Raw genomic sequence first — 57,671 nt, 5'->3', positions numbered from 1 at the left:
CCGCCGACCGCAGTGCCGCGGGTGCGGTGCCGGCGGGAGTGTCGCCCTTGAGGAGCAACACGGTGCTGCCAGAAGGCTGTTGGGGCAGGAGCCCTTCGGCGTCGGCCGTGGTGATCAGCAGGGGTGTGCCGGTGGGGATCTGCGCCGTGACCGGCCCGAGGAGGGGGTCGTCGAGTTGCGCGGCGGTGAGGGTGCCGACCGGTTCGAGGGTCAGGTCCACCGGCGGTCGGCCCGGTGTCACCACCGTGGTGGTGAAGTCGCCGGTGCGCTCCCTCGCCCGGAGGCCGGGGGAGAGGAAGGAGGGCAGCGGGGTGCTCGCGTCGGCCCGGGGCCTCGTCAGCCCGGACGACAGCAGGGCTTCGGCCAGCGGCGACTTCGGGGCGACGGCGGCCAGTTGGCGGGGATCCACGGTGATCACGGCGACCTGGGGGATCGCCGCGCCGTCGGCCTGTCCCGCCAGGTCGAGGATGCGCAGCCGCTGAACGGCGGTTCGTATCCCGGAGGTTGCCGTTGGGGGCGCCGTGGTGCCGGCGGAGGCTTCGGTCCCGGACACGGTCGCGCTCGCGTCGGAGCCGGTGGCCCAGGCCGCCCCCGAGGCCAGACCGTCGTCGATCGTACGGTGCACAAGGCCGCCGAACACGGCCGTGCCCAGGGTCAGCACCAGGACGAACAACGCCAGCCCGGTCGCCGGGGCGTCATGGGCGGCCCGCGCCGCTCCGACGAAGCCCACCGTTCCCCGGCCGCGCCGGGCCCGCCGCAGTACCAGGCGCAGGACGAGCGGGTAGATCCGCAGCAGGAGCAGTACGACGGCCAGCGCCACCAGCACCGGGACCGCGCCCAGAATTCCGTCCGGGCCCTGCGAGCGCAGCGCGACCACACCGGCCGCCGTCGCGAGCAGCACCGTCAGCTCCAGTACCAGGCGTCGGCCGACGACCGTCTTCCGGCGTGTGCGCCGCAGTCGGCCAGGTCTGCGCGGCTCGCGGACCGCGAGCCAGGTCATCAGCGGCACCGTCAGCGCCACCACGACGGTGGCGCAGGCGGCGGGCAGCGGCTGCGGCGATCCGGAGGTGCCGGTGGGTGCGAGCGCCCGTCCGGCCGCCCAGCCGAGCAGCGCGGCGGTCAGCACCACCGGCCAGGCCACGGCACAGCGCAGCAGCACCAGCCGCGCGGTGGACGCGCCCCGCGCCCGCTGCAACCGCAGGTGCGCCTGCCTTCGGCGCAGCAGCAGTCGTACCGCCACGGCCGCGGTGGCCAGCGTGACCGCGGCCAGCGCGTCGACGGCGAACGTCGCGAGGGATCGGGCCTGTTGGTCCTGCGCGGTGAACGCGGCGAGCATCGGTGTCAGGAAGTCGGCCAGCAGCAGGGGCCCGGTCATCTGGCCGCCGACCTGGCAGGCGATGTCGCCCGTGATCGGGTCGACTCCCTGGCACAGGGCGGCGCTCAGGTCCGCGCTGTACTGGGACAGCGGCCCGGTCAGGGCGCGGGCCCGGTCGAGCGCAGCCCCGGACAGGTCGGCGCGCAACTCCCAGGTCACACGCGGGCCGCCCACTCCGACGCCGGCCAGCAGATCGGCGGCGTCCAGGCCGACAAGACCGCGGACGGCGAGCACGGTGCCCGCGGAACGCTCCTGAGGATGGCGCGACGGCTGGTCCAGGGTCTCCCGGCCGGTCCAGAAACCGTCGGTCGCGGCCGTGGTGCGATAGACCCCGCTCACCAGCAACTCCGCCTGGGGCGGGGCGTTCTGCACCCCGGGCGTCTTGGCGAACGCCAGCGTCAGCCGGCTGCCGACCCGGACACCCAGCGCCCGCGCGGTGCTCTCCGACAACCCGATCTGGGGCGCGGTGGCCAATGGTGTGCGGTCGGCCGGCGCGTGTCCGCTGACGTAACGCAGATGGGCCCGCGCGGACGGCAGATAGCTGGCCGTCAGCTGGGTGCTGGTGTTCGCCGGGCCGGGCGCTCGCGGTGAGAGCAGGGACGCCTGGTCGTAGTCGTAGCTGCCGCCGCCGGTGAAGGCCACGTGCCGGGCTGCCCCGCCGCCGAGCTGCTTGGTGAGGGAGCGGCCCGCGCCGAGCAGGGTGGCCATGTCCACTGTCGGCGGCTGGGTGGTGAAGACCTCGGGTGTGGTGCTCAGGCTGATCAGCGGCGCCTGGGACTGCGCCGCGTCGACCCGCTGCCGTAGCGCCCGGTCCTCCTGGCCGCCCGCGAAGGCGGGGGCCCAGGCGCACAGTGCCGTCAGTGCCAGGACCAGCACGGCGAGGCAGGCCAGGAGGGGCAGGTCGCCTCGGGTCTCCTTGCGGATCAGGCGGCGCGTCACCCACACGCTTTTGGCCGTACGGCTCAACGGTCTTCCCCCGCTCGCAGCACACGCACCAGATCCACCCGGGACAGCAGCCGGGCCAGTGCCAGGACGACCGCGCTGATGGCGAGCGCGGTCGCCAGCGCCGTCAGCGCCACGGTGCCCCAGGGGATGATCTGCGGCAGCGGCGGATACGGGGCCTGTCCGCTGTCGTCCACGGTGACCAGCGGCAGCACCGCCGCGGCCAGCGCCATACCCATCAGCGCACCCGGGACCACCGCGAACAGCGCCAGGCTCAGCTGCTCGGCGCCCAGCAGCGCGGAGAGGCTCTTGGCGCGGACGCCCATCGCGCGCAGCAGCGCGAACTCCTTGCGCCGCTGCCGGGTGGAGACCACCGCGTGCACGGTGAAGGCGATGACCGCGAAACCGGGGGCCAGGTAGCGGACCAGTTCCAGCGCCCGGCGCAGTCCGGTGCGGAACGGGTCGGCCCGGAGGGAGGCGGCGGTCTGTGCCGTGGTGGTGACCCGGCCCAGCGCGGGCTGTGCCGCCACGGCTGCGGCCGTACGCGCGCTGTCGGTGCTGGTGAGCCACCAGAACGCGGGATCCTCCTGGTCCACGCCCGCCTGTGTCAGCGCGGTGGCCAGTTGCCGCTGATCGGCGATCAGATGGCCCTGACCGCGGCCCAGTCCCGGCAGCGAGTCGACCTTGCCCACGATCCGGGCGGTGACCCGGCCCTCGCCCAGGTCCAGGGTGGTCGTGCCGCCCACGTTCAGCCGTGCCTCGCCCAGCGCCGTGGCGTCGACGCGCACCGGAAGCGGCGCCGGACCGCCCGCCGGACCCGCCACCAGCCGCACCTGGCTGCCGGGCTGGGTGTCGTAGTCGCTGCCGGACAGACCGCCGAACGCGTCCGAGGTCGCCCGGGAGGGCCGGATGCCGGTGCTGATGACGGTCCGCAACACCTCGGAAGCACCCGGGGCGATCGAGCACACCCCGGAGGTGCCGGGTTCGTAGCTGCCGGTCAACTGCCCTTTGCAGGCGCCCTCGGTGGCGTCGGAGGCGTGGTCCGTGCCGTCGGCCCAGACCTGCTCGCCGGGGAGCCGGGTGACCCATCTGTCCGTGGTGTCGCGTGCGCCGACCCGGATCAGTTCCAGGTCCAGCCGCGCCGGACGCGTGTCGGGCTGTGGCAGGACGTTGAGGGCGGTCACGGTCAGCGGATACTCCCGTGGGTGGCCGCCGCTCAGCGCCACGCCGAGCGGGACCGCGACGGTGTGTCCGGCGCCGTCGGCGGTGGGCAGCCGGGTCGTCACGACGCTGACCAGGCCGGACGCGTCCTGCACGGTCAACTCCACGCTCGGCGCCACACGGTTGCCGTCGCTGCGCAGCCGCTCGTCCAGCAGCAGCGCGGTCGGCCGCCCGGGGAGCGGTATGCCGGGGACGACCGGTGCCGGGGTGCGGGGAGCGGGCCCGCCGACCGTGCCGACCAGGTCCTCGGTGATGCCGCCGGGCAGGTTCACCGACGCCCGCGTCACCGGGGTCACACCGGTCACCGCAGGCAGCGCGCGATAGGCGGCGCCCAGAACAGGGGAGGGGTAACCGTCGTCCGCCGAGGGGGAGATCCGCACATCGGCGCCCACGGTGAACGCCGCCTGCTCGGACGCCAGACCGCCCAGACAGGCCAGCGCGGTGGTGGCGAAGGCGCTCACCGACATGGCCAGACACATCAGCACCACAGGTCCCGCGTTGCGCGCCGCCCGCCGGCCCAACTGCCAACCGGCCAGCGGGAGTACGAGACCCCGACCACGCCGGCCGAACGCGTCCAGCAGCAGCGAGGTCAGCGGCAGCAGCCGCAGCAGCAGGAGCGCGGCGGCACCGGCCACCAGGGTCGGCACCAGGACCAGCACCGGGTCCGCGGAGGCGCTGCCGGTGCCCACGTCGGAGATCAGCGAGTGGTGCCGTCGTAACTCCAGATAGCCCAGGGCCGCGACGGCCAGCAGGGCCACATCGGCGCCCAGCCGCTGTGCGGCGGCGGCCCGTGCGCCCCGGGTCGGCCGCGACCGCGCCGACGGGAGTACGGGCAGCAGTACGGCCGCCGCGTGCACCAGCAGGGTCAGACCTACGGCGGCCCAGGCGTCGGTGCCCCGCCGGCCGGGGTGCAGCAGCCCGGCCAGGAAGGGGGCGGCGACGGCGGCCGGGACACCGGTGAGCGCCCACTCGGCCGCCGCGCCGCGCAGCAGCCGCGGGGTGCCGGCGCCTCTGGCCTGCTGGAGCGCCAGCTCCTCGCGCCGGCGCACGGTCAGCTCGCGGGCGGCCAGCACCAGGGTGGCCAGGGCGAGGACCGCCAGCAGCACGCTCGGCAGGTACAGCGAGGACCGGGCGGCCACCGTCGGCACCGTCAACTCGTCGATGGCGCCCGGCAGTCCGGAGGCCACCGTCACATCGGCCAGCGACGGCTGATGCCCGCCGAACACCGACACGCCGCTCTGGCTGCCGGAGAAGGCGCGCAGCCGGTCGCCCAGAGCGGTGAGGCCGTCCGCGTCGAGCCGGGAGAGGTCGGGCTGCACACTCCAGTGGGCCGTCAGATGCCCGTTCAGGACGGCGCTGCCGTTGAGGGCCGACGGCGAGACCACCAACAGGTCCTGGTCCGCGGTCTCTCCCTCGGCGAGGTCGCCGGCCATCGCGGGCCAGAACCCGACGGCGCCGGTCGCCCGGAAGACGCCGGTGATCCGCAGGGTCATGGTGCGGTTGAAGGCGTCCTGCACGCGGAGACCGGAGCCGGGCCCGATGCCCAGGCGTTTCGCCAGCGCGTCGGGCACCGCGGTGTCGACCGGGGCGGTGGACCCGGTGGAGACCCTGACTTCGGGCAGCGAGGTGAACGCGCCGGCCGGAGCGTCCGCGGTACCGGCGGGCCACCGCCCGGCCACCAACCGCCCGAAGCTGCCCCCGTCCTGCACCGCGACCGGATGCAGCCCGGTGCCTCCGGGGGTGCGCGGTGCGCCCGCGACCCCGTCGACGCCCGTCACCGAGACCGGCGAGGTGCCCAGGAGTCCCACATAGGTCCGCTGCGGCACCCCGGCGAAGACCCGGTCGGCGGCGGCCCGTACATCGCGGTCGGCTGCGGCCATGCCTCCGGCCCGGAAGGACGCGTTGACGTTCACCTGCGCGTCGAGATCGGCGGCCAGTCGCCGTACGGCACCGGCCTGCACCGAACTGCCCGCCAGCGAGGCGAGGGTGGCGAGTGCCGTCGCGCACAGCAGCACGGTCACCGCGACGGCGGCCAGCACCAGCCCGTGCTGGGCGGCCCGCCTGGCGACCACGGGAAGTCGGCGCCGGGCCGGACGCGGAGCGCCGGGGCCTCGCCGCGGCGAAGACCTGACGGCCGTGGCGACCACATGAACCCCCGCAGAATCGAACATGTGACGTACGGCGCGTCACAGTCCTACCAGGCGCTCTTCGGGCGACGCAAGAAACGTCGATCGTCGGCGCCCGCGAACCGACCTTGCGGATGGCCTCAGTTGGGGCGCGGGAGCGGTGCTTCTATCACCGGTCGCACGCCGCTGACCAGGGCTTCGGCCGCCGCGTTCAGGTTGTGTTCAGGCTCGGACGGGCCTCGGCCAACTCACGCACCAGAAGCACCAAAGCTCTGGCAAAGGGGGCTGGGACGACCGCCGGACACCGTGTCATCGTGCCTGCCATGACGACAGATCACCTCACGCATCACCGGCCCCCGGGCCACGCACGAAACACGGCGAGCAAGGTGCCGGAGGTGACCGTCTACTTCTGGATCATCAAGGTGCTGACGACCGGGATGGGCGAGACGGCCTCCGACTTCCTGGCCCACGCGTTCGGCCCGATCCCCGCCGTCGGCCTCGGCGGACTCGCCCTGGTGGGCGCCCTGGCGGTGCAGCTCGCCGTCCGGCGGTACGTGGCCTGGATCTACTGGACCGCGGTCGTCATGGTCAGCGTCTTCGGCACGATGGCCGCCGACGTCCTGCACGTCGGCCTCGGTGTGCCGTACGCGGTCTCGACGCCGTTCTTCATGCTCGCGCTGGCCGCGGTCTTCGCCCTCTGGTACCGCTCCGAAGGCACCCTGTCGATCCACAGCATCCACACCCGGCGGCGCGAACTCTTCTACTGGGCCACGGTGTTGGCCACCTTCGCCCTGGGCACCGCCGCCGGGGACCTCACCGCCACGATCGGCCTCGGCTACCTGGGCTCCGCCGTCCTCTACGCCGTCGCGATCGCCGTTCCGGCAATCGCCCACCGGTGGGGCGGCCTGAACGCGGTGGCCGCGTTCTGGACGGCGTACGTCATCACCCGCCCGCTCGGGGCGTCCGTCGCCGACTGGATGGCCGTGGGCCACGGCCGGGGCGGCCTCGCCATGGGGCTCGGACCGGTCACGCTGTCCTGGACAGTGGCCATCCTCGGCTTCGTGGGGTACCTGGCGTTCTCCCGCAAGGATGTCGGCCAGGGCGGGGCGGCATGAGATGAGGGACGGGTTCGTGGTCACCCCGCGGGCAGCGTGACCACGAACCGTGCCCCGGGCGTGTGCCCGGCGTCGTGCGTCACCTCGCCGCCGGCCGAGCGGGCGAGGCGGCGGGACAGGGGCAGGCCGAGGCCCGCCCCGCTGTGACCGTCGTCCGGATCCGCCCGTCGGCCGGGCTCGAAGAGCAGCCCGGCGAACGCCGGCGGTACGCCGGGGCCGTCGTCGACGACATCGACGCCCACCCCGTCGGCTGTGCGGTGCACGCGGACGGCGACGGTGGAGCGGGCGTAGCGGCCCGCGTTGGCGAGGAGCGGGCTGACGATGCGTTCGAGAAGGGCGGGCGGCACTCCGGCCACCAGGGACGGGCCGTCGACGGTGATCGTCAAGTAGCCCTCCAGGCAAGGGACTTCGGCCAGCCGCCGTAGCGTGGGCAGGGTCTCCGCGGTGCCCGGGGCGGTGAGCGTGCCGTCGCGGGCGTCGGCCAGCAGGGTGTCGCAGATCGTGCGCATGGACTCGGCGGCCTCCGCGATGACCTGGTGACTGGCGCGGGTCTGGTCGGCCGTGCGGGGGCGGGCCCGCCACCAGTCCAGCTCGGCGATGATCCGGCTCAGGGGTGTACGCAGCTCGTGCGAGAGTTCCCCGGTGAGCTGCCGCTCGTGGCGCAGCAGGGTGCGGATGCGGTCGAGTATGGCGTCCAACGACGCGCCGAGACGGGCGAGTTCGGCCGGATGCCGCTTGCTGCCGAAGCGTTCCCCGGAGGCCACGGCGCTCCACTGGCCGGCCTGGTCGGTCATCGTGCGCACGGGACGCAGGGCGCGGCCGACCGCCAGCCGGGTCAGGACGTAGGTGCAGGCGAGCATGACGGCGTCCAGGGCGAGCGATCCCAGGAGCAGGGTGTCGGCCGAGCTCCGGTACGGGGAGAGGTCCAGCGCGGTGACGACGGTGGCGCCGCCGGAGATCGGGTAGGAGCACAGGCGCAGCGGGCCGTGCACGTCGGTGGTGACGCACCGCTGTCCGCTTCGGGAGGCGAGCGCGTCGGCGACCCGGGTCAGGGCGCCCGCGGCCGGCGGCGCCTCCAGCAGCCGCCGGCCGGAGTAGATCCAGACGTCGGCGTCGAGGAGTTCGTCGTGGGAGGTCTCCAGGACCCGTACCGTCGGGCCGCTCGTCTCGACCGTCGTGGCCACGGCGGCGGCGCGGGTGCGCAGTTCGTCGTCGGCCTGGTGCTGGAGGCGGTGTCCGGCCACGGAGTTGAAGGCGACGGTCAGGACCAGCATCAGCAGCGTGGCCGTGACGAGCGCCACGAGCGAGAGCCGGCCGCGAAGCGTGCGGGGTCCAGCACCGCGGAGGAGGGCGGTCGCGGGCCACCGGCGAAGAAGGCCCTTCATGCCAGGTGATGCCCGATCCCGCGAGCCGTGCCGATCGTCCGCTCGCTGCCCGCCGCGCGCAGCTTGCGGCGCAGTCGGGTCAGGTACTGGTCGAGGGTGTTGTCGTGCACCCGGGCCCCCTCGGGCCAGCCCGCCCGGACCAGCTCGCGGCGGCTGACGATCCCGCCGTGGGCCGTCATGAGCGCGGCCAGCAACCGGAACTCGGTCGGCGTCAGATCGACCCGCGATCCCCGGACGTCGACCGTGTGCCGGACGGCGTCCAGCACCAGGTCGCCCGCCGTGGCGGCGGGCGGGGGCGCGGCCCGTTTGAGCGCCGCCCGCAGCCGGGCGGCGAGTTCGGCGAGATGGAAGGGCTTGGACAGATAGTCGTCGCCTCCGGCCGAGAACCCCGACAGCCGGTCGGGCAGCCGGTGGTGCGCGCTGAGGAAGAGGACGGGGGAGCGGAACCCGTTCGCGCGCATCGCCTGGCACACGTCCCGTCCGTCGGCGTCGGGCAGCCCGATGTCGAGCACGGCGGCACAGATGTCGTCGGTGGCCAGCCGCAGGGCGGTGGCGCCGTCCGACGCGGGGACGGTGTCGAAGTCCTCGTCACGCAAGCCGCGCATCAGCACGTCCCGCAGCGCGTGATCGTCCTCGACGACCAGGATGGTCCGGCGCATGCTGCTCCCCTGGGTGACTACAATTCTGTAGACCGTCTACGGCACTGTAGACGATGACGGAGTGGGAGCGCGCCGCACGGCAGTCAGGATGCGTTCAGGTATCCGATGGCACGGTCGGGCCGCATGACATACGAAATCTCCGAGACGTCCGCGAACAGCGCGCCCGGTGTCGCCGCCCGGCCGCGCTGGAACAAGGTGCCGGAAGTCACCCTCTACTTCTGGATCATCAAGGTGCTGTGCACGACGGTCGGCGAGACCGCCGCCGACCTGCTGAACGAGAAGGCGGGGCTGGGCCTGACCGGTGTGTCCGTGCTGATGAGCGGGCTGCTGGCGGTGGCGCTGGTGGTCCAGTTCCGTACCCGGGCCTATCGCGCCGGCGTCTACTGGCTCGCCGTGGCCCTGATCAGCGTGGTCGGCACACTCATCAGCGACAACCTGACCGACAACATGGGCGTGCCGCTGGAGACGAGCACCACGGTGTTCGCGCTCGTCCTCGCGGTCGTCTTCGTGGTCTGGTACCGGCGCGAGCGGACGCTGTCCATCCACAGCATCGACACCACCGGCCGCGAGGCCTTCTACTGGCTCGCCGTCCTGTTCACCTTCGCGCTGGGCACCGCCGCGGGCGACCTCGTCTCCGAGCGGATGAACCTCGGCTACCGGCTGTCCGCCGTCCTGTTCGCCCTGGCCATCGCCGCTGTCGGGATCGCCCACTTCGCCCTCGGCCTGGACGCGGTGCGCAGCTTCTGGATCGCCTACATCCTCACCCGTCCGCTGGGCGCCTCGATCGGCGACTACCTCTCCCAGCCGACCGGCGACGGGGGCCTGGGCTTCGGCACCGTCGTCACCAGCGGGCTCTTCCTGGCGGTCATCCTCGGACTGGTGGTGTATCTGACGGTGACCCGCAAGGACGTCGGCGACCCCGAGCGCCTCGTACGACAGGCGGTCTGACCGAACGATGCGGAAACTGCCCCACGTCACCCTCGCCTTCTGGGTGATGAAGATCGCGGCGACAACTCTGGGCGAGACGGCCGGCGACCTCTTCGCCCAGACGCTGAAACTCGGCTACTTCCTCACCACGGTCGCGCTGTTCGCGATCTTCGTGGTCACCCTGGCCGTCCAACTGCGCTCCCGGCGCTACAACCCGTTCTTCTACTGGACGGTCATCCTGTCCACCAGCACGGCCGGCACCACACTCTCCGACTTCATGAACCGCGACGGCAGCGCCAAGTACCTTGCGAACGGCGCCACTTCACTGGGCTGGGGACCGCAGGGCCTGGGCCTCGGCTACCCCACGGGCGCGGCCATCCTGATCTCGGTCCTGCTGCTCGTCTTCGCGCTCTGGAAGGCGAGCGGGATGACGTTCGAGATCCGCGACATCGTCACCTTCCGCGGCGAAACCCTGTTCTGGACGGCGATCCTCGTCTCCAACACCCTCGGCACCTCCATGGGCGACTTCCTCTCCGACAGTTCGGGCCTCGGCTACGCCGGCGGAGCCGCGCTCGTCACCGGCGCCCTGCTGGTCCTGCTGGCCCTGATGAAGGTGCCGGCGGTCCCGAACGTCCTGCTGTTCTGGATCGCCTTCGTCCTGACCCGTCCACTCGGCGCCACGGCCGGCGACTTCCTCACCAAGCCGACCGCCAAGGGCGGCCTCGACCTCGGTACGGCGGGCTCGTCGGCCGTCCTCCTCGCGATCCTGATCGCCCTGACGGGCCACGCCCTCCTCAAGGAACGCCGGAGCGTCACCCGGCTCGCCTCCCCGCCGCCCGGGACAGGCGGGGAACGCGACCGGGTCACCGAGCGGACGGGCTGACCACTCCGCCCGTACGCCGGACATCGAAACGCCCGACCGGGGCACGCGAGAGGGCGGGCCACATGACGTGCGCCCGCACATCGGCCCGGCCAGTGTTTCCAGGAAAGGCATCATGACGTCGTCTCATACGCACAAGTGGGGCCTACGGAACGGCAGTTCCAACGGCGGGCGAAGCCGTGCGCCAGGAGCGGCCGAGGGGAAGCAGACGCTGTCCGCCATGGGGCGTGCCGGATTCGTCGCACGAGGCGTCGTCTACGTCCTCGTCGGCGCCCTCGCCCTGCGGATCGCGTTCGGTGACGGTGGCCGGGAGGCGGACCGGCAGGGCGCGTTGCAGCAGGTCGCCGCGCAGCCCTTCGGAAAGGCGATGCTGTGGATGCTGGTCGTCGGCTTCGGCTGCATGGCGATCTGGCGGGGCTCCCGGGCACTGTTGGTCAAGGGGCCGAAGAACAAGGTCGGTTCACGGTTGCCGGACGGCGGCCGGGCCGTGTTCTACGGCTTCGTCTGCTGGGGTACGGCGTCCTTCGCGGCCGGTGCGGGCGGCACCTCCGGCAGTGACGCGAAGTCCCGGGACTGGACCGCGTCGGCGCTGAAACTTCCCGGAGGCCAGGTGCTGGTGGGTCTCGCCGGCTGCGTCCTGATCGGAGTCGGCGCGACCCTGGCGGTGCGCGCGGTGCTGCGGCGTTTCCTGCGAAGGCTGGAGACCGGGAGGATGAGCCGCCGGGTACGGCAGCTCGTCACCGCTCTCGGGGCGGGCGGCGGTGCGGCGCGGGGTGCCGTGTTCGCCGGGGTGGGTGTCTTCGTGCTGGTGGCGGCCGTCCGTTTCGACCCGCACCAGGCCAAGGGCATGGACGCCACCCTCCGCACCTTCGCGCACACTCCGGCGGGCCCGTGGCTGCTGGTCGCGGTGGCCGTCGGGCTCGTCCTGTTCGGCGGTTTCTCCTTCGCGTCGGCACGCTGGCGCCGCCTGTGACCGGTGCCCCGACGAATCCGGTGGACAGGGCCGGGAAACAAATATCGGTCCGCGCGGACATGAAGTCGCGCGGAGCGGGCACGTGGGGTTCGTCCTGTCCTCCCACTTAAGGCGGCATCGTGGTTTCCTCCGCGAACACCCTCGGCGCAACTGCCCCTGCCCGCACGGGAACACGGCAGGCAGCGGACGAACTGCCGTGGATCGAGGACGGGTCCAGGGTCGCCCCCAAGGACGCACGCGTGATGTCGCGCCTCTTCCTGGACCGGCTGCGGGAGTTGGAGGAGGGCACCCACGAGTACCAGTACGCGCGCAACACGCTGATCGAGATGAACCTGTCCCTGGTGGCCTTCGCCGCCCGCCGCTTCCGCAACCGGGGCAGCGGCGACATGGAGGACGTCATCCAGGTCGGCACGATCGGCCTGATCAAGGCCATCGACCGGTTCGACCTGACGCGCGAGGTCGAGTTCACCTCCTTCGCGATCCCCTACATCGTCGGCGAGATCAAGCGCTTCTTCCGCGACACCACCTGGGCCGTGCACGTCCCGCGCCGCCTCCAGGAACTCCGGGTCGACCTCGCCAAGAGCAAGGAGAGCCTCGGCACCGAACTGGGCCGCACCCCCACCGTCAAGGAACTCGCCGCCCACCTCGAACTGACCGAGGACGAGGTCATCGAGGGACTCATCGCCGCCAACGGCTACGTCGCAGGCTCCATCGACACCCCGGGCGGCGACGACGAGACCGACGGCGCGCCGAAGTACGCGGACACCATGGGCGACGCCGACCCGGCCCTGGAACTGTTCGAGGACCTCCACACGCTCGCCCCGCTCCTGCAACGGCTCGACGAACGGGAGCGGACCATCATCGAGATGCGCTTCGGCCAGGAGCTGACCCAGGCCGAGATAGGCCGCCGACTGAACCTCTCGCAGATGCACATCTCCCGCCTGCTGAACCGCACCCTCAAGAAGCTGCGCATCGGCCTGCTCTCCCCGTGATCCCCACGGATGGGTGAGGAGCACGATCCGCTCACCCTCACTCCTGGCGCGAAGCTGCTGGAACGATTCCCGGAGCAGGTGGACGAGGTGGTCGGGGCGGCGGTCTGTGAGGATGGGCCCCATGGACGTGCGCAGCAGAAACCGGGTGACGGTGACCGGCCGGGCCGACGGGCCGGTGGTGGTGCTGGCGCACGGGTTCGGATGCGACCAGCACATGTGGCGGCTGGTGGTGCCGCTCCTGGAACGCGACTTCACCGTGGTGCTCTTCGACCATGTCGGAGCGGGACGTTCCGATCTGTCGGCATGGAGCCCGGAGCGCTACTCCACGCTGGACGGCTACACCGAGGACGTGCTGGAGATCTGCCGTGACCTGGAACTCGGCCCGGTGACCTTCGTAGGGCACTCGGTGAGCGCGATGATGGGCGTCCTGGCCGCCGCGCGGGAGCCCAAGGCGTTCACCGGCCTGGTGCTGCTCGCCCCCTCGCCCTGCTTCGTCGACGACCCGGCCACCGGCTACCGCGGCGGGTTCAGCACCGAGGACATCGACGAGCTCCTGGGCTCGCTGGACGCGAACTACCTGGGCTGGTCGGGCGCCATGGCACCGGTGATCATGGGCAATCCGGAGCGCCCGGAACTGGGGGAGGAGCTGACCAACAGCTTCTGCCGCACCGATCCGGAGATCGCCCGCTCCTTCGCCCGCGTCACGTTCCTGTCGGACAACCGGGACGACCTCGCCGGCGTCACCGTGCCCACGCTCGTCGCGCAGTGCTCCCGGGACGCGATCGCGCCCCCGGAGGTCGGCGAGTTCGTACGGTCCCGGATCCGGGACAGCCGCCTGGTCACCCTGAACGCGACCGGCCACTGCCCCCAGCTCGCCGCGCCGGAGGAGACGGCCGCCGCGATCACCGAATTCGTCGGGGCCACCCGCCGATGAACATCAGCGGGGAGACCGGGAGCGGCGAGCACAGACAACCCGGGAAACAGCCCGGTACCGACCACGCCGCGTTCTCCGCCCTCCTGGAGGACAGCGCAGAGGACCTCTACGAGCACGCGCCCTGCGGCTACCTGTCCACCCTCATGGACGGCACCATCGCGAAGATCAACACGACGCTCCTCGACTGGCTCGGCCACGAGCGCGGCGACCTGGTGGGCCGCAGGACCTTCTCCGACCTGCTCACCGTGGGCGGCCGCCTCTACCACGAGACCCACTTCGCCCCGCTGCTGCGCATCCAGGGCGAGGTCAGCGGGATCGCCCTGGAGCTGAGGACGACCGACGGAGGCCGGCTGCCCGTGCTGGTGACCTCCACGGTCAAGACCGGCGACGACGGCCGGCCGCTGCTGATCCGCACCACCGTCTTCGACGCCCGCGACCGCCGAGCCTACGAGACGGAACTGCTGCGCGCCCGCCGCCAGGCCGAGCACGAACGCGAAGAACTCATGCGCCTCAACGCCACCCTGCAGCAGACCCTGCTGCCGCCAACTCTCGTGAACGTGCCCGGACTTGATGTCGCCGCGTACTACCACGTCGCCTCCACCGACATGGTCGGCGGCGACTTCTACGACCTCTTCCCGCTCTCCGCCGGGACCTGGGGACTGTTCCTGGGGGACGTGTGCGGCAAGGGTGCCGCCGCGGCCGCCGTCACCTCACTGGCCCGCTACACCCTGCGCGCCGCCGCCGTCTACGACCCCGACCCGGCCGCCGTCCTGAGCAATCTCAACACCGTCCTCAACCACGAGTACAACGGCCACGACCCGCGGTTCTGCACGGTCGTCTTCGGACTGCTCACCCCCGAGGGCGAGCACGGCGGCTTCCGTATCACCCTGGCGAGCGGCGGCCACCCCCCGGCCCTGCTGCTGCGCGCCGACGGCAGCGCCGACCAGGTGGACACCCCCGGCGGACAGCTCATCGGTGTCCTGCCGGACGCCCACATCGCCACCGCCACCGTCCATCTGGCGGCGGGCGACACTTTGCTGCTGTACACGGACGGTGTCACCGAGGCCCGCCAGGCCCGCACCGGCAACGGCGACCGATACGGGGACGAGGCCCTCCTCGACTTCGCCCGGGCGCTGGCCCCCACCACCGCCTCGGACGCCGTCGCCGCGATCCGCGACCTGCTCGACACCTTCGGCACCGGCATCGACGACGACACCGCCGTCCTCGCCATCAACGTGCCCCGACCGCCCAGCGAAGAGCTGCAGTGACTCAACTCGCCGTACAGACCCGGACCACGCCCGCGGGCCCCGTCGTCGAACTGACCGGCGAGCTCGACTACGACAACTGCGCCGAGGTGCGCGAACTCCTGCTCGCACTCGTGCTCCGGGACGGCCAGCAGCTCGTCGTCGACCTGACCGGGGTCACCTTCTGCGACTCCAGCGGCATCACCGCGCTGCTCGCGGCCCGCAACCACGCCCTCGCCGCCCGGGCGGACATCGCCCTGGCCGCGGTCCCCGCCCACCTCGACCGGATCTTCCACACGGTCGGCCTGGACCAGGTCTTCTCCACCCACCCCACCGCACAGGCCGCCGAAGCGGCCTGGACCCCTCCGGCGGCCCGCACCTGAACCGTCACCGGCCGAGATGGAACCGGATCGTCGTGCCCTCCGGAGCCGTGTGCACCCGCACGAGGTCGGCGACGGAGTGGACCAGGAGGAGCCCGCGCCCGCCGGGCAGGTCGCGTGAGGGCGGGCGGCGGCCGGCCAGCGGGTCGGTGAGCCGGCCGCGGTCCTCGACCTCGCAGACGATCTGCTCGCCCTCGGCCCAGATCCGCAGCGTCCCCGAACCGCCCCCGTGCACCACGCTGTTGGTGGTCAACTCCGCGACGGCCAGCGCCAGATCCTGGAGCCGTACGCCCGCGAGGCCCAGCCGCTCGGCCTCCTGGACCGCGAACCAGCGGGACTTGGGCAGCTCGCCCGTGTCGAACGAGAGGGAAGCCGCGCCCGGCGGGTGGACGAGCGGCACGTTGTAGCGGGCGATCATCCGCTCGGGATCGTAGGAGCCGGCGGGGAGTTGACCCTGTCCGTCGATCACGAGCGGGTGAGTGGCGCGGGCGTCGGCGAGCACCTGCGGTGCCAGGTGGTCCGCGTCGTAGGGGCACAGGATCGTCAACTCACGGTCCTCGAAAGCGGAGTTGATCAGCGCCTCGTGCTGGACGCACGCCGGGTACTCCACGGCGGAGCGCCCGGGCCAGATCGGTTCCCCTATGATCCGCACCCGGCCGCCGGAGTGCGCGTCGGCGAAGGCCCGGAGCACACCCGGGATGATCCGCCCCGGATTGCGGCCGACCTCGGTCATGTCGAGGAACCGCACGTCGTCGGCGCCCGGCCCGAGTTCGGCTCTGATCAGGGCGAGTCGAGGCCCCGGAACGGCGACCGCGACGGGCTCCCCGGCCGCCAGACCTTCCCGGACGAACGGCACCGTGCCCGCCGTGTACTGCTCCTCGCCCCGGTAGAACAGCGCGGGATGCGCGAAGGGCCGACCGCCGGTGACCGCACTCATCGCACCGCCACCTCGATCCTCGTCGGCCCGGCCGGAACATGTCCACGACGCGCGGCAGTCTACGGCGGCACCCGTGAGGCCGTCAGGAACAGAAGTCCGTGATGGTGTCGGTGAGGATGTCGGTCAGATGGTGCAGGGAGGCGATGTCGGCCCATTCGACGGCCTCGTGGGCTCCCGCGCCGTCGGCTCCGAAGAGCAGACAGGGGATCCCGGCCCGGTCCAGGAGGGCACAGTCGGTCCAGTACGGCTCGGCGAGGACGTCCGGTGGGTGCCCGAGGACGGACCGTGCGTGTCGGAGCAGCGTGCGGACGACGGGCTGGTCCGGGTCTCCCTCGAACGGTTCGCGGTGCAGGCCGCGGTGCAGCTCGTAGCTGAAGTCCGGGACGGTGGCGGCGAGTTGGTCGAGGATCGCGGTCAACTCCGCCTGGACGGTGTCGGCGTCCTCGCCTGGCACGGTCCGCCGTTCGAGGGTGATCCGACACTGCGCGGGGTACGTCGAGGGCTCCTCGCCGCCGTGGATGACGGAGGCGTGCACGGTGCCGGAGCCGAGCCGTGGGTGCCCTTCGGCAGCGGCGAGGCGGCGGCCCAACTCCTCGACGGCCACGAGGAAATGCCCTGCCTTGGCGATGGCGTCGATGCCGAGGCCGGGCTGCGATCCGTGGGCGGCCCGCCCGTGCACGATCACGTCGAACCAGACGAACCCCTTGTGGGCGAGGATCACTTGGAGCCGGCTGGGCTCGGTGACGATCGCCGCGTCGGCGGTGAAGGACTCAAGTACCTCCTCCGTACCGGCACTTGTGTTCTCCTCGTCGGCGACACAGGCGAGCAGCACATCCCCGCGCAGCGGGCCCCGCGCGGTGGCCCGGGCGGCGGCGATCATCATGGCCGCGACACCGCCCTTCATGTCGCAGGCTCCCCGCCCGTAAAGCCTCCCGTCCTCGATCCGGGGGCTGAGCGGCTCGCCCTCGTAGCCGCCCAGACCCACGGTGTCGAGATGCCCGTTGAGCATCAGCGAACGGCCGCCACCGGTGCCCCGGGCGATCGCGACGAGCGACGGACGGCCCGGGTTCCGCTCCAGCCGGTGGACCTCGAACCCGCGCGCGCCGAGCCAGTCCGCGCACAGGTCGGCGATCGCCCCTTCGCCCGCGCCCGAGGCCGCGAGCCCGGGGTTGACGGAGTCGACCGCGACCAGCCGCTCCAACAGCCGTACAGGATCGAGTACTTCGGGCTTCCGCGTCATCGCTGCTCCTCCGCGTGGGGGTTGGCGGCCGTGCCCTCGGTGCTCAGCAGCACCACGGTCGAGTCGGAACCGACGGCCAGGGCTCTACGGCGTCCGACGGCACCCTCCCCGGTCAGCGCGGCGCGGGCGCCCGCGAGCGAGGCCGCACCGCAGGGGCCCGCGGAGACACCGGCGGCGGCGAGGGTGCGGGCGGCGTCCGCGCTGTCGGTGTCCGTGACCGCGACGGCGGCGTCCAGACCGTCGCGCAGCAGGGGCCACGCCAGGCTGGAGACGGTGCCGCAGTTGAGGCCGGCCATGGTGGTGTCGCCGGTCGGCACACTGACCGGCTCCCCACGGCCGAGGCCGGCCAGTACACAGGCCGCGGTGACCGGCTCTACCGACAACAACGCGGTCGCGGCGGCTTCGTCCCGGCGGCTGCGGTAGTGCGTGACGGCGGCCTGCGCGAGCGAGCCCACACCCGCCGGGACCACCACCAGGCCCGGCGCCCCGGCGCCCAGCTGTTCGTCGACCTCGGCGAACAGGGTGGAGTAGCCCTCGACGATCCAGCCGGGGATCCGCTCGTAGCCGGGCCAGCCGGTGTCCTGCACGAGCACGCACTCCAGCCCGCCCGCCGCCGCCTCGGCCGCCCGGCGCACGGCCTCGTCGTAGGAGCCGGGCACCAGGACCACGTCCGCGCCCTCGTCCTCGATGGCGGTCACGGCCCCCGGGTGGACGCCCCGTGGCACGAAGACCTGGGCGCGCTGCCCGAACAGCCGAGCCATCCGGGCCACGGCCCGGCCATGGTTGCCGTCGGTGGCGGTGACCAGGCGTACCAGGCCGCCGTCCGTCCGCCCGGCCAGCACCCGGTGGATCGCCCAGGACGCGCCCAGCGCCTTGAACGCGGGCAGCCCCAGGCGCGCGGACTCGTCCTTGACGAACACCCGCCCCACCCCCAACTCGACTGCCAGGGACGGGAGTTCGATCAGGGGAGTGGGCGCGTAGCCGGGCAGTCCGGCGTGGAAGTCCCGCACCCCTACCGGAGGCGGCGCACAGGTCCAGGTCCGGGCGACGGATCTGACGTACCAGGGCAGGCGGCGCGGGGCGGAGCTGCCGGAGAGGAGAGAGGTATGGGACACATGATCAGCGTGTGATCAATCGTATGATCAGTCCAGCGCATGTTTTCGAACAGTATTCATCAGAAAAACTGACCGATGGAGGCCGGTGGTGTTCGACCTGCACCGACTGCGCCTCCTGCGCGAGCTGAAGCACCGCGGCACACTGGCCGCCGTGGCCGCCGCGCTGTCCTACAGCCCCTCGGCCGTCTCCCAGCAGCTCTCACAACTCGAATCCGAGGTCGGCGTCCCGCTCCTGGTGCCCGTGGGGCGCCGGGTGCGGCTCACCCCGCAGGCGGAGATCCTCGTCGCGCACACCGAGGCCGTGCTCAAGCGGCTGGAGGAGGCCGAGGCGGACATCGCCACCTCCCTCGCCGACCTCACCGGCACGCTGCGCATCGCCTCCTTCCAGACCGCGGCCCTCGCCCTGGTGCCGACCGCGCTGACACTGCTGCGCGACGCCCACCCCCGCCTGCGGGTCGAGGTCACCCAGGCCGAGCCGAGCGAGGCGCTGCCCGCCCTCCTCGCCCGCGACTTCGACCTCGTCATCACCGAGGAGTACCCGGGCAACCCGCACCCCCGGCCCGCCGAACTCGAACACGAACCCCTCTGCGAGGACCCACTGCGCCTGGCCACCCCGAGACCCCGCGACCAGGACACCGGCCCGATGGAGGCGCTCCGGGCGCTGGCCGACCACCCCTGGGTGATGGAACACGTGGGCTCACCCGCCCGGCACTGGGCCACCGCACTCTGCCGCACCGCCGGTTTCGAACCCGATGTGCGCTTCGAGTCCGCCGACCTGGTGCTGCATCTGCGACTGGCCGAACTGGGCCATGCCGCCGCCCTGTTGCCGGACCTCGCGTGGAACGGCAGCCCGCCCGCTGTCGCGCTGCGGGAACTCCCCGAGGGCCATCGCACCCGCTCCCTGTTCACCGCCGTTCGCAGCGGACGCGGCCCCCACCCGGCGATCAGGGCCTGCCGCGAGGCACTCCGGCAGGCCATCGCGCCCTAGCTAGTACGCGAACTCGCTCACGGAGAGGTCCTGTTCAGGTCGAGCCGGTCGACACGGGCCACGTTCTCCCGGTCGTCGGCGTCCGGGCTCGGCTCCGCCGTGAACCAGGCGTCGAGGATCTCCTTGAGCAGCGGCTCGGACGTCAGGCGCAGACCGAGCGCCAGCACGTTGGCGTCGTTCCAGCGGCGCGCGCCGTCCGCCGTGTAGGCGTCCGTGCACAGCGCCGCCCGTACGCCCGCGACCTTGTTCGCGGCGATCGACGCGCCCGTACCCGTCCAGCAGCACACGACCGCCTGGTCCGCGGTCCCGGCGGCCACCTCGCGGGCAGCCGCCTCCGAGCAGACCGCCCACTGCGGGTCGTCACCGGGCCGCAGCGCCCCGTGCGTCAGCACCTCGTGACCGCGCTCGCGCAACTCCGCGACGAGAGCACGCGCCACAGGTCCGTCCATGTCCGAGGAAACAGAGATCCGCATGCCCCGGAGGCTACTCAGCGGACGCGTTCCGTGCCATCTCCGCCCGCATGCACGGGAGCAGCCCCCGCCGGGTCGAGACCAGGAACAGACCCATGGCCTACGACCCGGCGGGGGCCGGTGACGGTTACGACCGGCGCCAGTTCTGGTTGGCGCCGCCCGTGCAGGTCCAGATCTCCAGCGCCGTGCTGTTGGCCGTGCCGTGGCCGACCGCGTCCAGGCACTTGCCGGAGCCGACGTTGACGACACTGCCGTCGGAACGCACCCGCCACTGCTGGTGGGCGCCGCCGTTGCAGTCCCAGATCTCCACCGGGCTGCCGTCGGCGGTGGCGCCGCCGGTGACCTCAAGGCACTTGGAGTCGTAGACGGTCAGCTGGTTGGTGGCCGTCGAGGTCCAGGTCTGGTGGGTGCCGCCGTTGCAGTCCCACAGGGCGGGCTTGGTGCCGTTGGCCTGGTTGGCGCCGGGGACGTCGACGCAGCGGCCGGACTCCTGGCCCTTGAGGGGGGCCGAGACCGCGCCGCGCAGCCAGCTCTGGTTGGTGGCGCCGGTGCAGGTCCACAGCTCCAGCAGGGTGCCCGGGGTGGTGCCCCCTGCGGTGGCGTCCAGGCACTTTCCCGAGGCGGGGTTGACCACCGAGCCGTCGCTGTCCACGGTCCACTTCTCGGCGGCGGTGCCGTCGCAGTCGTAGATCTGCACCGAGGTGCCGTCGGCGGTGGCGCCGCCCTTGACGTCCAGGCACTTCGTGCCGTCGTAGACGGTGAGTTGGCCCGCCGGGGTCAGCGTCCAGGCCTGGTTCGCGGTGCCGTTGCAGTCCCAGAGCGCGAGTTGGGTGCCGTTGGTCCGGCTCGCGCCGGGGACGTCGGCGCACAGGCCGGACTGGCGGCCCTTGAGGATGCCGGCGTGGTTGCCCGGCGGGTTCGCGGTGACGGAGAGGTTGTCGAACTGGTCGGTCTGGTAGCCCACCACACCGAGGCCGACCTGTCCCGCCGAGTACGAACTGTCGTCCGTGGCACCGAGGTTGGTGCCGTCGGCGGTGGCCGTGATCCGGTCGCCGGAGAAGCCGAGGGAGAGCGTGTGCCAGGCGTGGGTGCCGAGCGCGGCCCGGGTTCCGGAGAGCAGGGTGGCCAGCGTGCCGGCCGCCGAACTCCTGACGATGGACCAGGTGCCGGTGTCGCTCACCCGGAGCAGATAGGCGGCCTGGTGGCTCTGCGGCCGGTTCTGGGTGTTGGCCCGGCCCAACAGCTCGACCGTGCCCGCCTGTTGGAGGTTGACGTCGACCTTGACGGTGTAGTCGGTCCAGGTCGGGTCGCCGAGCAGCGAAAAGGCGTCGGAGTCGTCCTGCCACTCGATCGGCTTGACCGGCGTCACCTGCTGCACGCACTGCCCCGACCGGCCGTCGGCGCACGGACGTGCCTCGAACGCGCCCTGCATGTCGGAGAGATGCGTGGCCTCGGTGCCGGTGGCGTAGCTGTCGAAGGTGTCGCTGTACGGCAGCGCGAGGGCGTGGGCGGCGGGCGCGGTGGCGGTGCCCTTGCCCTGGCCGGTGGTCGTGGTGACCGTGTAGATCCAGCCCGGCTGGAGCGTCAGCGAGTACGCGCCGCCGGTCGGGGTGATGTCCTGCGTGTGCACGAAGTCGGTCGCCGGGCTGGGACTGTTCACCCGGGTCGCCCACACGTGCACCGCGCCCGTGGACAGACCGCCGCGCACCTGCACGTCGACCGTCTGAGCCGCGGTCGCGGTGGTGGTCTCCAGGACCGTGGAGTAGTCGGACCCGTTCGGCGACTTCAGCGTCGCGTAGGTGCCGTTGGACTCGGTGCCGCCGAGATAGCCCGACGCGGAGTCCACGAACTTCCAGCCGGGCTGGGCGAATTGGGTGACCTGCGCGGTCGCCCAGGTGTCCTCGCCGACCGCGTAGTTGCCGGACCAGGGCGAGTTCGCGGTGGCCAGGCCGACCGTGCTGAACGGCAGGTTGGGGTAAATGGCCGCGACCAGTGGCCAGTTGAGGTAAGCGGTCATCCGGGCGTCCACATAACCGCGCACGATCGAACGGATCAGCGCCGGGGCGCCGGAGTCCATGTCGAGGGAGCCGTTCTCCGACGCCCACAGCGGTTTGCCGTTGTTCTTCGCCGTGGTGGTGCTGGAGCAGGTGTCTGCGCTGCCGCCGTCGCCGCCCGCGCAGGGGTAGTGGGCGCCGATGACCGAAACGGCGTTGTTGAAGGCGGAGTTGCTCGCCATGTCGTCCGCGACGCTCCAGCCCGAGTCGTCGCCCACGATCTGCACGGAGCCGTATCCGGCGCTGTCGAGCGCGGACCGCAACTGGATGTACCAGTTGACGTCGTGGCCCCGCTCGTTCCAGCCGCCGAGGTAACTGATCGTCAGACCGTGCTGCTTGGCGCAACCCAGCCAGGAGATCAGGTAGTCGATGGTGTCGGTGGACCAGAACCCGCCGCTGATCCAGCCCGGGGCGGCCCAGGCCAGACCGTACAACTTGAGGTCCGGGTTACGGGACTTGGCCTGTTCGGCGAGCCAGAACTCGTAGCCCGCGTCGCAGTTGATCTGTCCCTTGGTGTGCTCGATGGACGGCTCGGCGCCGTCGGTGGAGTTGGCGTCGCCGCCGATCTCCAGCTTCAGCAACTGCAGGTTCGCGCCGTAGCCCGGCTTGAACAGATAGTCCAGGATCTGCGAGCGCTGGGCGGCCGGATAGTCGCGCAGCAGCCGGGAGTTGCCCCCGCCGCCGCTGATCGCGCCGATCCCGTCGAACGTCCGGCCGCTCTGGCCGCCGTCCACGGTGATGGTGGTGGCCGCCGCGGCGGCCAGGGCCGGCTGCGCGCCGACCGAACAGAGGGCGGCGACTAGCGCCATGACCCACAAGGGCAGGAGGTGCCTCAAGGTTCTTCGCACGGTGTCGTCCTTCTCCAGCGGGGGGTGAGGACAGCTTCGGAGAGCGCTCTCAACGCAAGCCGGCAGAGCCGACAGAGCTGTCCGTGGAGGTTTGTGCGACAGTGTGGGGACGTGTTGAATTGGAGTCAAGGGTCTATACCTATTGACCTGTGCGCCGGTGATTCGGGCAGCACGCTTCCGGCCAACTCGCCTGCCGCTACGGCGCCGAGGCCGCCGAACCCTGACCGGCGGCCCCGCCGCTCCACTCCCGGTACGCGGCCACCGCCGTCGGCAGGGTGGGGAAGATGTGGTCCTCGCCGACCGAGTCCACCAGCCCGTACGCCTCCAGGTCGTCGCGGAGGTCCTGCTTCACCCGGGCCAGGGCGAACACCACGCCGCGGTGGGTGAGTTCGCGGCGGAGTTCGTCGACCGCGTCCAGGGCGGTGATGTCCACCTCCACATTGGCCTCGGTGTTGAGGACGAACCACCGTACGGGGACCGCCTGTTGGTCGACCGCGGCCAGGGCGCGGCGGCGGAAGTTCTCCGCGTTGGCGAAGAAGAGCGGTGAGTCGTAGCGGTAGACCAGCAGACCGGGGATGGTGCGGGCCTGCGGGTAGTCGTCCACGTCGTGCATGCCGGCCACGCCGGGGACCAGGCCCTCGACGGCGTCGTGCGGGCGGGCGACGCGGGTGAGGAGTTCGGCCACCGACAGGCCCACGGCGACGATCACGCCGTAGAGGATGTCCAGGGCGAGGACTCCGGCCAGGCAACCCAGGGCGAGGAGGAGTTCGCGGCGGCGGAACGTGGTGAGGCGGTGGAAGCCGGTGAGGTCGATCATGCGGACGGCCGCGTAGACGACCAGGGCGCCGAGCACCGCCGAGGGGGTGCGGGACAGCAGGGGGCTCAGGAACAGCAGGACCGCCAGGACGACCGCCCCGGCGACCAGCGAGTACGCCTGGCTGCGGGCGCCCGTCGAGGAGGCCAGCGCGGTGCGGCTGGCGCTGCTGCTCACCGGGAAGCCGTGGAGGACACCGGCGCCGATGTTGGCCGCGCCCAGGGCCAGGAACTCCTGGTCGGCGTCGAGACCGGGGCCCTCGTCCTCGTCGCCGCCGGTGAAGGCGCGGGCGGTGAGGATGAAGTCGGTGTAGCCGACGAGCAGGACACCGAGGGCGGGCAGCACCAGGTGGGGCAGCTCGGTGAGGTCCGGCAGGCCGACGGTGGGGAGCCCTGCGGGGACATGGCCGATCACCTTGATGCCGTACCGGTCGTCGAGATCGAAGATCACCACGGCCGCCGTGCCCAGCACCACGGCCAGCAGGGGACCGGGCACCGCCTTGGACATGCGAGCCACCGTGAAGAGGAACGCGAGCACGACGGCGGCGAACAGCAGCGTGGGCACGTGGAGGTGGTCCAAGTGCCGTACGAAGGACCAGAGTTGGGGGAAGAAGGCCGAGCCGGTCGTCGGCACCCCGGTGAGCTTGGGCAGCTGGTCCACGATCATGATCAGGGCGACGCCCGCCAGATAGCCGATCAGCACGGGGCGGGAGAGGAGATCGGCGACGAAGCCCAGCCGTACCGCCCACGCGGCCACACACAGCAGGCCGACCGTGGCCGCGAGGGCGGCGGCGAGGGTGGCGTACTTGCCCGGGTCGCCGGCCGCGAGGGGGCCCACCACGGTCGCCGTCATCAGCGCGGTCGTCGACTCGGGACCCACGGACAGCAGCCGGGACGAGCCCAGCATCGCGTAGAGGGCGAGCGCGGGGAGGATCGCCCACAGTCCGGCCACCGGGGGCAGCCCGGCGACCCCGGCGTACGCCATCACCTGCGGGACGAGATACGCGGCGACCGTGACACCGGCCAGCAGGTCGCCGCGCAGCCAGGCACGCCGATACTTGGCCAGCGCGGCGATTCCGGGCGTCAGCCGCCGCCACTCCATGCGGCGCTCGCCCGGGCTGTGGGACACGGTGTTCCTCGATCCGCCCGCTTCAGAGGCTCGCCGCGTGGTCCGGGACGTAGGTCTGCAGGTCGCGCGGCGGGCGCTGGTAGCCGGTGGACGGCGGGCGGGGCGGGAGTTCGAGGACCGGCGGGGACACCTCGTGGTAGGGGAGGGAGTCGAGCAGGTGGGCGATCATGTTCAGTCGGGCCCGGCGCTTGTCGTCGCTCTCGACGACGTACCAGGGGGCCTCCGAGACATCGGTGTGCACCAGCATCTCGTCCTTGGCCCGCGAGTAGTCCTCCCAGTGGGTGATGGACTCCAGGTCCATCGGCGAGAGCTTCCAGCGCCGCAGCGGATCCTCAAGGCGGCGCCGGAACCGGTCCTGCTGCACGGCGTCGCTCACCGAGAACCAGTACTTGCGCAGCACGATCCCGTCCTCCACGAGCATCCGCTCGAAGATCGGGCACTGGCGCAGGAACAGCTGGTACTCCTCCTTGGAGCAGAAATCCATCACCCGCTCGACACCGGCCCGGTTGTACCAGGACCGGTCGAACAGCACGATCTCCCCGGCGGCCGGCAGATGCTCGACGTACCGCTGGAAGTACCACTGGGTGCGCTGCCGGTCGGTCGGCTTCGGCAGCGCGGCGATCCGGGCGACGCGCGGGTTGAGGTGCTCCGCGACCCGCTTGATGGTGCCGCCCTTGCCCGCCGCGTCCCGGCCCTCGAAGACGATCACCAGCCGGGTGCCCTCGGCCCGCACCCACTCCTGGAGCTTCACCAACTCCGTCTGCAGACGCAGCAGTTCGGTCTCGTACGCCTCGCGCGGCAGCTTTGCCGCCTTCTTGCCGGCCATGCCGCCTCAACCCCTCGATGACATGCGCGGTCTCCCGTGTCCAAGGTCGAACACCTGGACAGCACCGTACTGATCGCCGGGCGCCCGCGCACCCCCGGACACCCGTCCACTGGGTTTGTGGCGGCCGACGGCGGCAACCCGGACCTCGTGACAGCGATGACGACCCGACAGGAGCTCGTCCGGTTTCTGGAGGACCGCTTCGCCTGCGCCCAGGCCTGCACCGCCTGCGCGCGGGCCTGCGTGCTGCGCGTCAGCCGCACGGATCCGGACGCCACCGACCACGAGGCACTCGTACGGCAGAAGGCGCTGTGGTGCGCGGAGGTCTGCGACGCGACCTGCCGGATGCTCGCCGAGCGGAACCTCCAGGACGAGCCCACCCTCCGCCTCCAGGCCAAGTGGTGCCTGCTCGTCTGCCTGGAGTGCGCACAGCTCTTCGACGAGCGGCCGGACACGGAGGTCGACGCCCGCGCCTGCCGGGACTGCGCGCGGGCCTGCACGGAGTTCCTGGCGACGCTGAACTGACGGGCGCGGGCGCCCTCTTCGCCGGCGTCGCCATTCCCAATTTCTGGAACACGTTCTACGGTGTGCGCCGTCAGGACCGGAGTGGGGAGCCTGGAGGCGCCGTGCATCTCGAATACACGCCCGAGCAGCAGCGGCTGCGCACCGAACTGCGCGCCTACTTCGCCGAGTTGGTGCCCGACCACGCCTACTCCCGCTACGAGGACCCCGCCGCCCAGAAACGCTTCTACCGCGAGACCGTCCGCCGGCTCGGCACCGACGGCTGGCTCGGTGTCGGCTGGCCCGAGGAGTACGGCGGGCGCGGGCTGACGCCGATGGAGCAGTTCATCTTCTTCGACGAGGCAGCGCAGGCGGGCGTACCGCTGCCGCTGATGGCGCTCAACACCGTGGGCCCGACGATCATGCAGTTCGGCACCGACGAACAGAAGGCGTACTTCCTCCCCAAGATCCTCTCCGGCGAGATCGACTTCGCCATCGGCTACAGCGAGCCCGAGGCCGGCACGGACCTGGCCGCGCTGAAGACCCGGGCCGTGCGGGACGGCGACGAGTACGTCGTCGACGGGCAGAAGATCTGGACCACCAACGGCGACACCGCGGACTGGGTGTGGCTCGCCACCCGCACCGACCCGGACGCCCCGCCGCACAAGGGCATCACCATGCTCCTGGTGCCGACCGCCGACCCCGGCTACACCTGCACGGTGATCAACACCCTCGCCTCGCACGACACCACCGCCAGCTACTACGAGAACATCCGCGTCCCGGTCTCCCGCCGGGTCGGCAAGGAGAACCAGGGCTGGCGCCTGATCACCAACCAGCTCAACCACGAACGCGTCACCCTCGCCGCCCACGGCACCATGGCCATCCGCGCCCTGCACGACGTCCAGCACTGGGCCATGGAGACCAAACTCGCCGACGGCCGCCGCGTCGTCGACCTCCCCTGGGTCCGCCGCCTCCTCGCCCGCACCCACGCCAGGCTCGACGCGATGAAACTCCTCAACTGGCAGATGGTGAACGCCGTCCAGGAAGGCACCCTCACCCCCCAGGACGCCTCCGCCGTCAAGGTCTACGGCTCCGAGGCCCGCCGCGACGCCTACGCCTGGCTCATGGAGATCGTCGCCGCCGCGGGGGCCCTGAAGGAGGGCTCCGCGGGCGCCGTCCTGCACGGCGAACTGGAACGCGGCTACCGCTCCGCCGTGATCTTCACCTTCGGCGGCGGCAACAACGAGATCCAGCGCGAGATCATCTCGTGGATCGGTCTGGGAATGCCGAGGGTACGGCGTTAGCCTGCGGACATGGGTGCCCCTGGGACGGGTGATCCGGGGCTGTTCGGTCCGGAGTCCGTGACATGGCAGGTTCACGACGATCCCATGATGTGGATCGCCGGCGTCCGCGCGCTCTACCTCCAGGCCCTGCACCCGAGAGCCGTCCGCGGCGTCATGCAGAACTCCGACTTCCGACGTGACGCCTGGGGCCGGCTCATGCGCACCGCGAACTTCGTCGGCACCCTCACCTACGGCACCACCGAGGCCGCCGAGAAGGCGGGCGCCCGGGTGCGGAAGATCCACAGCATGCTCGGGGCGACCGACCCGGACACGGGGGAGCGGTACGGAATCGACGAACCCGAGCTGCTGCTGTGGGTGCACTGCGCCGAGATCGACTCGTATCTGCACGTGCTGCGCCGCTCCGGCTTCCGCCTCACCGACGCCCAGGCCGACCGCTACCTCGCCGAACAACGGGAGAGCGCCCGCCTGGTGGGCCTCGACCCCACCGCCGTACCGGGCGACCGGGCCGAACTCGCCGCCTACTTCGAGCAGATCAGGCCCTCGCTCGCCGCCGGACCCGAGGCACGCGAAGTGGACGACTTCCTGCTCCGTCCGCCGACGCACCCCCTCATCGTCCCGGCGCGCGAGCTGCTCTGGCGGCGCGTGGCACACCTGGCGTACGCCTCCCTGCCGCCGTACGCCCACCAGCTGTACGGCAGACCGGCCCCCGCGCCCGCCACCGTCACCCGGCGACTGCGTGCCACCGGCACCCTGCTGCGCTGCGTTCCCGCACATGTGCGCCGGCAACTCCCGCCCAAGCACATCATCCGCGCCATGTCACGGCTCGGCCCCGGCTCCCGGCCGGCCCCGTACAAAGTCGGACGATCGCTCGCCATACTGGACGAGCCAGGGGAGGGCGGGACGAACACCGACGGGGGCGATCGCGGGAAATGGGGGACAGCAGGCTGATCCAGGGCCGCTACCGGCTGCTCGACCTGATCGGGCGCGGCGGCATGGGCGAGGTGTGGCGGGCGCGGGACGAGTCGCTGGGGCGCCATGTCGCCGTGAAGTGCCTCAAGCCGCTGAACCCGCACCACGACCAGTCGTTCACCCGCGTCCTGCGCGAGCGGTTCCGGCGCGAGGCCCGGGTGGCCGCAGCGCTCCAGCACCGTGGGGTGACCGTCGTCCACGACTTCGGCGAGTCCGACGGCGTCCTCTTCCTGGTGATGGAACTCCTCGACGGCCGCAACCTCTGCCAGCTCCTGGAGGACAACCGGCAGCGTCCGCTGCCCGTCGGTGACGTCGTCGACATCGCCGAGCAGGTCGCCTCCGCCCTCGCCTACTGCCACCAACAGGGCATCGTGCACCGGGACTTGAAGCCCGCGAACATCATGCGGCTGACCGACGGCACGGTGAAGATCTGCGACTTCGGCATCGCCCGCCTCGGCGCCGACATCGGCTTCACCTCCCGGCTGACCGGCACCGGCATCGCGATGGGCACCCCGCACTACATGTCGCCGGAACAGATCAGCGGCTCCGAGGTCGACCAGCGCAGCGACCTCTACTCCTTCGGCTGCGTCCTGTACGAACTCTCCACCGGCGCCCCGCCGTTCGACCTCGGCGACGCCTGGGCCATACTCATCGGCCACCGCGACACCCCGCCCCGGCCACCCCGCGACCAGCGCGCCGAACTGCCCGAATACCTGGAGAAGGTCATCCTCGACCTGCTCGCCAAGCTTCCCGAACAACGCCCGAACGACGCCCGCGAGTTGGGCCGCCGCATCACCATGGGCCGCACGACACCCCTGTACGTGCCGACAGTTGTGACCCCGCGACCCGAACTGCCCTCGCCCCAACCGGTGTCCCGCGAGGCGCGACTGCCGTCCTGGACACGTGGGATGACCACCGGGCACAAGGCGGCCGGCGCCGGACTGCGCACCACCCCACCGGACGCCGGAGCCGGCCTCACCGGCGAGTGGATCGCACGCCCGGCCACCGGCCACGTTGCCGAACCCGCACCGGAGTCACCGTCCGCACCGCCCCCGGAGGCCCTCAGGGCCCTGGCCGGACGCCACAACGCCGGCCTGAGCCTGGGCCGCCTCGGCCGCTGGGCGGAGGCCGGCGAGGTGCACCGCGCGGTCGCCGCCGAACGCGGCCACCTCCTCGGCCCGGACCACCCCGACACCCTCGCCAGCCGCTACGAACTCGGCTTCACCCTCAGCCGCACCGGCCACGCCGCCGAAGCCCTGCGCGAGTACACCCACGTCGCCCGCGCCAGAGAACGCGCACTGGGCGCCGACCACGCCGACACCCTCGCCGCCCGGCAGGAAATGGCCTACGTCCTGGGCCAGTTGGGCCGCCACTTCGACGCACACCAGGTGTACACGTCCGTCCTCGCCGCCCGCGAACGCACCATGGGCCCCGACCACCCCGACACCCTGCGCTGCCGCCACAACCTCGCCTTCAACCTCAGCCGCCTCGGCCGCCTGGAGGACTCGTACCGCATGGCCTGCGAGGTCGCCGCAGCCCGCGCCCGCGTGCTCGGCCCCGGTCACCCCGACACCTTGGTAACGCGCTACGAAGTCGCCTACGCGCTGGGCCAGTTGGGCCGCTGGCAGGAGGCACTCCAGACCTACGGCGAGGTCGCCGAGGCCCGCGCGCAAGCCCTCGGCCCCGACCACGCCGACACCCTCGCCGCCCGCTACGAGATCGGCATCAGCCTCGGCCGCCTCGGCCGCAGCGCCGACGCCCTCAAGCTCTACCGCGACCTGATCGACGACCGCACCCGCGTCCACGGCCCCGCCCACCCCGAGACCCTCCGCGCCCGCCACGGCCTCGGCGTCAACCTCGGCCGCCTCGGCCGCTGGGAGGAGGCCCTCGCCGAGTCCCGCGACGTCTGCGCCATCCGCGAGCGCGTCCTCGGCCCCGACCACCCCGACACTCTCGTCAGCCGCCGCGAGGTCGCCGTAGGCCTGGGCTGGCTCGGCCGCTGGACCGACGCCCTCACCGAATACCGCCGCGTCGCCGCCGCCCGCGAGCGCGTCCTCGGCCCCGACCACCCCGACACCCTCGCCAGCCGCAACGACGAGGCCCACTGCCTGGAACAACTCGGCCGCAACCAGGAAGCGGTCGAGCTGTACCGCCGGGTGGCGGTGCTGCGGCAGGGTCGGGCGTCGGGCGGGCACTGACGGCCGGGGCCACCCGTGGGACCGCGAGCGCGGACGACAGGGCGCCCGTGCGTGTCGCCGGACGCGGACGGCCGCGCCTTCAAGTCGGTCACCCCGCCTTTCGCCACCGCAGCCCTGGACGCGGGCGCCCGGCACTCACCGGGGGTCGGAGCGGCCCGCGCCGCCTGTGGGTGCCGGCGACAGGGCGCCCGTGCCTGTCTGCTGACGCGAACGTCCGCGTCTGCCGTCGGCCATCCGCCCCCGCCGCAGCCCTGGACGCGGGCGCCCGGCACTCACCGGGGGTCGGAGCGGCCCGCGCCGCCTGTGGGTGCCGGCGACAGCGCGCGCGTGCCTGTCTGCGGCCGCGGATGGCCGCGCCTGCAAGTCGGCCACACCCGCGTCTGCCGTCGCAGCCCGGGACGCGGGCGACGGGGATTCACCGATGGTCGGTGCTGCTCGTGCCGCCCGTGGGTGCTGGCGACAGCGGGACCGCGTCATTCCGTGGATGCGGCTGGCTGGGCCTGCCTCGGCCACACCCGCCTTTCGCCACCGCGCAGCCCTGGACGCTGGCGCCCGGCACTCACCGAGGGTCGGAGCAGCCCGCGCCGCCCGTGATCGCTGAAGACAGCACGCTCGCGACTTTCCGCGGACGCGGACGGCCGCGACTGCCGTCGGCCATCCGCATCCCCCCGCACCCCCAGGGGACCCCGCCCCACCCCTGGCCGACCTAGATCACCTCGTGTTACGAAGAACCATGCCTGCACACGAGGGACCCGGACATCGGACGTACGACGCCGTCATCGTCGGCGGTGGCCACAACGGCCTGGTCGCCGCCGCCTACCTGGCCCGGGCCGGGCGCTCCGTGCTCGTGCTGGAGCGGCTCGGTACCACCGGCGGCGCCGCCGTGTCGACGCGCCCGTTCGCCGGGGTCGACGCACGGCTGTCCCGGTACTCGTACCTGGTCAGCCTGCTGCCCAAGAAGATCGTGCGGGACCTCGGCCTCGACTTCCGTATCCGCGGGCGCACCATCTCGTCGTACACCCCCGTCGAACGCGACGGCCGCCCCACCGGCCTCCTCGTCGGGGGCGGTGAGCGCCGCACCCGCGACGCCTTCGCCCGCCTGACCGGCGGCGAGAGCGAGTACGCGGCCTGGCAGCGGCTCTACGGCATGACCGGCCGCCTCGCGCAGCGGGTCTTCCCCACGCTCACCGAACCGCTGCCCACCCGCGACGAACTGCGCCGCCGCGTGGACGACGAGGCCGCCTGGCGGATGCTCTTCGAGGAGCCGATCGGCGTCGCCGTCGAGGAGAACTTCACCGACGACCTGGTCCGGGGAGTCGTCCTCACCGACGCCCTCATCGGCACCTTCGCCGACGCCCACGACCCCTCCCTCGCGCAGAACCGCTGCTTCCTCTACCACGTCATCGGCGGCGGCACCGGCGCCTGGGACGTCCCGGTCGGCGGCATGGGCGCCCTCACCGACGCCCTGGCCGCCACCGCGCGCGAGGCCGGCGCCGTACTCGCCACCGGCCACGAGGCCGTCCGTATCGACACGGACGGACGCGCCGCCGAGATCACCTACCGCACCGCCGACACCGAAGGCGTCGTGGCCGCCCGCCACGTCCTCGTCGGCGCCTCCCCGCAGCAACTGGCCGCCCTCACCGGCGACGAACCGCCCGCCCCCGCCGAGGGCGCCCAGCTCAAGGTGAACATGCTGCTCAAGCGGCTGCCCAGACTCCGCGACACCTCGGTCGACCCGCGCGAGGCCTTCGCCGGCACCTTCCACATCGCCGAGGGCTACGACCAACTGGCCGCCGCCCACGCCCAGGCCGCGGCCGGTTCGCTGCCCGCCGCACCGCCCTCCGAGATCTACTGTCACTCCCTCACCGACCCGAGCATCCTCGGCCGGGACCTCGTCGAGGACGGCTACCAGACCCTCACCCTCTTCGGCCTCCACACCCCGGCCCGTCTCTTCGAACGCGACAACGACGCCGTACGCGAGGAACTCCTCAAGTCCACCCTCGCCCAGCTGGACAGCCACCTCGCCGAACCGCTCGCGGACTGCCTCGCCACCGACGCCGACGGTCGCCCCTGCATCGAGGCGAAGACCCCCCTCGACCTGGAACGCGACCTCAGGCTCCCCGGCGGCAACATCTTCCACCGCGAACTGACCTGGCCCTACGCCCAGGACGGCACCGGCCGCTGGGGAGTCGAGACCCGGCACGCGAACATCCTGTTGTGCGGGGCGGGCGCGGTGCGCGGCGGGGGAGTGAGCGGGGTACCGGGGCACAACGCGGCGATGGCGGTGCTGGAGAGCGACGCGGGCTGACCGAGCTGGTGCCCCGCCGGGGAAGTGGTGCTTTTCTGGGAGTGGACGAGAGGAGCGACCGCCATGAACACGGACACGGACATGGATGGCGCGCACATGGTGCCGGGGCACATGGAAGCCGTCTCGGTGGAGATCAGCGGGTGCAGCAAGGAGGACGCCCGGATCGTGTTCGACACGCTGTGCGCGTGCTTCGGCTCCGACCGGTGCGCCGACGACGTGCCCCGCGACCACCACGACACCCGCCCCACGGTCTGGCTCGGCACCTTCGACATCGCCGACCCCCACGAGCGCCCAACCGGCGCCCCGGCCCGCCTCGCGGCCTCCGTCGACGCGGACGTCCAGGGCGGCTACTGGGCCGTCGAACAATTCCGTACGACCCTGGACTCCCTGTTCACCGTCCACGACCTCGCGGTGACCTCCGGCGACCAGGAACGGGAACTGCACGTCCGGCTGGAGAGCCGCTGACGGAGAGGGGGACGGTGTCCTCGGTCCGGGACTTCTACGACGCGCTCGCCGCCGACTACCACCTGATCTTCCCGGACTGGGACGCGAGCATGGCCCGGCAGGCGCTCGCGCTGGACGCGGTCGTCCGCGCCCGGCTGGGTGCGGGGCCGCACCAGGTGCTGGACTGTTCCTGCGGGATCGGCACCCAGGCGATCGGACTGGCGGGGGCCGGACACCGGGTGGTCGGGAGCGACCTCAGTCCGGCGGCCGCCGCGCGCGCCGCCGCGGAGTCCGCGGCGCGGCGTGTCGGCTTTCCCACGGCCGCCGCCGACATGCGGGCACTGCCGTTCCGCACGTCCGTCTTCGACCTCGTGGTCTGCGCCGACAACTCGCTGCCGCACCTGCTCACGGCCGACGACCTGCGCACGGCACTGTCCGGTATGCGCCGGGTCCTCCGCGAGGACGGGCTCCTGCTGCTCAGCGTCCGGGACTACGACGCGATCCGTGCCGCCCGCCCGGCGTCCGCGCCTCCGCAGGTGGCGACGACCGGCCAAGGACGCGTGGTCACCTTCCAGTTGTGGCACTGGCACGAGGACGGCGAGCGCTACGACCTGGAGCACTTCCAGCTCGTGCCGGACGGGGACGGCTGGGAGGTGCGGGTCCGCCGTACCGCCTACTGGGCGCTGACCCGGGGCGAGTTGACCGACGCCGTGCTCGACGCGGGCTTCACGGACGTCGGTTGGCGCGAGCCGGAGGACTGCGGCTTCTATCAGCCCGTGCTCACCGCCCGACGAGGTCGCCCATGAGGAAAATCTGACGGAGCATCAGAAAAGCTCTTCCGTCGTCCGGAGGACTGCGGCATTCTGCGCCCATGCAGACGGAGTTGAGCAACAAACTGGGAGTCGAGCACGCCATTTTCGGCTTCACGCCGTTTCCCGCCGTCGCCGCGGCCATCAGCCGGGCCGGCGGTTTCGGAGTGCTCGGCGCGGTCCGCTACACCGCCCCCGACGACCTCAAACGCGACCTCGACTGGCTTGAGGCGCACGTCGAGGGGATGCCGTACGGCCTCGACGTCGTGATGCCGGCGAAGAAGGTGGAGGGCGTCACCGAGGCCGAGGTCGAGGCGATGATCCCGGAGGGGCACCGGCGGTTCGTCACCGAGACCCTGGCCAAGTACGGCGTGCCCGAACTCGCCGAGGGCGAGGCGTCCGGCTGGCGGATCACCGGGTGGATGGAACAGGTCGCCCGCAACCAGCTCGACGTCGCCTTCGACTACCCGATCAAGCTGCTCGCCAACGCGCTGGGCTCCCCACCTGCCGATGTCGTCGCCCGCGCCCACGACCAGGACGTACTGGTCGCCGCGCTCGCGGGCAGCGCCCGGCACGCCCGCAAGCACGCCGAGGGCTGCATCGACATCGTCGTGGCCCAGGGCTACGAGGCGGGCGGACACACGGGCGAGATCGCGACCATGGTGCTGACGCCCGAAGTCGTCGACGCCGTCGACCCGTTGCCGGTACTCGCCGCGGGCGGCATCGGCAGCGGACAGCAGGTGGCCGCCGCGCTCAGCCTCGGCGCCCAGGGTGTGTGGCTGGGCTCCCTATGGCTGACCACCACGGAAGCCGACATGCACTCGGCCGGCGTGACCCGCAAACTGCTCGCCGCCGGGTCCGGCGACACCGTCCGCTCCCGCGCCCTGACCGGGAAACCGGCCCGCCAACTGCGCACCGAGTGGACCGACGCCTGGGACGACCCGGACGGCCCGGGCACCCTCCCCATGCCGCTCCAGGGACTGCTGGTCGCCGAGGCCGTCTCGCGCATCCAGAAGTACGAGGTCGAACCGCTGCTCGGCACCCCCGTCGGCCAGATCGTCGGCCGCATGAACAGCGAACGCAGTGTCCAGGCCGTCTTCGACGACCTGACCCGCGGCTTCGAGCAGGCCGTCGACCGCGTCAACCGCATCGCCGGAAGGAGCGGCCAGTGAGCACACAGGGTGAGAGCACACCCCCCGCCGGCTTCTGGGCCCAGGCCGCCCAGAACCCCGACCGTACGGTCCTCGTCGCACCCGACGGCGAGGAGTGGACGGCCGGCCGCCTGCACGCCGCCGCCAATCAACTCGTCCACGGCCTGCGCGCCGCCGGACTCGAACGCGGCGACGCCTTCGCCGTCGTCCTGCCCAACGGCGTCGAGTTCTTCACGGCCCATCTGGCCGCCACCCAGGCCGGGTTCTACCTCGTCCCGGTCAACCACCACTTCGTCGCCCCCGAGATCGCCTGGATCGTCGCCGACTCCGGCGCCAAGGTGCTCATCGGGCACGAGCGGTTCGCCGAGCCCGTCCGCCGGGCCGCCGACGAGGCCGGCCTCCCCGCCACCCACCGGTACGCGGTCGGCGCGGTCGAGGGCTTCCGGCCGTACCCCGAACTCCTCGCAGGACAACCGGAGTCGGCGCCCGCGGACCGCACACTCGGCTGGGTCATGAACTACACCTCCGGCACCACCGGCCGCCCCCGCGGCATCCGCCGCCCCCTGCCGGGCAAGCCGCCCGAGTCGGCGTACCTCGGCGGTTTCCTCGGCATCTTCGGCATCAAGCCGTTCGACGACAACGTGCACCTGGTCTGCTCGCCGCTCTACCACACGGCCGTCCTCCAGTTCGCGAGCGCCAGCCTGCACATCGGCCACCGCCTGGTCCTGATGGACAAGTGGAGCCCGGAGGAGATGCTCCGCCTCATCGATCGCGAGAAGTGCACCCACACGCATATGGTCCCGACCCAGTTCCACCGGCTCCTGGCCCTCCCCGAGGACGTACGGGCGCGCTACGACGTCTCGTCCATGCGGCACGCCATCCACGGCGCCGCCCCGTGCCCCGACCATGTGAAGCGGGCCATGATCGAGTGGTGGGGCGACTGCGTGGAGGAGTACTACGCGGCCAGCGAGGGCGGTGGCGCCTTCGCGACCGCCGAGGACTGGCTGAAGAAACCCGGCACCGTCGGCAAGGCCTGGCCCATCAGCGAACTCGCGGTCTTCGACGACGACGGCAACCGGCTCCCGCCCGGTGAACTCGGCACCGTCTACATGAAGATGAGCACCGGCGGCTTCGCCTACCACAAGGACGAGGCCAAGACGAAGAAGAACCGCATCGGCGACTTCTTCACCGTCGGCGACCTCGGCTACCTCGACGAGGACGGCTATCTCTTCCTCCGCGACCGCAAGATCGACATGATCATCTCGGGCGGCGTCAACATCTACCCGGCCGAGATCGAGTCCGCGCTCCTCGCCCACCCCGCCGTCGCCGACGCCGCCGCCTTCGGCATCCCGCACGACGACTGGGGCGAGGAGGTCAAGGCCGTCGTCGAACCGTCCCCGGGGTACGAGCCGGGCCCGGACCTCGCCGCCGCCCTCCTCGCCCACTGCGCCGAGCAACTCGCCGGCTACAAGCGGCCCAAGAGCATCGACTTCATCACCGAGATGCCCCGCGACCCCAACGGCAAGCTGTACAAGCGGCGGCTGCGGGAACCGTACTGGGAGGGGCACGTCCGGCCCATGTGAGTCCGGCCCGTGTGCGTGCGGCTTGTGTGGGCCCGGCACATGTGGGCCGGGCCCACCTCGACCACCCGGCTTGACCCGCCCGGGCGCCGGCCCGAGGATCATGTGTCATGACGCCCGGACACGGCAGCACGGTTGACGGGGTACTGCGACGCAGTGCCCGGCGCACTCCCGCCCGCGTGGCGGTGGACTACGGCGAGCGCTCCTGGACGTACCAGGAACTGGACGACGCCGTCTCCGGCGCGGCGAGCGTACTCCTCGACCAGGGCCTCGCACCGGGCGACCGGGTCGGCTCCTACGGCCACAACTCCGACGCCTACCTGATCGGCTTCCTCGCCTGCGCCCGCGCGGGCCTCGTGCACGTGCCGGTCAACCAGAACCTCACCGGCGACGACCTCGCGTACATCGTCGGCCAGTCCGGTAGCGCGCTGGTGCTCACGGACCCGGACCTCGCCGCTCAACTGCCGGAAGGCGTAAGGACGTTGCCGCTGCGGGACGCGGACGGCTCGCTGCTGGAGCGGCTGGCGTCCGCGCCGCCGTACGACGGTCCCGAGCCGCGTACCGAGGACCTGGTGCAGTTGCTCTACACCTCGGGCACGACCGCGCTGCCCAAGGGCGCGATGATGACCCACCGGGCCCTGGTGCACGAGTACTTGAGCGCGATCACCGCCCTGGACCTGAGTGCCGGGGACCGGCCCGCGCACGCGCTGCCGCTGTACCACTCGGCGCAGATGCATGTGTTCCTGCTGCCGTATCTGGCGGTCGGTGCGACCAACCTCATCCTCGACGCGCCCGACGGCGACCGGCTGTTGGACCTGATCGAGGCCGGGCGGGTGGACAGCCTGTTCGCCCCGCCCACCGTGTGGATCGGCCTTGCGAACCGCCCGGACTTCGCGACCCGCGACCTGAGCGGGCTGCGCAAGGCGTACTACGGGGCGTCGATCATGCCGGTGCCCGTCCTGGAGCGCCTGCGCGAACGGCTCCCGAAGCTGGCCTTCTACAACTGCTTCGGCCAGAGCGAGATCGGCCCCCTGGCCACGGTCCTGGGCCCCGACGAGCACAAGGGCCGGCTGGACTCCTGCGGCCGTCCGGTCCTCTTCGTGGACGCGCGCGTGGTCGACGAGGACGGCAAGGACGTGCCCGACGGCACACAGGGCGAAGTCGTCTACCGCTCACCGCAGTTGTGCGAGGGGTACTGGGACAAGCCCGAGGAGACGGCCGCGGCCTTCCGGGACGGCTGGTTCCACTCCGGCGACCTGGCGGTACGGGACGTGCACGGCTTCTTCACCGTCGTCGACCGGGTGAAGGACGTCATCAACTCCGGTGGCGTACTGGTCGCTTCACGCCAGGTCGAGGACGCGCTCTACACCCACGAGGGCGTCGCCGAGGTCGCCGTGATCGGCCTCCCCGACGACCGCTGGATCGAGGCGGTCACCGCGGTCGTCGTCCCGCGCGGCGAGGTCACCGAGGCCCAACTCATCGACCACGCCCGCGAGAAGCTCGCCCACTTCAAGGCACCGAAACGGGTCGTGTTCGTGGAGAAGCTGCCACGGAACGCCAGCGGGAAGATCCTGAAGCGGGAGTTGCGGGAGCGGCTCGGCGACTGAGCGCTTTCACCGCGAGACCGGAGCGGTGTCGGTGCGGGCCTCCGCCCCGGCGATGGTGTCCCGCAACACCGCGCGGGCCGCGTCGAGTTGGGCGGCCCGCCGGTCCAGGGCGCTCAACTGCTCGCGCAGCGCGTCGAGTACACCCGGACACGGCTGTACGGCGACCTCGTCCGTGGTGCAGGGAAGTACCCGGCGGATGATCCGGGTCGGCAGCCCGGCCGCGAGGAGCGCACGGATGCGCAGGACGGCCGCGATGTCCGAATCGGCGTACTCCCGGTAGCCGTTGGGCAACCGCCCGGGGCGGAGCAGCCCCGCCCGCTCGTAGTGGCGCAGCAGCCGCTCGCCGGTCCCGGTCCGCTCGGCCAGCTCTCCGATCAGCAAGGACACGCACCCTTCTTCTCCGCCTTGACCTTCCCACGGTGTCAGGGCTCAACACTGGCTCCCGCCGCCCGCATTCCACCGGGCGGCGGACACGCTCAGGGAGACCCACATGATTCTCGACGCCCACAGCCATGTCCACGACCCGCTCGACGCCCACCTGTTGGCGCTCGACGACGCGGGTGTGGACCGCACGGTGCTGTTCCCCACCCGCGCGCACCCGGAACGGGCGACCGACCTGGACTCCCTCCGCCACGAAATGGGCGTACTGGAACGGGCGTTGGCCGGCGGTTCCGGCGACGACGCGTTCGCCCTGGCCGTGCGGGAGCTGGACCAGGCACTCACGGCCCACCCCGACCGCTTCCTGGGCTTCGGTTCCGTCCCGCTCGGCCGTCCCGACGCCGAGACCGCGGCCCGGGTGGAGCGCGAGGTGACCGCCCGCGGGCTGTACGGCATCGGTGAACTCACCCCGCCACCAGGCCAGTCGGCCCTGATCGAGCCGGTTGTGCGCGCGGCCCACGACCATGCCGGACTCCCGGTCGTCATCCACGGCGCCGCGCCCACCACCGCCGAGGACCTGCGCACACTCGCCGAACTGGCGGCCCGCTACCCGAAGGTGCCGCTGGTGATCAGCCAACTGGGCGGAGCCCACTGGATGGACGTGATCGAACTGGCCCGGGCCGCCCCCAACCTTCACCTCGAACTCTCCACCGCGTCCATAGTCTTCGCCGTCCGCCTGGCCATCCACGAACTCCCCACCCGCACCTTCTTCGGCTCGGACGCCCCCTACGGCGACCCGGTCGTAGCCCGTACGACGGTGGAGCGGGTCACCCGGGCCGGCGAGATCCGTGACCGGGTGCTCGGCGGCAATCTGGCGGAGTTGTTGGGCCTGCGGTGACCGAGAATTGTTTTGCGGCCGAGTGCGGTGGACGGCCAGGATCGGGGCATGCCGACCTTCACCGCCGCCGACGGCACCCAACTCGCCTACCACGTACGGGGTGAGGGCGAGCCGCTGGTCGTCCTGCCCGGCGGGCCCATGCGGGCTTCCGCCTACCTCGGGGACCTGGGCGGGCTGACCGCGCATCGACGGCTGATCCTGCTGGATCTCCGGGGCACCGGTGACTCCGCGGTGCCGGCCGACGAGGGGACGTACCGTTGCGACCGACTGGTCGACGACGTCGAGGTGTTGCGCGCCCACCTGGGCCTGGACCACATGGATCTGCTCGCGCACTCGGCGGGCGGCAGTCTCGCCATGCTGTACGCGGCCCGCCGTCCCGAGCGGGTGAGGCGCCTGGCACTGATCACCGCCACTCCATGGGCGCTGGGCATGCCGGCCACGCCCGAGGGACGGCTCGCCGCCGCCCGGCTGCGGAAGGGCGAACCGTGGTTCGAGGACGCGTTCCCGGCATTCGAGGCCTGGCTCGCGGGCACCGCCGACTTCGACCCGGTCTTCGAGCCCTTCTTCTACGGCCGTTGGGACGCCGCCGCCGAACGGAACTCCGCGCTCGCCGACGAACAGACCAACGACGAGGCCGCCGACGTGTACTTCGCCGAGGGCGCCTTCGACCCACCGGCCCTCCGGGCTGCCCTCGGCCGGCTGCCCGCACCTGTCCTGGTTCTCGCGGGTGAGTTCGACGGCGGCCCCCGGCCCGAACTCGCCCGCCGCTGCGCCGACGTGCTCCCGAACGCCACGTCGGTGGTGCAGCCGGGTGCCGGTCACTACCCGTGGCTGGACGATCCGGGGTGGTTCGTGCGCCATGTCGGCGCGTTTCTCGACGCGGGAGGCGCGGTTCTGCCCTCGGCAGAGTAGGTGCACGGCCCGCCGTCCCAGCGGTTATGTTCCCGCCATGCACACCGAGACCCGCGCCGTCGAGGCCAACGGCATCACCCTCGCTCTGCACACCTGGGGCCCCGAGGAGGCGCCCCCCGCCCTCCTGCTCCACTGCCGGGGCGCCGACGGCACCGACTGGACGCAGATCGCCGAACGGCTCGCCGCCGGACCCGACCCGCGCCGCGTGTACGCCCCCGACCTGCGCGGCCACGGCCGCAGTGACTGGCCCGGCACCGAGCCGGGAGCCGCGGCCGACGTGTACGCGTACGAGGCGATGCGGGACGACATACGCGCCCTCCTCGCCGTTCTCGGCATCGAGCGCGTCGACGTCATCGGCCATTCGCTGGGCGGCATCGTCGCGTACCTGCTCGCGCAGAAGTCACCCGACGTCGTACGGCGACTGGTCCTGGAGGATGTGCCGGCGCCGATTCCCTTCGATCCGCCGAGGCCGCCCACCGAACGCCCCGCGGGGAAGCTGCCGTTCGACTGGGCCATGATCGAGGCCACCGACGTCCGGGCGAACCTCCCCGACCCCATGTGGTGGGACCACATGGGGCGGATCACCATGCCCACGCTGGTGATCGCGGGTGGTCCCACCAGCGGGGTTCCTCAGGACCGGGTCGTCGCGGTCGCCGAACGGATCCCCGACGCCCGTCTGGTGACCGTCGACGCCGGACATCTCGTGCACGAGAACCGGCCGGAGGAGTTCCTGGCGGCGGTGGAGCCGTTCCTGGCGGAGGGAAGCGGAGAGCCGACCGACCACCGGACGGCGACCGTCACTTCGCGAACGTCGTCATGAACTTGTCCCGGAACTTGTCCATGCTCAACACCGGTGCGTTGTCCGCCGGCTTGAGCCCGTCCGTCCAGCCCCAGCTGGAGATCTTGTCCAGCACCTTGGGGTCGTGCGCGACGATCGTGATCGGCACATCCCGGTCGGAGGTGCCTCCGGTGACCGTCGGGACGGGCTGGTGGTCGCCGAGGAAGACGAGGACGGTGTTCTTGTTGCCGTAGCGCTGCATCCACTGGGTCAGGCTGTCCACGGAGTACTGGATGGCCTTGCGGTACTCGGTGCGCACGCGCTTCGCGCTCTTCCAGACCTCCGTCGGGTTCGTGCCCTCCTTCTTGATCTGGTTGAAGATCGTGCCGTCCCCGAGCTGGTTCCAGGGGATGGTGTGGGCGATCGGTGACCAGGGGTTGTGGCTGGAGGCGAGGATGATCTCCGCCATGATCGGGTCGCGGTTCTTCTTGCCGTACTCCAGCTTCTCGAAGGACTCCAGGCTGAACTGGTCCGGTACCGGCGTCCAGCTGAAGTACGGGCCGTTGTAGCCGAGGTGCGTGGAGTCGTAGATGTTGTCGAGGCCGAAGTACTTGCCCTCGGGCCAGGCCTTGCGCACGCCGGGGACGATGCCGACCGTGCGCCAGGCACCGGTCTTCTGGAAGTAGCTGGTGAGGGTCGCGCGGGTGCTGGTGGTCACGGTCCGGTACCGCTGCTGGTTCTTGACCCACAGGCCGGACAGGAACGTCGAGTGGGCGAGCCAGCTGCCGGCGCCCGTCACGGGTGACCTGAGCCAGCCGCTCTGCGAGGCGAAGCCGGCCGCCTTGAGCCGGGCGTCGCCCGCCGCGAGCGTCTTGTCCATCTCCGGTGCCATCGTCGGGTCGTCGAGCGCGACCCGGCCGTAGCTCTCGATGAAGGTGAACAGGACGTCCTTGCCGCGGAGTCCGGTCAGCAGCTGGTTCGGCGGGGTCTTGGCGAAGGCGTCGACGTCGAGCTGCTTCTTGAAGACGTCGGCGTCACCCAGACCCTCGCGGACGTACTGCACCCGGTTGGCGAGGAACGTGCTGTAGCCCTTCGTGGCGAGCGTGACGCCGCCCACCTGGAAGCTCAGCGTGAAGCACATGATCCACACCACACCGAGGACGAGTGTGGTGCGCACCGCCATGGGGCGGTGCCTGGCCATCACGTCCGACAGCCGCACCATCGCGAGCGCGCTCCCCGCCAGCACGGCGATCAGCGCCAGGATCACCCCGACGATCGCGAGCACTTCGCCCGAGCGGCCGACCGAGTCCTTGAGGAAGTCCGCCGCGTCGCTCAGCAGGACCCAGTCGAAGACCAGGTCGAACGGCCGCGCCAGGGTCTGGTAGAAGCCCATGTCGAGGCACTTCAGGACCGTGGACAGCCCGACGAACGCCCCCAGCACGACGGCCACGATCCGCCGTGCCTTCGCGGGCAGTACGAGCAGGACGATCGCGAGGACGATCGCCTCGACCGGGAAGCGGAAGAACGACTGGAGGGTGATCCGGTCGAGGCGGTCGGGCACGAGCAGCGCGACGATCAGCAGCGCACCGGCCAGTACGGTCGTGCCCACCCCCACGGCACGTGCGGTACGGGGGTAACGAGTCCGCCAGCCGAACCACCCCGCGCGGGACGGGAGTCGGGACGACCGCTCGGCGGGCTCAGAGGTCTCGTCGGGCGAGGCGGATTCCGCGTGGCCCGCAGACTCGGCCGCCTCGGGCGCGTCGGCCGCTTCGAGCTGCTCGGCCGTGTCCGCAGCCGTATCGTCCGGCTCGGGTGGGTCCTGTGATTCGGGCGGTGCGGCGGCCTCCGTCGCCGCTGTCGAGTCGGTCTCCCCGGTGGCTTTCTGCTGGGCCAATGGGTGAGAGCGAGTGAAGAGCGGCACCCGAACGTCCTTCCGTGCTGAGCCCGGTGATGGCATGACGTACCTGGCCCGGGCCACCAGATCCGTCACCATCGGTACGGTCGCACGCTACCGTCAGTTCAACCCGGCCTGCGTGTTGACCCAGTGTTGACTCACTGATCTGCGGCGACCGCCACCTCCCGCGCCCACCGGTAGTCCGCCTTGCCACTCGGTGAACGTTGGATCGACTCCGCGATCACCAACTGCCGCGGGATCTTGTACCCGGCGAGATGGGAGCGGCAGTGCGTCTGGATATCGTCCAGGGACGGCCGTACCGCACCCGCTCGCAACTCCACGACGGCGGCCACATGATTGCCCCACCGCTTGTCCGGCACCCCGGCCACCAACGCGTCGTAGACATCCGGATGCGACTTGAGCGCCTGCTCGACCTCCTCCGGATACACCTTCTCCCCACCGGTGTTGATGCACTGCGAGCCACGGCCGAGCACCGTGACGACGCCCTCCTCGTCCACGGTCGCCATGTCACCGAGCAGCACCCACCGCCTGCCGTCCTTCTCGAAGAAGGTCTCGGCGGTCTTCGCCGGGTCGTTGTAGTAGCCGAGCGGTACATGGCCGCGCTGGGCGACCCGCCCGATCTCGCCGACGGCGACCGGCTCGTTGGTGGCCGGATCGACCACCTGGGTGCGGGAGTTGACCCGGATGCGGAAGGACTGCCCGGCCCCGGAGTCGGCCGTCGCCGTGCCGTTGAAGCCGGACTCGGACGAGCCGTAGTTGTTCAGCAGCATCGTGTTCGGTAGCAGTTCCTGGAACTGCCGGCGCACGGTCTCCGACATGATCGCGCCCGACGACGAGACGCTGAACACCGACGAGCAGTCCGTGCCCTTCATCGGCCCGTTGAGGGCGTCGATCAGTGGCCGCAGCATCGCGTCGCCCACCAGCGAGATGCTGGTGACCTTCTCCTTCTCGATGGTCCGCAGCACCTCCTCCGGCACGAACTTGCGGTGGATCACGATGCGTTGGCCGAAGTTGAAGCCGATGAACGCGGTGAGCGTGGAGGTGCCGTGCATCAGCGGGGGAGTGGGGAAGAACGTGATCCCCGCCCCGCCGGTGGCCACCCGCTCAGCCAACTCCTCGGGCGTCTTGACGGGTTCACCGGTCGGCGCGCCACCGCCGAGCCCCGAGAAGAACAGATCCTCCTGGCGCCACATCACACCCTTGGGCATCCCGGTCGTGCCGCCGGTGTAGATGATGAACTGGTCGTCGCCCGAACGGGCCGGGAACCCGCGCTCGGGAGACCCGGTGGCCTCCGCGTCGGGGAAGGCCACGGCCGGTACGGCCGGGGCGTCCTGGGCCGGTGTCCCCACCCGCACCAGGTGCCGAAGCTTCTCCGCACGCGGCAGCGCGGCGGCCACCCGCTCGGTGAACTCCGCGTCGAAGACCAGCGCGACGAGGTCGGCGTCCCGGTAGAGGTACACCAACTCCTCTTCGACATACCGGTAGTTGACGTTGACCGGCACGACCCGCGCCTTCAGGCAGCCCAGCACCGTCTGCAAGTACTCGACGCCGTTGTAGAGATGGAGCCCCAGATGCTCACCCGGGCGGATCCCGGTGTCGATCAGATGATGGGCGATGCGGTTCGCCGCCGCGTCCAACTCCGCGTAGGTCAGGCGGCGTTCCGCGCCCGTGCCCGGGTGGTCGATGTACACGAGCGCCTCGCGGTCCGGGACCACGTCGACGACCGACTCGAACAGGTCGGCAATGTTGTACTCCACCACTCCTCCTGACGTCGGTTCGCCGGTCATCAGAGCAAAGGGCGCGGCAACTGTGAAGGGTCCGCGCAGAAGAAATCTGACTGAGTGTCAGAAACCTCTTGTACTGGCAGGGCGGCTCCTGCAACCTGTTCTCGTTCCGGAGGCGGTACGGCGACGGGAGGACGACCATGAGCGGTACGGAACACCTGACCGTGCGGTGCGAAGGCGCCACGTTGGTGCTCACGCTCAACAGGCCTGAGGCGAAGAACGCGCTCTCGTTGCCGATGCTGGTCGGGCTCTACGACGGGTGGATCGAGGCCGACGCGGACGACTCGATCCGGTCGATCGTGCTGACCGGGGCGGGGGACGCGTTCTGCGCGGGCATGGACCTCAAGGCGCTGGCCGGGAAGGGCATGGAGGGGCAGCAGTACCGTGACCGGCTCAAGGCCGACCCGGATCTGCACTGGAAGGCGATGCTGCGGCACCATCGGCCCCGGAAACCGGTGATCGCCGCGGTGGAGGGGTACTGCGTGGCCGGCGGTACGGAGATCCTTCAGGGCACCGATATCCGGGTGGCTGGTGAGTCCGCGACCTTCGGGCTGTTCGAGGTCAAGCGCGGGCTCTTTCCCATCGGGGGCTCAACTGTCCGTCTCCAGCGGCAGATTCCGCGTACGCATGCGTTGGAGATGCTGCTCACGGGGCGTCCGTACAGCGCGCGGGAGGCGGCGGACATCGGTCTTGTCGGGCATGTCGTGCCCGACGGGACGGCTCTCGCCAAGGCGTTGGAGATCGCCGAACTCGTCAACGCGTGCGGGCCGTTGGCTGTCGAGGCGGTCAAGGCGTCGGTGTATGAGACCGCGGAGCAGACCGAGACGGACGGGCTGGCCGCCGAGCTCAAGCGGGGGTGGCCGATCTTCGACACCGCCGATGCGAAGGAGGGGGCGCGTGCTTTTGCGGAGAAACGGCCGCCTGTTTACAAGCGGGCGTAGCGGTTCGTTTTTGTCTGCGGGTTCGTTGTGGCTGGTCGCGCCCACGCGGCGGAGCCGCATATGCAACACAGCCCCGCGCCCCTAGGTAGGGATCCGTGGCGCCAACTGTTCAGTTAGGAGATGTCGTGCCCGAAATACTCAAAGCGCCCCTGGTCCTTGAGTTTCCGTTCACCCGCTCCCTGGGCCCCGTCCAGAGTGCCTTTCTCACCGGGCTGCGTGAACGCGTCGTTCTCGGTGTGAAGACCGGCGACGGACGCACCCTCGTCCCTCCCGTCGAGTACGACCCCGTCACCGCCGAGGAGATTCGCGATCTCGTCGAGGTCGCCGCCACCGGGACGGTCACCACCTGGGCCTGGAATCACGAACCCCGGCGCGGGCAGCCCCTCGACACACCCTTCGCCTGGGTTCTGGTCCGGCTCGACGGCGCCGACACCGCTCTCCTGCACGCCCTTGACGCCCCCGGCCCCGACGCCGTCCGCACCGGCATGCGCGTCCGCGTCCGGTGGGCCGAGGAACGCACCGGCGCCATCACGGACATCGCCTGCTTCGAGGCGTACGACAGTGATGAGACGGGTCAACCCGCTTGCCACAGCGGCGAGTTCGAGAACATGGTCACCGGCATCGTGGCTCCCGCCCGCCTCGACTACGTCTACTCGCCGGGTCGCGCCCAGACCGACTACATCCACGCGCTCTCCGAACAGCGCACCGTCGGCGAACGCTGCCCCTCCTGCCGAAAGGTGTACGTCCCGCCGAGGGGTGCGTGTCCCACCTGTGGTGTCGCCACGGCGGAACATGTCGAAGTGGGGCCGCGCGGCACCGTCACCACGTTCTGCATCGTCAACATCAAGGCGAAGAACCTCGACATCGAGGTGCCGTACGTCTACGCGCACATCGCCCTAGACGGAGCCGACCTCGCGCTGCACGGACGGATCGGCGGCATGCCGTACGACCAGGTGCGGATGGGGCTGCGGGTCGAGGCGGTGTGGAGCGAGGGGGGGCGCTATCCGGACCACTACCGGCCGACCGGTGAGCCCGACGCCGACTACGACGCCTACAAGGAGCTGCTGTGATGCCTGGAGCTGCCGCGATGCGTGAGATCGCCGTCGTCGCCTTCGCGCAGACCGACCACCGGCGCACCACCGACGAGCTGTCCGAGGTGGAGATGCTCATGCCGGTCCTGCACGGCGTGCTCGAACAGACCGGCCTCAAGACCGCCGACATCGACTTCACCTGCTCCGGCTCCAGCGACTACCTCGCCGGCCGCGCCTTCTCGTTCACCCTCGCCCTCGACGGCGTCGGCGCCTGGCCGCCGATCTCCGAGTCGCACGTCGAGATGGACGGCGCCTGGGCGCTCTACGAGGCCTGGACCAAACTCCTCACCGGCGACGCCGACACCGCGCTCGTCTACTCCTACGGCAAGTCGTCCCCCGGCTCCGTACGCGACGTCCTGACCCGGCAGCTCGACCCGTACTACGTGGCGCCCCTGTGGCCGGACTCCGTCGCCCTCGCCGCCCTCCAGGCGCAGGCCCTCATCGACGCCGGTGACACGGACGAGCCCGCGCTCGCCGCCGTGGCCGCCCGCAGCCGGACCGACGCCGGCGCCAACTCCCATGCCCAGGTGCGGGGTTCGGTGCCGCAGGGGGACTATGTCGTACGGCCGCTGCGTACCGGTGACTGTCCGCCGATCGGGGACGGAGCCGCCGCCGTCATCCTCGCGGCCGGGGACCGGGCCCGTGAACTGTGTGAACGGCCTGCCTGGATCAGGGGCATTGACCACCGCATCGAGGCACATGGCCTGGGCGTAAGGGAGTTGACCGACTCGCCGTCCACGCGGCTCGCTGCCGAGAAGGCCGGGGCTTTTGAACGGCCCGTCGACACCGCCGAGTTGCACGCGCCGTTCACCGCGCAGGAGGTCGTCCTGCGCAAGGCGCTGCGTCTCGGGGACGATGTGCGCGTCAACCCGTCCGGGGGAGCCCTCGCCGCGAACCCCGTCATGGCCGCCGGGCTCATCCGGATCGGCGAGGCCGCCGCCCGTATCCACCGGGGCGAGTCCGACCGGGCCCTCGCCCACGCCACCTCCGGCCCCTGTCTGCAACAGAACCTGGTCGCCGTACTCGAAGGGGATCCGCGATGAGCAAGGAGCCCGTGGCCGTCGTAGGGATCGGCCAGACCAAGCATGTCGCCGCGCGGCGCGATGTGTCCATCGCCGGGCTTGTGCGAGAGGCCGCTCAACGGGCCCTGGACGACGCCGAGTTGACGTGGGCCGACATCGACGCCGTCGTCATCGGGAAGGCGCCCGACTTCTTCGAGGGCGTCATGATGCCCGAGCTGTATCTCGCGGACGCGCTGGGCGCCGTGGGGAAACCCATGTTGCGGGTGCACACCGCCGGTTCGGTGGGTGGGTCGACGGCCCTTGTCGCCGCCAACCTCGTCGCGGCCCGTGTGCACGGCACCGTCCTCACCCTCGCCTTCGAGAAGCAGTCCGAGTCGAACGCCATGTGGGGGCTGTCCCTGCCGATCCCCTTCCAGCAGCCGCTGCTGGCGGGCGCGGGCGGCTTCTTCGCGCCCCATGTGCGTGCCTACATGCGGCGCACCGGAGCGCCCGACACGGTCGGCTCCCTGGTGGCGTACAAGGACCGGCGCAACGCGCTGAAGAACCCGTACGCGCATCTCCACGAGCACGACATCACCCTGGAGAAGGTCCAGGCCTCGCCGATGCTGTGGGACCCGATCCGGTACTCGGAGACCTGCCCCTCCTCGGACGGCGCCTGCGCGATGGTCCTCACCGACCGGGCGGGCGCGGCCCGGGCACCACGTCCGGCGGCCTGGATGCACGGGGGCGCCATGCGGAGCGAGCCCACACTGTTCGCCGGCAAGGACTGTGTGTCGCCACAGGCCGGCAAGGACTGTGCGGCCGATGTCTACCGGCAGGCGGGGATCGCCGACCCGCGCCGGGACATCGACGCCGTCGAGATGTATGTGCCGTTCTCGTGGTACGAGCCCATGTGGCTGGAGAACCTCGGATTCGCCGACGAGGGTGAGGGCTGGAAACTCACCGAGTCGGGGGTGACCGAGCTGGACGGCGACCTTCCCGTGAACATGTCAGGAGGGGTGCTCTCGACCAATCCGATCGGCGCCTCCGGCATGATCCGCTTCGCGGAGGCCGCCCTTCAGGTGCGCGGTCAGGCCGGAGAACACCAGGTGGAAGGGGCCCGACGGGTTCTCGGACACGCCTACGGCGGCGGATCCCAGTTCTTCTCGATGTGGCTCGTGGGCAGCGAACCGCCCGCCTCCTGAAAGGTCCCCCTCACGTGGCCTGTTGGCATCAGAAACCGATCGCTAGGCTGGCCGCGGACGACGAACCGGGAGGAGCACGGACGTGGCCGAGAGCACCATCCAGCAGCACCCGCTTACGGGCTGGGACAAGCCGGAGCTGGACCTCAGTGACGCCGAGTGGCATTCAGGGAGCCGTGGACTGGGGGATGTCCAGATCGCCTTTGTCGAGGGATTCATCGCGATGCGCAACAGCGGCCGCCCGGAAAGCCCTTCCTTGATCTTCACGCCCGCGGAATGGGGCGCGTTCGTGTCGGGGGCGCGGGAAGGGGAGTTCGACCTGACCTGAAGGGCGTTTCACCTGATCCGGAGGGTGTCCCACCTGTTTTTCCGGACACGCGACCTTGAGTGCCCTTCCGGAGCCGACGCCTGAGCCAGGCTGGCCCCGGAGGGGAAGGTCCCGTCATCCCGGAGGTCAGGAACGCATGAGCATTCTGCCGGTCATCGCGGCGGTCGACGGTTCGGACGACAGCCTGCGCGCCCTGGACTGGGCCCTCGATGCCGCGCGTGGACGCGGGGCGCCGCTGCGGGTCGTTCATGTGTGGCAGTACGCCGCCGCCTGGACACCGCCCGGCGGCCTGGTCGCCGGACCGCCCGAACCGGACGAGGACCAAGTGCTCGGCCAGGTCCGCACCTACCTCGACGGGCGCCCCGACCGACCGGTCATGGAGTACGTCGGGCTGCAGGGCGCACCGGGTGCCGTACTGCCCGAACTCGGTTCCGGCGCACAGCTGTTGGTGCTCGGTTCCCGTGGCCGCGGCGGCTTCGCCAGCCTGCTGCTCGGCTCCAACGGCATGGCCGCCGCCCGCGACGCCGACTGCCCTGTCGTCGTGGTGCCGCGGCCCGGACGAGAGGTGCACGACGCGCCACCGGCCGAGCCCGGACCCCGGGTGGTCGTCGGCCTGCACGTGGACAGCCCCGACGACACCACCCTCGCCTTCGCCTTCGCCGAGGCCGCCCTGCGCGGAGCCCGCCTCCAGGTCGTCGCCGCCTACCCGTGGCCGCCGCAGAACTGGGCATCCGCCGGTGAACTCGTCCCGCCGGTCATCGACCAGGACGCCATCGAGAACGAGGCCCGCATCCTCACCGAAGCCCTCTTCGCCCCGCACCGCAAGGACCACCCGGACGTCCGCGTCGAGCCGTACGTCGCACCGGGCGACGCGGCCAGCCACCTGGTCGCCGCCTCCAAGGACGCGGACCTGGTCGTCGTCGGCCGCCATCGCCGCCGCCTGCTGGCCCCGGCCCGGCTGCTCGGCTCGGTCACCCAGGCGGTCCTGCTGCACGCGGCGAGCCCGGTCGCGGTGGTGCCGCCGCAGGCCTTGGAGGAGTGAGATCGCTCCGGACCGCGACCGACCCCGGGAAAACCGGACCGCGCCCCCGGGAAAACTGGCCAGTACGCCTTTGTCGACTAACAGGTCGCCGCACCCTCGGAAAGCGTACGCTGAGGTCCCTGTAGCTCACGGTATGCGTTCGCTCCCCGCGCGGACGTGCCCGCCGTGGCAGGGGGTATGGGGATGGGACAGCGGAGCGCGCGCGGCAACAGGACGCTCTTCGAACGGGAGAGTGAACTCTCCGCCGTGGACGACGCGTTGGGTGAGTTGACCGGCCTGCGCACGGACGGCGCCGAGCCGGGACACCGGCCCCGTGGCGCCCTGCTCGCCTTCGCGGGACGGGCCGGCATCGGCAAGACCACCCTTCTCACCGAGGTGCGCCGCCGTGCCACCGCACAGGGCTGCACCGTGCTGTCCGCGCGAGGCGGCGACCAGGAACAGCGCGTCGCCTTCCACGTCGCCCGCCAACTGCTGCAACCGCAGTTCGCGGGCTCCGCCGACGCCGATCTCCGCACCGCGCTGGGGAGTTGGTACGACATCGTCGGCCCCGCCCTCGGTCTGTGCGCCCCCACCGAAGGCTCCCCGCCCGACCAGCAGGGCCTGCGCGACGGCCTCGACTGGGTGCTCACCCACCTCGCGGTGAAGCGCGCCCCGATGGTCCTCGTCCTCGACGACGCGCACTGGGCCGATCCCGAATCCCTGGGCTGGCTGGCCGCGTTCGCGCCCCGCGCCGAGCAACTCCCGCTCCTGGTCGTCGTCGCGTACCGCCCCGACGAACTCCCGGACCACGCCGAGTCGTTCAGGGGACTGCCCGGCCGGGCCGGCGGTCGTCCCCTCGACCTGGAACCGCTCAGCGTCGACGCCGTCGCCGGCCTGGTGCGCGAGACGCTCGGCGAGCACGCCGACGACGCGTTCTGCCGGGAGTGCTGGGCGGTCACCGCCGGGAACCCGTTCGAGACCGTGGAACTCACCGCCAAGATCCACGACCGAGGCCTGACCCCCACCGAGTCCGGGGCCTACCTGCTGCGCGATCTCGCCGCCGCCGTCAAGGGCACCGGCCTCCTCACCCGCCTCGAACGCCTCGGCACCTCCACCGTCCGCTTCGCCTGGGCCTGCGCGGTCCTCGGCACCGAGACCCGTCCGGCGCTCGCCGCCGCCGTCGCCGGACTCGGCCACGAGGAAGCCGCCGACGCCGCCGAGGCGCTGCGCGGCGCCCGCATCCTCACCAGCACGCCGACCGTCGCGGGCACCCTCGAATTCGTCCACCCGCTCATCGCCACCGCCGTCTACCGGGCCATCCCCTCCGGCGTCCGCGTGGCCCTGCACGGCCAGGCCGCCTGGTGCGTCATCAACGACGGCCAGGGCCCCTCCGCCGCCGCCCGCCACCTCATGGAGACCCACCCCGACGGCGACAACTGGGTCGTCCAGCAACTCCGCGCGGCAGCCGGCGAAACCCTCCGCGCCGGCGCCCCGGACACCGCCCGCAGCTACCTCGCCCGCGCCCTGCGCGAACCCCCGCCCTTCGACGACCGGGCCGCCGTCCTCTACGAACTGGGCAGCGCCTCCCTGCTCACCGAACCGGCGACCACCGTCAACCATCTGCGGGCCGCCCTCGAAGAGCCGATCAGCGACGCGGGCCTGCGGCAGAACATCGTCTACCGGCTCTCCCAGGTCCTCGCCCACAGCGACCGCCTCGCCGAGGCCTCCGACACCCTCGCCCGCGAGATCCGCGTCACCGGCGACGCCCGGGTCAAACTCCGCATGCTCTCCGAGCAGTTCATGTGGGACGCCTTCCGCGCCGACGAACCCGACCACCCCTCGCGCTCCCGCCGCCTCACCAAACTCGCCGACCGCCTCAAGGGCCGCGACCTCACCGAGCGGTACATCATCGGCCTGCGCACCTGGGACGCCGTACTCCGTGGTGAACCCGCACATGTGGCCCTCCACCATGCCGAGCGCGCACTCAACGGTGGCCTCGGCTGGGCGGAGGCCGACCGCGGCTTCGAAGTACCGGTGCTGGTCGCCCTCGCCCACATGTACTGCGACCGGCCGGGCCGCGCCGAGGAACTCTTCGCCACCGGCATCGCCGACTTCGAGCAACAGGGCTGGCGCGGCGCCCACTTGGCCTTCGGCTACACCTTCCTCGGCTACCTCCGTTACCGGCGCGGCCGGCTCGCCGAGGCCGAGGACTTCGCCCGCGCGGGCCTGCGCCTCGCCGAGCGGGTCGGCCCCGGCACCCCCGTCTACTGGTACGGCACCGGCATCCTCATCGAGGTCCTCCTCGCCCGCGGCCGGGTCGCGGAGGCCGCGCAGCTCGCCGAGGACCACGCCTTCGCGGAGCCCTTCCCGGCCGCCGTGGTCTTCCCGGACGCCCAGACCGTGTACGGCGAACTGCTGCTGGCCCGCGGCCTCACCAAGGAAGCCGCCGAAGAACTGGCCTCCGCGGGCCGCCGCCTCGACCCGCGCGGGATCCGCAACCCCGCCTGGTGCCCCTGGCAGCTCCACCTGGCCCGCGCCGAGCGCCACGAGACCCCCGAACGCGCCGTCGCCACCGCCCACGAAGCGGTCGCCCGCGCCCGCCAGTTCGGCACCCCGTCCGCCATCGGCCAGGCCCTGCGCGTCGCCGCCGAGGTCTCCTCCGGCTCGGCCCGCGTCAAGCTCCTGGAAGAGTCCGTCGCCCACCTCGAACGCTCCCCGGCCGCCTACGAGTTGGCCTGCGCACTGGTGGCCCTCGGCACCGAACTCCGCCGCACCGGCCGCTCCAGGGAAGCCGCCGACTACCTCTACCGAGGCCTCGACGCGGCCGTCCAGTGCGGCGCCGACGGCCTCGCCGACACCACCCGAGCCGAACTCGCCGCCGCCGGCCTACGCCCCCGCCGCCTCCACAGCCCCGAAACAGACACCCTCACCACCGACGAACGCACAGCGGCAACCCTGGCCGCCCACGGCAGCACCGACCACGAGATCGCCGTAGAACTAGACACGGACGACCAGTCGGCAGTACGCCTCCTCTCATCGGCCTACCAAAAACTGGGCACAGACAGGACGGGCCTAGAAACAGCGCTGATCAAACCGACGCAAGGCTGAACCCCCTAGGGGCGCGGGGCTGTGTCGATATGCGGCTCCGCCGCGTGGGCGCGCCCAGCCCCAACGCACCCGCACCAGACAACGAACCCGCACCCAACCACGGCTCCACCGCCGGACGGCACCCCGTACCATGTCTCCATGTCGTTCCTCCGCCGCCGCAGCGCCACCCCCGCCGGCCCCGAATTCGATGTGCTGGCCATGGACCCGGGCGACTGGCCCGGCAACCTCGGCGCCGGTCTGCTGCCCGCCCCCGACGGCACCTGCCAGGGCGTGTTCCTGCGGTACGACCTGTTCGGCGGCCGGGGCCCCGCGATGGTCATCGGCAACCTCCCGGAGGGCTCCCCGGCCCGTGACGTCGCCGAGGACGAGGTCCCCTTCGAGGTCGCGCAGCTGCTCCTCGCGCTGGAGAACGACGAGGAGGTGACCGTCGTAGGCACCGAGGACATGCCGGTGATGCAGGGCGACAACCTGCTGATCGTGCGCCGCCTCAAGCTGTCCGAGAGCCGGATCTCCTGCGTGCAGTTCGACCGCAGTGACAACGTGCTGGTCACCATCGCCGCCTGGGACCGCCCCATCACGGACGACCTCTACGCCCTGCTGAAACCGCTCCCGGCGGAACTGTTCCAGCAGGGCTGAGGCCCGGCTACCGGCCCGACCGCTCCAGCGTCACGTCGGCGGCCCGGACGAACTCCACCCGGTGCCCGTACTGGATCTCGTAGTAGAGATCCTTTCCTACGACGACCTTGTGCGAGTCGGTGGTGAAGGTGACCGCGTAGTAGTACTCACCGGGCACCTTGGCGCCGACCACGTACTTCTGGCCCTTGGGCAGGGTGTACGGCAGCGGGGACACCGCCTGGACGGGCACTCCCGCCGGATAGGCCGAGGCCTCCGGGTAGGCGCGGCCGTACACGGGGACGCTGTCCACACCGTCCTTCGGCGTGATCACCCAGCCGGCCGCCCCGACCGCCGTCGGGTGCTTCTTCGGGTTCTTGAACCAGGCCTCCTGGCCCAGGTACCAGATCGCGGTCCAGTCGCCGGAACGATCCGCCACCGCGTACTGCTGGCCGGTGGACACCCGCGAGGAGAGGTCGTTCACCCCAGTGGTCGGGGTCGTGCCGAGGCCGATGTCCTTGATCAGGGGGTAGGCCTCGCCGGGCCCCGAGTACAGGCGTACCTCGCTCGAACCGTGCACCGCGCAGGGCACGCCCTTGGTGACGCAGCCCGTGTACACCGGCTGGTTGGCGGTGTAGTCGGGGCGGATCGTCACCATGCCGCCGCTCTTCTTGCCGGTCTGCTCGAAGGGGTGGCCCAGCAGGGCGAAGTAGTGCGCCCAGTCCCAGTACGGGCCCGGGTCCGTGTGCATCCCGGGGACCGTGGACGTGGTCGGCCCGGGCACGTTGTCGTGGCCGAGGATGTGCTGCCGGTCCAGCGGGATGCCGTACTTCTTCGTCAGGTACTTCACCAGGCGGGCCGACGAGCGGTACATCGCCTCCGTGTACCAGGAGTCCGGCGCGGCGAGGAAGCCCTCGTGCTCGATGCCGATCGACTTGGCGTTGATGTACCAGTTGCCCGCGTGCCAGGCCACGTCCTTGGCCTTCACATGCTGGGCGATCAGACCGTCACTGGAGCGGATCGTGTAGTTCCACGACACATAGGTGGGATCCTGGACCAGGTTCAGGACGCCCTCCCACTGGCCTTCGGTGTCATGGATGACGATGTACTTGATGCTCTGCGACGCGGGCCGGTCGCCCAGGTCGTGGTTGCCGTAGTCGTTGTCCCCGAACTGGGCGTACGGCGCCGGGATCCACTCGCAGGACACCTTCTTCGGACACTCCGTGCCGTCGGTGGAGACGGTGCGCAGTCCGGTTTCCGCCAACTGCGCTGTGTCGGGGGTGAGTTCGGGCTGCGCGGCCAGGGCGACCTGCTGCCCGGCGTCCGTGGTGCGCTGCTCGCCGGTGTGGATGACGTCGTAGACATCATTGGCGTAGGCGGCTGCCGTCGCGGTGTCGTCCGCGCCGGAGAAGCGCGCGATCGCGCCGTACCACTCGGCCGGGTCCGTGCTCAGCGGCTCGCCCAGGCCCCGCTGCGCGTCGGCCAGCAGCGCGGCGCCGCCCGCGACGTTCGCGGTCTCGTCGCTACGGAGGTCGGCGGCCGGGAGTCCGGTCAGCTCGGCCGCCTTCGTCAACGTCCGCAGGCGGGGCGGGAGTTGGGAGTTCGCCGGGATCTGCGCGGTGGGGTGCAGGGCCGCGCGGGCGCTGTCGCCGCGCGGGTCCTCGGTGCCTTCGCTCAGGTGCTCCGTGGTGGCGAGCGCGGTACGCGCGTCCGTGAGGTGCATCGGGCCGTAGCCGCCGGTCACGCTCGGCGCTCCGCCGTGGGTGTCCCAGCGGGACTGGAGGTAGGAGACGGCCAGCAGCACCGTCGGCGGCACGTGGTACTCGGCGGACGCCGACGCGAACGCCCGCTGGAGGGTGGAGGCGGCGGAGTCGGTGGCATTCTCGGCGGGGGCCGCGCCCAGCAGGGGCAGCAGCAGGGCGGCGGTGGCGAGCGCGCCGGCGGCTCCGCGCGCGCGTCTGTGCCCGGGAGTGCGGGTGGGGTCGGTCGAGGATCCTCGCAATGCAGCCTCCTGGGACGGTGGGGTGTGACGATCCGTTCGGGGCCGGGCGTGCGTCAGTGGTACCGGCTGGCCGACGATCCGTCAATCATGCCCAGAGGGAGGTGATTTCCCTTGTCACCAGGGGGTGCGAGGAGTTTCGTGGCGGCGGCTTTCGGGCCTGCGGGGCGTCAGTGGACTACACCAATGGGCGAGTCATGTGTGGGGACGCACATGTGGCTGAGACACACGAAGGTCCGCGGTGCGCCGCTGCAGGGCGCACCGCGGACCGTCATCCCCGTCAGCGAGTGCCGACCGCCGCACGCACGGCCCGGCGGGCCAACTGGCAGTCGTCGTGCAGCCGCCGCAGCAGCAGCCGTTGTTCCTCGCCGGACGGCGCAGCACCCGGGTGGGCAGCACCCGGTGCCGCCGGGGTCGTGTCGTGCATCGAACGCTGCACGGCCATCTCGTAGGTGCGGATCTCCCGGGTCAGCACCAGCATCAGGTTCACCAGGAACGCGTCACGCGACGCCGGTCCCGCCGACTGCGCGATCTGACTGATCTGCCGCCGGGCCACGGGCGCGTCCCCGAGGACCGCCCACAGTGTGGCGAGGTCGTAGCCCGGCAGGTACCAGCCCGCGTGCTCCCAGTCCACCAGCACTGGACCGGCCGGCGAGAGGAGGATGTTGGACAGCAGGGCGTCACCGTGACAGAACTGGCCCATGCCCTGTCGGCCCGCCGAGTGCGCGATGCCGTGCAGCAGCTTCTGCAGGTCGCCCATGTCCCGGTCGGTGAGCAGCCCCAGCTCGTGAAAGCGCGAGATACGGGCCGCGTAGTCCAGCGGGGCGTCGAAGGTGCCCGCCGGCGGCCGCCAGGCGTTGAGCCGGCAGATCGCGCCGAGCGCCGCCCTGATGTCCGCCCGCGGCGGGGCCTCCGCCGGGTGCCGGTGCAGCGCCGCCACCCGGCCCGGCATCCGCTCGATGACGAGCGTGCAGTTGTCCGGGTCCGCCGCGATCAGCCGCGGCACCCGCACCGGGGGGCGGTGCCGGACGAACGAGCGGTATGCCGCTATCTCGTGCCGGATCCGCTCGGCCCACACGGGGGAGTGGTCCAGTAAACACTTCGCTACGGCCGTGCTGCGTCCGGTCGTTCCGACCAGGAGCACGGAGCGCCCGTTGCGGCGTAGCACCTGCACCGGAGCGAACTCCGGGCAGATCCGGTGCACCGACGCGATCGCCGTACGCAGCTGGGCGCCCTGAGGGCCGGACAAGTCGAGTCTCCCG

At 71.6% G+C, this 57,671-nt stretch carries 46 protein-coding genes (2 of these 46 only partly in view); 30 read left to right on the top strand and 16 right to left on the bottom strand.

Annotation, left to right across the window (positions count from 1 at the left end; translation table 11 throughout):
• Positions 1–2,314 carry the 5' portion of a hypothetical protein gene (locus ACIBJH_RS25230; protein WP_399119112.1) on the bottom strand. It extends 500 nt beyond the left edge of the window, so 2,314 of the gene's 2,814 nt are visible here — the first part of the coding sequence; it begins with the start codon at positions 2,312–2,314; its stop codon lies off the left edge, out of view.
• Positions 2,315–2,337: 23 nt separating this feature from the next.
• The gene (locus ACIBJH_RS25225) at positions 2,338–5,610 is read right to left on the bottom strand and encodes an FtsX-like permease family protein (protein ID WP_399119111.1); all 3,273 of its coding nucleotides are present in this window, start codon (positions 5,608–5,610) and stop codon (positions 2,338–2,340) included.
• 377 nt (positions 5,611–5,987) lie between these two features.
• Between ACIBJH_RS25225 and ACIBJH_RS25220 the strand changes: the two genes are divergently transcribed.
• Positions 5,988–6,779, top strand: coding sequence for a hypothetical protein (locus ACIBJH_RS25220; RefSeq protein ID WP_399119110.1), 792 nt, complete (start codon positions 5,988–5,990; stop codon positions 6,777–6,779).
• A gap of 20 nt (positions 6,780–6,799) precedes the next feature.
• On the opposite strand, the gene ACIBJH_RS25215 is transcribed toward ACIBJH_RS25220, so the two are convergent.
• Both ACIBJH_RS25215 and ACIBJH_RS25210 read right to left on the bottom strand, forming a co-directional pair.
• Positions 6,800–8,164: an ATP-binding protein gene (locus ACIBJH_RS25215; protein WP_399119109.1), complete on the bottom strand. Its 1,365-nt coding sequence runs from the start codon at positions 8,162–8,164 to the stop codon at positions 6,800–6,802.
• Positions 8,161–8,823 carry a response regulator transcription factor gene (locus ACIBJH_RS25210; RefSeq protein WP_399119107.1) on the bottom strand — a complete coding sequence of 221 codons (663 nt, stop codon included), beginning with the start codon at positions 8,821–8,823 and terminating at the stop codon, positions 8,161–8,163. Before ACIBJH_RS25210 ends, ACIBJH_RS25215 begins: the two co-directional genes overlap by 4 nt.
• Positions 8,824–8,946: 123 nt before the next feature.
• Here ACIBJH_RS25210 and ACIBJH_RS25205 point away from each other — a divergent pair, with 123 nt between their 5' ends.
• The 7 genes from ACIBJH_RS25205 to ACIBJH_RS25175 all read left to right on the top strand — a co-directional run bounded on the left by ACIBJH_RS25205 (position 8,947) and on the right by ACIBJH_RS25175 (position 15,156).
• A complete protein-coding gene (locus tag ACIBJH_RS25205; RefSeq protein ID WP_399119106.1) occupies positions 8,947–9,771 on the top strand; it encodes a hypothetical protein in 825 nt (274 codons plus the stop codon).
• Positions 9,772–9,778: 7 nt separating this feature from the next.
• Positions 9,779–10,633 carry a hypothetical protein gene (locus tag ACIBJH_RS25200; protein ID WP_399119104.1) on the top strand — a complete coding sequence of 285 codons (855 nt, stop codon included), beginning with the start codon at positions 9,779–9,781 and terminating at the stop codon, positions 10,631–10,633.
• Positions 10,634–10,745: 112 nt separating this feature from the next.
• Positions 10,746–11,603, top strand: a complete 858-nt coding sequence (locus ACIBJH_RS25195; protein ID WP_399119103.1) for a DUF1206 domain-containing protein — start codon at positions 10,746–10,748, stop codon at positions 11,601–11,603.
• Positions 11,604–11,719: 116 nt separating this feature from the next.
• Positions 11,720–12,595 carry an RNA polymerase sigma factor SigF gene (locus tag ACIBJH_RS25190; protein ID WP_399119306.1) on the top strand — a complete coding sequence of 292 codons (876 nt, stop codon included), beginning with the start codon at positions 11,720–11,722 and terminating at the stop codon, positions 12,593–12,595.
• Between the two features lie 121 nt (positions 12,596–12,716).
• Complete coding sequence (locus ACIBJH_RS25185; RefSeq protein WP_399119102.1) at positions 12,717–13,529, top strand: alpha/beta fold hydrolase; 813 nt, start codon at positions 12,717–12,719, stop codon at positions 13,527–13,529.
• On the top strand, positions 13,526–14,797 hold the full coding sequence (locus ACIBJH_RS25180) for a PP2C family protein-serine/threonine phosphatase (RefSeq protein WP_399119101.1): 1,272 nt from the start codon (positions 13,526–13,528) through the stop codon (positions 14,795–14,797). Before ACIBJH_RS25185 ends, ACIBJH_RS25180 begins: the two co-directional genes overlap by 4 nt.
• Positions 14,794–15,156, top strand: a complete 363-nt coding sequence (locus ACIBJH_RS25175; protein WP_399119100.1) for an STAS domain-containing protein — start codon at positions 14,794–14,796, stop codon at positions 15,154–15,156. Before ACIBJH_RS25180 ends, ACIBJH_RS25175 begins: the two co-directional genes overlap by 4 nt.
• 4 nt (positions 15,157–15,160) lie before the next feature.
• On the opposite strand, the gene ACIBJH_RS25170 is transcribed toward ACIBJH_RS25175, so the two are convergent.
• The 3 genes from ACIBJH_RS25170 to ACIBJH_RS25160 form a co-directional block, all read right to left on the bottom strand.
• A complete protein-coding gene (locus ACIBJH_RS25170) occupies positions 15,161–16,090 on the bottom strand; it encodes an anti-sigma factor RsbA family regulatory protein (RefSeq protein ID WP_399119099.1) in 930 nt (309 codons plus the stop codon).
• Between the two features lie 82 nt (positions 16,091–16,172).
• Positions 16,173–17,330 carry an ArgE/DapE family deacylase gene (locus tag ACIBJH_RS25165; protein WP_399119098.1) on the bottom strand — a complete coding sequence of 386 codons (1,158 nt, stop codon included), beginning with the start codon at positions 17,328–17,330 and terminating at the stop codon, positions 16,173–16,175.
• The gene (locus tag ACIBJH_RS25160) at positions 17,327–18,445 is read right to left on the bottom strand and encodes a diaminopropionate ammonia-lyase (RefSeq protein WP_399119097.1); all 1,119 of its coding nucleotides are present in this window, start codon (positions 18,443–18,445) and stop codon (positions 17,327–17,329) included. The genes ACIBJH_RS25165 and ACIBJH_RS25160 overlap by 4 nt, the downstream gene beginning before the upstream one ends.
• Before the next feature lie 88 nt (positions 18,446–18,533).
• Between ACIBJH_RS25160 and ACIBJH_RS25155 the strand changes: the two genes are divergently transcribed.
• Positions 18,534–19,433, top strand: a complete 900-nt coding sequence (locus ACIBJH_RS25155) for a LysR family transcriptional regulator (protein WP_399119096.1) — start codon at positions 18,534–18,536, stop codon at positions 19,431–19,433.
• Positions 19,434–19,450: 17 nt separating this feature from the next.
• Here ACIBJH_RS25155 and ACIBJH_RS25150 read toward each other — a convergent pair whose 3' ends face one another.
• From ACIBJH_RS25150 to ppk2, 4 genes are all read right to left on the bottom strand, one after another.
• Positions 19,451–19,906 carry an RpiB/LacA/LacB family sugar-phosphate isomerase gene (locus ACIBJH_RS25150; protein ID WP_399119095.1) on the bottom strand — a complete coding sequence of 152 codons (456 nt, stop codon included), beginning with the start codon at positions 19,904–19,906 and terminating at the stop codon, positions 19,451–19,453.
• Between the two features lie 124 nt (positions 19,907–20,030).
• Positions 20,031–22,766: a ricin-type beta-trefoil lectin domain protein gene (locus tag ACIBJH_RS25145; RefSeq protein WP_399119094.1), complete on the bottom strand. Its 2,736-nt coding sequence runs from the start codon at positions 22,764–22,766 to the stop codon at positions 20,031–20,033.
• 235 nt (positions 22,767–23,001) lie between these two features.
• Entirely contained in the window at positions 23,002–24,720 is a 1,719-nt protein-coding gene (locus tag ACIBJH_RS25140; protein ID WP_399119305.1) for a SulP family inorganic anion transporter, read from the bottom strand.
• Between the two features lie 49 nt (positions 24,721–24,769).
• Complete coding sequence (gene ppk2, locus ACIBJH_RS25135; RefSeq protein ID WP_399119093.1) at positions 24,770–25,573, bottom strand: polyphosphate kinase 2; 804 nt, start codon at positions 25,571–25,573, stop codon at positions 24,770–24,772.
• A gap of 36 nt (positions 25,574–25,609) precedes the next feature.
• On the opposite strand from ppk2, the gene ACIBJH_RS25130 reads away from it, so the two are divergent.
• The 10 genes from ACIBJH_RS25130 (at position 25,610) to ACIBJH_RS25085 (ending at position 38,441) form a co-directional block, all read left to right on the top strand.
• A complete protein-coding gene (locus tag ACIBJH_RS25130; protein ID WP_399119092.1) occupies positions 25,610–26,095 on the top strand; it encodes a ferredoxin in 486 nt (161 codons plus the stop codon).
• Positions 26,096–26,196: 101 nt separating this feature from the next.
• On the top strand, positions 26,197–27,375 hold the full coding sequence (locus tag ACIBJH_RS25125; protein ID WP_399119091.1) for an acyl-CoA dehydrogenase family protein: 1,179 nt from the start codon (positions 26,197–26,199) through the stop codon (positions 27,373–27,375).
• 9 nt (positions 27,376–27,384) lie between these two features.
• A complete protein-coding gene (locus ACIBJH_RS25120) occupies positions 27,385–28,323 on the top strand; it encodes an oxygenase MpaB family protein (RefSeq protein ID WP_399119090.1) in 939 nt (312 codons plus the stop codon).
• A complete protein-coding gene (locus ACIBJH_RS25115; RefSeq protein WP_399119089.1) occupies positions 28,305–30,542 on the top strand; it encodes a tetratricopeptide repeat protein in 2,238 nt (745 codons plus the stop codon). Before ACIBJH_RS25120 ends, ACIBJH_RS25115 begins: the two co-directional genes overlap by 19 nt.
• A 733-nt stretch (positions 30,543–31,275) precedes the next feature.
• Complete coding sequence (locus tag ACIBJH_RS25110) at positions 31,276–32,850, top strand: phytoene desaturase family protein (protein WP_399119088.1); 1,575 nt, start codon at positions 31,276–31,278, stop codon at positions 32,848–32,850.
• Between the two features lie 63 nt (positions 32,851–32,913).
• The gene (locus ACIBJH_RS25105; protein ID WP_399119087.1) at positions 32,914–33,315 is read left to right on the top strand and encodes a hypothetical protein; all 402 of its coding nucleotides are present in this window, start codon (positions 32,914–32,916) and stop codon (positions 33,313–33,315) included.
• A gap of 14 nt (positions 33,316–33,329) precedes the next feature.
• Complete coding sequence (locus ACIBJH_RS25100; RefSeq protein WP_399119086.1) at positions 33,330–34,100, top strand: class I SAM-dependent methyltransferase; 771 nt, start codon at positions 33,330–33,332, stop codon at positions 34,098–34,100.
• A 65-nt stretch (positions 34,101–34,165) separates the two neighbouring features.
• Positions 34,166–35,275, top strand: a complete 1,110-nt coding sequence (locus tag ACIBJH_RS25095) for an NAD(P)H-dependent flavin oxidoreductase (RefSeq protein WP_399119085.1) — start codon at positions 34,166–34,168, stop codon at positions 35,273–35,275.
• Positions 35,272–36,837, top strand: coding sequence for an acyl-CoA synthetase (locus ACIBJH_RS25090; RefSeq protein WP_399119084.1), 1,566 nt, complete (start codon positions 35,272–35,274; stop codon positions 36,835–36,837). Before ACIBJH_RS25095 ends, ACIBJH_RS25090 begins: the two co-directional genes overlap by 4 nt.
• Before the next feature lie 107 nt (positions 36,838–36,944).
• Positions 36,945–38,441, top strand: coding sequence for an acyl-CoA synthetase (locus ACIBJH_RS25085; protein ID WP_399119083.1), 1,497 nt, complete (start codon positions 36,945–36,947; stop codon positions 38,439–38,441).
• A gap of 6 nt (positions 38,442–38,447) precedes the next feature.
• Here the strand turns inward: ACIBJH_RS25085 and ACIBJH_RS25080 are convergent, their stop codons facing one another.
• Positions 38,448–38,828, bottom strand: a complete 381-nt coding sequence (locus ACIBJH_RS25080) for a MerR family transcriptional regulator (RefSeq protein ID WP_399119082.1) — start codon at positions 38,826–38,828, stop codon at positions 38,448–38,450.
• Positions 38,829–38,931: 103 nt separating this feature from the next.
• On the opposite strand from ACIBJH_RS25080, the gene ACIBJH_RS25075 reads away from it, so the two are divergent.
• From ACIBJH_RS25075 to ACIBJH_RS25065, 3 genes are read left to right on the top strand one after another with little or no spacing between them, the layout of a single operon-like run.
• The gene (locus ACIBJH_RS25075; protein WP_399119081.1) at positions 38,932–39,717 is read left to right on the top strand and encodes an amidohydrolase family protein; all 786 of its coding nucleotides are present in this window, start codon (positions 38,932–38,934) and stop codon (positions 39,715–39,717) included.
• Positions 39,718–39,765: 48 nt separating this feature from the next.
• Positions 39,766–40,629, top strand: coding sequence for an alpha/beta fold hydrolase (locus ACIBJH_RS25070; protein WP_399119079.1), 864 nt, complete (start codon positions 39,766–39,768; stop codon positions 40,627–40,629).
• Between the two features lie 37 nt (positions 40,630–40,666).
• A complete protein-coding gene (locus ACIBJH_RS25065; RefSeq protein WP_399119078.1) occupies positions 40,667–41,449 on the top strand; it encodes an alpha/beta fold hydrolase in 783 nt (260 codons plus the stop codon).
• On the opposite strand, the gene ACIBJH_RS25060 is transcribed toward ACIBJH_RS25065, so the two are convergent.
• Entirely contained in the window at positions 41,427–43,328 is a 1,902-nt protein-coding gene (locus tag ACIBJH_RS25060; RefSeq protein ID WP_399119077.1) for a sulfatase, read from the bottom strand. The two genes, ACIBJH_RS25065 and ACIBJH_RS25060, sit on opposite strands and share 23 nt — an antisense overlap.
• Positions 43,329–43,459: 131 nt before the next feature.
• Positions 43,460–45,079, bottom strand: a complete 1,620-nt coding sequence (locus tag ACIBJH_RS25055) for an acyl-CoA synthetase (protein WP_399119076.1) — start codon at positions 45,077–45,079, stop codon at positions 43,460–43,462.
• A 167-nt stretch (positions 45,080–45,246) separates the two neighbouring features.
• Here ACIBJH_RS25055 and ACIBJH_RS25050 point away from each other — a divergent pair, with 167 nt between their 5' ends.
• The 8 genes from ACIBJH_RS25050 (at position 45,247) to ACIBJH_RS25015 (ending at position 54,434) form a co-directional block, all read left to right on the top strand.
• The gene (locus tag ACIBJH_RS25050; protein WP_399119075.1) at positions 45,247–46,047 is read left to right on the top strand and encodes a crotonase/enoyl-CoA hydratase family protein; all 801 of its coding nucleotides are present in this window, start codon (positions 45,247–45,249) and stop codon (positions 46,045–46,047) included.
• A gap of 125 nt (positions 46,048–46,172) precedes the next feature.
• The gene (locus tag ACIBJH_RS25045; RefSeq protein WP_399119074.1) at positions 46,173–47,117 is read left to right on the top strand and encodes a Zn-ribbon domain-containing OB-fold protein; all 945 of its coding nucleotides are present in this window, start codon (positions 46,173–46,175) and stop codon (positions 47,115–47,117) included.
• Positions 47,117–48,181: a thiolase domain-containing protein gene (locus ACIBJH_RS25040; RefSeq protein ID WP_399119073.1), complete on the top strand. Its 1,065-nt coding sequence runs from the start codon at positions 47,117–47,119 to the stop codon at positions 48,179–48,181. Before ACIBJH_RS25045 ends, ACIBJH_RS25040 begins: the two co-directional genes overlap by 1 nt.
• Positions 48,178–49,344: a thiolase domain-containing protein gene (locus ACIBJH_RS25035; RefSeq protein WP_019069075.1), complete on the top strand. Its 1,167-nt coding sequence runs from the start codon at positions 48,178–48,180 to the stop codon at positions 49,342–49,344. Before ACIBJH_RS25040 ends, ACIBJH_RS25035 begins: the two co-directional genes overlap by 4 nt.
• An 82-nt stretch (positions 49,345–49,426) precedes the next feature.
• A complete protein-coding gene (locus ACIBJH_RS25030) occupies positions 49,427–49,669 on the top strand; it encodes a DUF397 domain-containing protein (protein ID WP_399119072.1) in 243 nt (80 codons plus the stop codon).
• Between the two features lie 136 nt (positions 49,670–49,805).
• The gene (locus ACIBJH_RS25025; RefSeq protein ID WP_399119071.1) at positions 49,806–50,711 is read left to right on the top strand and encodes a universal stress protein; all 906 of its coding nucleotides are present in this window, start codon (positions 49,806–49,808) and stop codon (positions 50,709–50,711) included.
• A 183-nt stretch (positions 50,712–50,894) separates the two neighbouring features.
• On the top strand, positions 50,895–53,798 hold the full coding sequence (locus tag ACIBJH_RS25020) for an ATP-binding protein (protein ID WP_399119070.1): 2,904 nt from the start codon (positions 50,895–50,897) through the stop codon (positions 53,796–53,798).
• 138 nt (positions 53,799–53,936) lie between these two features.
• Positions 53,937–54,434, top strand: coding sequence for a hypothetical protein (locus ACIBJH_RS25015; RefSeq protein ID WP_019069079.1), 498 nt, complete (start codon positions 53,937–53,939; stop codon positions 54,432–54,434).
• Between the two features lie 7 nt (positions 54,435–54,441).
• On the opposite strand, the gene ACIBJH_RS25010 is transcribed toward ACIBJH_RS25015, so the two are convergent.
• Both ACIBJH_RS25010 and ACIBJH_RS25005 read right to left on the bottom strand, forming a co-directional pair.
• The gene (locus ACIBJH_RS25010; RefSeq protein WP_399119069.1) at positions 54,442–56,412 is read right to left on the bottom strand and encodes an N-acetylmuramoyl-L-alanine amidase; all 1,971 of its coding nucleotides are present in this window, start codon (positions 56,410–56,412) and stop codon (positions 54,442–54,444) included.
• Between the two features lie 277 nt (positions 56,413–56,689).
• A protein-coding gene (locus tag ACIBJH_RS25005) for an aminoglycoside phosphotransferase family protein (protein WP_399119068.1) crosses the window boundary here: on the bottom strand, positions 56,690–57,671 show its 3' portion. The gene runs 161 nt beyond the window's last position; 982 of the gene's 1,143 nt are visible here — the last part of the coding sequence; its start codon lies beyond the right edge, outside the window — the gene reads right to left on this strand; the stop codon is at positions 56,690–56,692.

Origin of the sequence: Streptomyces sp. NPDC050548, from assembly GCF_044457385.1 — a bacterium.
In the GTDB taxonomy this organism is placed as follows: Bacteria; Actinomycetota; Actinomycetes; order Streptomycetales; family Streptomycetaceae; genus Streptomyces.
Note: the sequence above shows the minus strand (reverse complement) of the source record. Positions and strands in the feature narration are given on the sequence as shown.

What these genes read in the sequence shown, in the direction of transcription:
- ACIBJH_RS25085 (WP_399119083.1), top strand. Translation starts at nt 36,945, where the DNA reads ATGACGCCCGGACACGGCAGCACGGTTGACGGGGTACTGCGACGCAGT.
- ACIBJH_RS25075 (WP_399119081.1), top strand. Translation starts at nt 38,932, where the DNA reads ATGATTCTCGACGCCCACAGCCATGTCCACGACCCGCTCGACGCCCAC.
- ACIBJH_RS25070 (WP_399119079.1), top strand. Translation starts at nt 39,766, where the DNA reads ATGCCGACCTTCACCGCCGCCGACGGCACCCAACTCGCCTACCACGTA.
- ACIBJH_RS25115 (WP_399119089.1), top strand. Translation starts at nt 28,305, where the DNA reads ATGGGGGACAGCAGGCTGATCCAGGGCCGCTACCGGCTGCTCGACCTG.
- ACIBJH_RS25065 (WP_399119078.1), top strand. Translation starts at nt 40,667, where the DNA reads ATGCACACCGAGACCCGCGCCGTCGAGGCCAACGGCATCACCCTCGCT.
- ACIBJH_RS25025 (WP_399119071.1), top strand. Translation starts at nt 49,806, where the DNA reads ATGAGCATTCTGCCGGTCATCGCGGCGGTCGACGGTTCGGACGACAGC.
- ACIBJH_RS25120 (WP_399119090.1), top strand. Translation starts at nt 27,385, where the DNA reads ATGGGTGCCCCTGGGACGGGTGATCCGGGGCTGTTCGGTCCGGAGTCC.
- ACIBJH_RS25205 (WP_399119106.1), top strand. Translation starts at nt 8,947, where the DNA reads ATGACATACGAAATCTCCGAGACGTCCGCGAACAGCGCGCCCGGTGTC.
- ACIBJH_RS25170 (WP_399119099.1), bottom strand. Translation starts at nt 16,090, where the DNA reads ATGAGTGCGGTCACCGGCGGTCGGCCCTTCGCGCATCCCGCGCTGTTC.
- ACIBJH_RS25050 (WP_399119075.1), top strand. Translation starts at nt 45,247, where the DNA reads ATGAGCGGTACGGAACACCTGACCGTGCGGTGCGAAGGCGCCACGTTG.
- ACIBJH_RS25165 (WP_399119098.1), bottom strand. Translation starts at nt 17,330, where the DNA reads ATGACGCGGAAGCCCGAAGTACTCGATCCTGTACGGCTGTTGGAGCGG.
- ACIBJH_RS25215 (WP_399119109.1), bottom strand. Translation starts at nt 8,164, where the DNA reads ATGAAGGGCCTTCTTCGCCGGTGGCCCGCGACCGCCCTCCTCCGCGGT.
- ACIBJH_RS25105 (WP_399119087.1), top strand. Translation starts at nt 32,914, where the DNA reads ATGAACACGGACACGGACATGGATGGCGCGCACATGGTGCCGGGGCAC.
- ACIBJH_RS25035 (WP_019069075.1), top strand. Translation starts at nt 48,178, where the DNA reads ATGAGCAAGGAGCCCGTGGCCGTCGTAGGGATCGGCCAGACCAAGCAT.
- ppk2 (WP_399119093.1), bottom strand. Translation starts at nt 25,573, where the DNA reads ATGGCCGGCAAGAAGGCGGCAAAGCTGCCGCGCGAGGCGTACGAGACC.
- ACIBJH_RS25195 (WP_399119103.1), top strand. Translation starts at nt 10,746, where the DNA reads ATGACGTCGTCTCATACGCACAAGTGGGGCCTACGGAACGGCAGTTCC.
- ACIBJH_RS25220 (WP_399119110.1), top strand. Translation starts at nt 5,988, where the DNA reads ATGACGACAGATCACCTCACGCATCACCGGCCCCCGGGCCACGCACGA.
- ACIBJH_RS25145 (WP_399119094.1), bottom strand. Translation starts at nt 22,766, where the DNA reads ATGGCGCTAGTCGCCGCCCTCTGTTCGGTCGGCGCGCAGCCGGCCCTG.
- ACIBJH_RS25180 (WP_399119101.1), top strand. Translation starts at nt 13,526, where the DNA reads ATGAACATCAGCGGGGAGACCGGGAGCGGCGAGCACAGACAACCCGGG.
- ACIBJH_RS25185 (WP_399119102.1), top strand. Translation starts at nt 12,717, where the DNA reads ATGGACGTGCGCAGCAGAAACCGGGTGACGGTGACCGGCCGGGCCGAC.
- ACIBJH_RS25150 (WP_399119095.1), bottom strand. Translation starts at nt 19,906, where the DNA reads ATGCGGATCTCTGTTTCCTCGGACATGGACGGACCTGTGGCGCGTGCT.
- ACIBJH_RS25140 (WP_399119305.1), bottom strand. Translation starts at nt 24,720, where the DNA reads ATGGAGTGGCGGCGGCTGACGCCCGGAATCGCCGCGCTGGCCAAGTAT.
- ACIBJH_RS25015 (WP_019069079.1), top strand. Translation starts at nt 53,937, where the DNA reads ATGTCGTTCCTCCGCCGCCGCAGCGCCACCCCCGCCGGCCCCGAATTC.
- ACIBJH_RS25040 (WP_399119073.1), top strand. Translation starts at nt 47,117, where the DNA reads ATGCCTGGAGCTGCCGCGATGCGTGAGATCGCCGTCGTCGCCTTCGCG.
- ACIBJH_RS25110 (WP_399119088.1), top strand. Translation starts at nt 31,276, where the DNA reads ATGCCTGCACACGAGGGACCCGGACATCGGACGTACGACGCCGTCATC.
- ACIBJH_RS25210 (WP_399119107.1), bottom strand. Translation starts at nt 8,823, where the DNA reads ATGCGCCGGACCATCCTGGTCGTCGAGGACGATCACGCGCTGCGGGAC.
- ACIBJH_RS25020 (WP_399119070.1), top strand. Translation starts at nt 50,895, where the DNA reads ATGGGACAGCGGAGCGCGCGCGGCAACAGGACGCTCTTCGAACGGGAG.
- ACIBJH_RS25200 (WP_399119104.1), top strand. Translation starts at nt 9,779, where the DNA reads ATGCGGAAACTGCCCCACGTCACCCTCGCCTTCTGGGTGATGAAGATC.
- ACIBJH_RS25095 (WP_399119085.1), top strand. Translation starts at nt 34,166, where the DNA reads ATGCAGACGGAGTTGAGCAACAAACTGGGAGTCGAGCACGCCATTTTC.